The 57671-nt window shown below is 39.8% G+C and carries 61 protein-coding genes and 1 other RNA gene (1 of these 62 running past the window's edge); 18 read left to right on the top strand and 44 right to left on the bottom strand.

Annotated features, from left to right (window positions below):
* On the top strand, window positions 1-841 hold the 3' portion of the coding sequence (gene mutS / locus GLP24_RS15540; protein ID WP_232616226.1) for a DNA mismatch repair protein MutS. 1742 nt of this gene lie to the left of the window's left edge; only the last 841 of its 2583 coding nucleotides appear in the window; its start codon lies beyond the left edge, outside the window; the stop codon is at window positions 839-841.
* Between the two features lie 121 nt (window positions 842-962).
* On the opposite strand, the gene rpoS is transcribed toward mutS, so the two are convergent.
* The 13 genes from rpoS to rlmD all read right to left on the bottom strand — a co-directional run bounded on the left by rpoS (window position 963) and on the right by rlmD (window position 14960).
* Window positions 963-1955 (bottom strand): RNA polymerase sigma factor RpoS, encoded by a 993-nt coding sequence (rpoS, locus tag GLP24_RS15535; RefSeq protein WP_101769957.1) that lies wholly within the window; start codon window positions 1953-1955, stop codon window positions 963-965.
* A gap of 87 nt (window positions 1956-2042) precedes the next feature.
* Window positions 2043-2939: a peptidoglycan DD-metalloendopeptidase family protein gene (locus GLP24_RS15530; RefSeq protein ID WP_232616223.1), complete on the bottom strand. Its 897-nt coding sequence runs from the start codon at window positions 2937-2939 to the stop codon at window positions 2043-2045.
* 3 nt (window positions 2940-2942) lie between these two features.
* On the bottom strand, window positions 2943-3572 hold the full coding sequence (locus tag GLP24_RS15525) for a protein-L-isoaspartate(D-aspartate) O-methyltransferase (protein ID WP_101769959.1): 630 nt from the start codon (window positions 3570-3572) through the stop codon (window positions 2943-2945).
* Between the two features lie 2 nt (window positions 3573-3574).
* Entirely contained in the window at window positions 3575-4330 is a 756-nt protein-coding gene (gene surE / locus GLP24_RS15520) for a 5'/3'-nucleotidase SurE (RefSeq protein ID WP_232616225.1), read from the bottom strand.
* Window positions 4308-5363 (bottom strand): tRNA pseudouridine(13) synthase TruD, encoded by a 1056-nt coding sequence (gene truD / locus GLP24_RS15515; protein WP_101770006.1) that lies wholly within the window; start codon window positions 5361-5363, stop codon window positions 4308-4310. The genes surE and truD overlap by 23 nt, the downstream gene beginning before the upstream one ends.
* 37 nt (window positions 5364-5400) lie before the next feature.
* The gene (gene ispF, locus GLP24_RS15510; protein WP_101769961.1) at window positions 5401-5874 is read right to left on the bottom strand and encodes a 2-C-methyl-D-erythritol 2,4-cyclodiphosphate synthase; all 474 of its coding nucleotides are present in this window, start codon (window positions 5872-5874) and stop codon (window positions 5401-5403) included.
* Window positions 5874-6584 (bottom strand): 2-C-methyl-D-erythritol 4-phosphate cytidylyltransferase, encoded by a 711-nt coding sequence (gene ispD, locus GLP24_RS15505; RefSeq protein ID WP_232616222.1) that lies wholly within the window; start codon window positions 6582-6584, stop codon window positions 5874-5876. The genes ispF and ispD overlap by 1 nt, the downstream gene beginning before the upstream one ends.
* 33 nt (window positions 6585-6617) lie before the next feature.
* Entirely contained in the window at window positions 6618-6896 is a 279-nt protein-coding gene (gene ftsB / locus GLP24_RS15500) for a cell division protein FtsB (RefSeq protein ID WP_036793329.1), read from the bottom strand.
* 308 nt (window positions 6897-7204) lie between these two features.
* The gene (gene eno, locus GLP24_RS15495; protein WP_101769962.1) at window positions 7205-8509 is read right to left on the bottom strand and encodes a phosphopyruvate hydratase; all 1305 of its coding nucleotides are present in this window, start codon (window positions 8507-8509) and stop codon (window positions 7205-7207) included.
* A gap of 80 nt (window positions 8510-8589) precedes the next feature.
* On the bottom strand, window positions 8590-10230 hold the full coding sequence (locus GLP24_RS15490) for a CTP synthase (RefSeq protein WP_101769963.1): 1641 nt from the start codon (window positions 10228-10230) through the stop codon (window positions 8590-8592).
* Between the two features lie 222 nt (window positions 10231-10452).
* Window positions 10453-11262 (bottom strand): nucleoside triphosphate pyrophosphohydrolase, encoded by an 810-nt coding sequence (gene mazG / locus GLP24_RS15485; RefSeq protein WP_101769964.1) that lies wholly within the window; start codon window positions 11260-11262, stop codon window positions 10453-10455.
* A 71-nt stretch (window positions 11263-11333) separates the two neighbouring features.
* Window positions 11334-13571: a GTP diphosphokinase gene (relA, locus tag GLP24_RS15480; RefSeq protein ID WP_152654113.1), complete on the bottom strand. Its 2238-nt coding sequence runs from the start codon at window positions 13569-13571 to the stop codon at window positions 11334-11336.
* A gap of 48 nt (window positions 13572-13619) precedes the next feature.
* The gene (rlmD, locus tag GLP24_RS15475; RefSeq protein WP_221944282.1) at window positions 13620-14960 is read right to left on the bottom strand and encodes a 23S rRNA (uracil(1939)-C(5))-methyltransferase RlmD; all 1341 of its coding nucleotides are present in this window, start codon (window positions 14958-14960) and stop codon (window positions 13620-13622) included.
* Window positions 14961-15080: 120 nt separating this feature from the next.
* On the opposite strand from rlmD, the gene barA reads away from it, so the two are divergent.
* Window positions 15081-17867: a two-component sensor histidine kinase BarA gene (barA, locus tag GLP24_RS15470; RefSeq protein WP_232578699.1), complete on the top strand. Its 2787-nt coding sequence runs from the start codon at window positions 15081-15083 to the stop codon at window positions 17865-17867.
* A gap of 104 nt (window positions 17868-17971) precedes the next feature.
* On the opposite strand, the gene acpS is transcribed toward barA, so the two are convergent.
* The 11 genes from acpS to rpoE all read right to left on the bottom strand — a co-directional run bounded on the left by acpS (window position 17972) and on the right by rpoE (window position 27062).
* Window positions 17972-18352, bottom strand: a complete 381-nt coding sequence (acpS, locus tag GLP24_RS15465; RefSeq protein WP_152654115.1) for a holo-ACP synthase — start codon at window positions 18350-18352, stop codon at window positions 17972-17974.
* Complete coding sequence (gene pdxJ, locus GLP24_RS15460; RefSeq protein ID WP_232616221.1) at window positions 18352-19083, bottom strand: pyridoxine 5'-phosphate synthase; 732 nt, start codon at window positions 19081-19083, stop codon at window positions 18352-18354. Before pdxJ ends, acpS begins: the two co-directional genes overlap by 1 nt.
* On the bottom strand, window positions 19080-19793 hold the full coding sequence (recO, locus tag GLP24_RS15455; protein ID WP_193435488.1) for a DNA repair protein RecO: 714 nt from the start codon (window positions 19791-19793) through the stop codon (window positions 19080-19082). The genes pdxJ and recO overlap by 4 nt, the downstream gene beginning before the upstream one ends.
* A gap of 5 nt (window positions 19794-19798) precedes the next feature.
* Window positions 19799-20704, bottom strand: a complete 906-nt coding sequence (gene era / locus GLP24_RS15450) for a GTPase Era (protein ID WP_101769971.1) — start codon at window positions 20702-20704, stop codon at window positions 19799-19801.
* Window positions 20701-21375, bottom strand: a complete 675-nt coding sequence (gene rnc / locus GLP24_RS15445) for a ribonuclease III (protein WP_101769972.1) — start codon at window positions 21373-21375, stop codon at window positions 20701-20703. Before rnc ends, era begins: the two co-directional genes overlap by 4 nt.
* 15 nt (window positions 21376-21390) lie before the next feature.
* Entirely contained in the window at window positions 21391-22290 is a 900-nt protein-coding gene (gene lepB, locus GLP24_RS15440) for a signal peptidase I (protein WP_101769973.1), read from the bottom strand.
* Between the two features lie 161 nt (window positions 22291-22451).
* The gene (lepA, locus tag GLP24_RS15435) at window positions 22452-24248 is read right to left on the bottom strand and encodes a translation elongation factor 4 (RefSeq protein WP_101769974.1); all 1797 of its coding nucleotides are present in this window, start codon (window positions 24246-24248) and stop codon (window positions 22452-22454) included.
* 75 nt (window positions 24249-24323) lie between these two features.
* Window positions 24324-24821 carry a SoxR reducing system RseC family protein gene (locus GLP24_RS15430; RefSeq protein WP_101769975.1) on the bottom strand — a complete coding sequence of 166 codons (498 nt, stop codon included), beginning with the start codon at window positions 24819-24821 and terminating at the stop codon, window positions 24324-24326.
* Window positions 24822-24823: 2 nt separating this feature from the next.
* Window positions 24824-25810 carry a sigma-E factor regulatory protein RseB gene (gene rseB, locus GLP24_RS15425; RefSeq protein ID WP_101769976.1) on the bottom strand — a complete coding sequence of 329 codons (987 nt, stop codon included), beginning with the start codon at window positions 25808-25810 and terminating at the stop codon, window positions 24824-24826.
* Window positions 25810-26457, bottom strand: a complete 648-nt coding sequence (locus tag GLP24_RS15420) for an RseA family anti-sigma factor (RefSeq protein ID WP_167388581.1) — start codon at window positions 26455-26457, stop codon at window positions 25810-25812. Before GLP24_RS15420 ends, rseB begins: the two co-directional genes overlap by 1 nt.
* A gap of 26 nt (window positions 26458-26483) precedes the next feature.
* Window positions 26484-27062, bottom strand: coding sequence for an RNA polymerase sigma factor RpoE (rpoE, locus tag GLP24_RS15415; protein WP_101769978.1), 579 nt, complete (start codon window positions 27060-27062; stop codon window positions 26484-26486).
* Window positions 27063-27586: 524 nt separating this feature from the next.
* Between rpoE and nadB the strand changes: the two genes are divergently transcribed.
* Window positions 27587-29203, top strand: a complete 1617-nt coding sequence (gene nadB / locus GLP24_RS15410; protein WP_232601777.1) for an L-aspartate oxidase — start codon at window positions 27587-27589, stop codon at window positions 29201-29203.
* Between the two features lie 58 nt (window positions 29204-29261).
* On the opposite strand, the gene GLP24_RS15405 is transcribed toward nadB, so the two are convergent.
* Together GLP24_RS15405 and GLP24_RS15400 are read right to left on the bottom strand one after the other, a co-directional pair.
* Window positions 29262-29696 carry a protein YgfX gene (locus GLP24_RS15405; protein ID WP_232616220.1) on the bottom strand — a complete coding sequence of 145 codons (435 nt, stop codon included), beginning with the start codon at window positions 29694-29696 and terminating at the stop codon, window positions 29262-29264.
* The gene (locus GLP24_RS15400; protein ID WP_045040230.1) at window positions 29665-29925 is read right to left on the bottom strand and encodes an FAD assembly factor SdhE; all 261 of its coding nucleotides are present in this window, start codon (window positions 29923-29925) and stop codon (window positions 29665-29667) included. Before GLP24_RS15400 ends, GLP24_RS15405 begins: the two co-directional genes overlap by 32 nt.
* A gap of 252 nt (window positions 29926-30177) precedes the next feature.
* On the opposite strand from GLP24_RS15400, the gene ygfZ reads away from it, so the two are divergent.
* Window positions 30178-31158 carry a tRNA-modifying protein YgfZ gene (gene ygfZ, locus GLP24_RS15395; RefSeq protein ID WP_232616219.1) on the top strand — a complete coding sequence of 327 codons (981 nt, stop codon included), beginning with the start codon at window positions 30178-30180 and terminating at the stop codon, window positions 31156-31158.
* Window positions 31159-31290: 132 nt separating this feature from the next.
* A complete protein-coding gene (locus GLP24_RS15390) occupies window positions 31291-32253 on the top strand; it encodes a LysR family transcriptional regulator (RefSeq protein ID WP_152654120.1) in 963 nt (320 codons plus the stop codon).
* A 63-nt stretch (window positions 32254-32316) separates the two neighbouring features.
* Here GLP24_RS15390 and nqrM read toward each other — a convergent pair whose 3' ends face one another.
* From nqrM to GLP24_RS15375, 3 genes are read right to left on the bottom strand one after another with little or no spacing between them, the layout of a single operon-like run.
* The gene (nqrM, locus tag GLP24_RS15385) at window positions 32317-32520 is read right to left on the bottom strand and encodes a (Na+)-NQR maturation NqrM (protein ID WP_045037826.1); all 204 of its coding nucleotides are present in this window, start codon (window positions 32518-32520) and stop codon (window positions 32317-32319) included.
* Window positions 32517-32987, bottom strand: coding sequence for a NifB/NifX family molybdenum-iron cluster-binding protein (locus tag GLP24_RS15380; RefSeq protein WP_101769983.1), 471 nt, complete (start codon window positions 32985-32987; stop codon window positions 32517-32519). The genes nqrM and GLP24_RS15380 overlap by 4 nt, the downstream gene beginning before the upstream one ends.
* Before the next feature lie 3 nt (window positions 32988-32990).
* Window positions 32991-33290 (bottom strand): DUF134 domain-containing protein, encoded by a 300-nt coding sequence (locus GLP24_RS15375; protein WP_152654122.1) that lies wholly within the window; start codon window positions 33288-33290, stop codon window positions 32991-32993.
* Window positions 33291-33779: 489 nt separating this feature from the next.
* Between GLP24_RS15375 and GLP24_RS15370 the strand changes: the two genes are divergently transcribed.
* The gene (locus GLP24_RS15370) at window positions 33780-33983 is read left to right on the top strand and encodes a DUF1107 domain-containing protein (protein WP_101769985.1); all 204 of its coding nucleotides are present in this window, start codon (window positions 33780-33782) and stop codon (window positions 33981-33983) included.
* A gap of 63 nt (window positions 33984-34046) precedes the next feature.
* Here GLP24_RS15370 and gcvH read toward each other — a convergent pair whose 3' ends face one another.
* The 4 genes from gcvH to GLP24_RS15350 all read right to left on the bottom strand — a co-directional run bounded on the left by gcvH (window position 34047) and on the right by GLP24_RS15350 (window position 37605).
* A complete protein-coding gene (gcvH, locus tag GLP24_RS15365) occupies window positions 34047-34439 on the bottom strand; it encodes a glycine cleavage system protein GcvH (protein WP_232584041.1) in 393 nt (130 codons plus the stop codon).
* Between the two features lie 158 nt (window positions 34440-34597).
* Window positions 34598-35809, bottom strand: a complete 1212-nt coding sequence (locus GLP24_RS15360; protein ID WP_193435487.1) for an FAD-dependent 2-octaprenylphenol hydroxylase — start codon at window positions 35807-35809, stop codon at window positions 34598-34600.
* Window positions 35810-35811: 2 nt separating this feature from the next.
* Window positions 35812-36999: a 2-octaprenyl-6-methoxyphenyl hydroxylase gene (ubiH, locus tag GLP24_RS15355; RefSeq protein ID WP_232584042.1), complete on the bottom strand. Its 1188-nt coding sequence runs from the start codon at window positions 36997-36999 to the stop codon at window positions 35812-35814.
* A gap of 27 nt (window positions 37000-37026) precedes the next feature.
* Window positions 37027-37605, bottom strand: a complete 579-nt coding sequence (locus GLP24_RS15350; RefSeq protein ID WP_101769988.1) for a YecA/YgfB family protein — start codon at window positions 37603-37605, stop codon at window positions 37027-37029.
* Window positions 37606-37992: 387 nt separating this feature from the next.
* Between GLP24_RS15350 and GLP24_RS15345 the strand changes: the two genes are divergently transcribed.
* The 5 genes from GLP24_RS15345 (at window position 37993) to serA (ending at window position 41489) form a co-directional block, all read left to right on the top strand.
* Entirely contained in the window at window positions 37993-38292 is a 300-nt protein-coding gene (locus tag GLP24_RS15345; RefSeq protein ID WP_045037820.1) for a cell division protein ZapA, read from the top strand.
* Window positions 38293-38299: 7 nt separating this feature from the next.
* A non-coding RNA gene (ssrS, locus tag GLP24_RS15340) (6S RNA) lies at window positions 38300-38483 on the top strand.
* An 84-nt stretch (window positions 38484-38567) separates the two neighbouring features.
* Window positions 38568-39176, top strand: coding sequence for a 5-formyltetrahydrofolate cyclo-ligase (locus GLP24_RS15335; protein ID WP_152654145.1), 609 nt, complete (start codon window positions 38568-38570; stop codon window positions 39174-39176).
* Window positions 39177-39358: 182 nt separating this feature from the next.
* Window positions 39359-40018: a ribose-5-phosphate isomerase RpiA gene (rpiA, locus tag GLP24_RS15330; protein ID WP_101769989.1), complete on the top strand. Its 660-nt coding sequence runs from the start codon at window positions 39359-39361 to the stop codon at window positions 40016-40018.
* A gap of 238 nt (window positions 40019-40256) precedes the next feature.
* Window positions 40257-41489, top strand: coding sequence for a phosphoglycerate dehydrogenase (serA, locus tag GLP24_RS15325; protein WP_232613561.1), 1233 nt, complete (start codon window positions 40257-40259; stop codon window positions 41487-41489).
* A gap of 91 nt (window positions 41490-41580) precedes the next feature.
* Here serA and GLP24_RS15320 read toward each other — a convergent pair whose 3' ends face one another.
* The 5 genes from GLP24_RS15320 to epd all read right to left on the bottom strand — a co-directional run bounded on the left by GLP24_RS15320 (window position 41581) and on the right by epd (window position 47477).
* The gene (locus GLP24_RS15320; RefSeq protein WP_152654126.1) at window positions 41581-42303 is read right to left on the bottom strand and encodes an oxidative stress defense protein; all 723 of its coding nucleotides are present in this window, start codon (window positions 42301-42303) and stop codon (window positions 41581-41583) included.
* A 278-nt stretch (window positions 42304-42581) separates the two neighbouring features.
* Window positions 42582-43466, bottom strand: a complete 885-nt coding sequence (gene mscS / locus GLP24_RS15315) for a small-conductance mechanosensitive channel MscS (protein WP_101769992.1) — start codon at window positions 43464-43466, stop codon at window positions 42582-42584.
* A 472-nt stretch (window positions 43467-43938) separates the two neighbouring features.
* Complete coding sequence (fbaA, locus tag GLP24_RS15310) at window positions 43939-45015, bottom strand: class II fructose-bisphosphate aldolase (RefSeq protein ID WP_101769993.1); 1077 nt, start codon at window positions 45013-45015, stop codon at window positions 43939-43941.
* Window positions 45016-45175: 160 nt separating this feature from the next.
* Window positions 45176-46339 carry a phosphoglycerate kinase gene (locus GLP24_RS15305; protein ID WP_101769994.1) on the bottom strand — a complete coding sequence of 388 codons (1164 nt, stop codon included), beginning with the start codon at window positions 46337-46339 and terminating at the stop codon, window positions 45176-45178.
* An 85-nt stretch (window positions 46340-46424) separates the two neighbouring features.
* Entirely contained in the window at window positions 46425-47477 is a 1053-nt protein-coding gene (gene epd, locus GLP24_RS15300) for an erythrose-4-phosphate dehydrogenase (protein WP_232616218.1), read from the bottom strand.
* Between the two features lie 613 nt (window positions 47478-48090).
* On the opposite strand from epd, the gene GLP24_RS15295 reads away from it, so the two are divergent.
* From GLP24_RS15295 to GLP24_RS15270, 6 genes are all read left to right on the top strand, one after another.
* Window positions 48091-48303, top strand: coding sequence for a cold-shock protein (locus tag GLP24_RS15295; RefSeq protein ID WP_101769996.1), 213 nt, complete (start codon window positions 48091-48093; stop codon window positions 48301-48303).
* Between the two features lie 193 nt (window positions 48304-48496).
* Window positions 48497-48910, top strand: coding sequence for a NirD/YgiW/YdeI family stress tolerance protein (locus tag GLP24_RS15290; protein ID WP_227990480.1), 414 nt, complete (start codon window positions 48497-48499; stop codon window positions 48908-48910).
* A gap of 303 nt (window positions 48911-49213) precedes the next feature.
* On the top strand, window positions 49214-49864 hold the full coding sequence (locus GLP24_RS15285) for a class I SAM-dependent methyltransferase (protein ID WP_101769997.1): 651 nt from the start codon (window positions 49214-49216) through the stop codon (window positions 49862-49864).
* On the top strand, window positions 49861-50559 hold the full coding sequence (locus GLP24_RS15280; RefSeq protein ID WP_101769998.1) for a TVP38/TMEM64 family protein: 699 nt from the start codon (window positions 49861-49863) through the stop codon (window positions 50557-50559). The genes GLP24_RS15285 and GLP24_RS15280 overlap by 4 nt, the downstream gene beginning before the upstream one ends.
* A 235-nt stretch (window positions 50560-50794) precedes the next feature.
* On the top strand, window positions 50795-51490 hold the full coding sequence (locus GLP24_RS15275) for a response regulator transcription factor (protein ID WP_101769999.1): 696 nt from the start codon (window positions 50795-50797) through the stop codon (window positions 51488-51490).
* Complete coding sequence (locus tag GLP24_RS15270; RefSeq protein WP_232616217.1) at window positions 51490-52665, top strand: sensor histidine kinase; 1176 nt, start codon at window positions 51490-51492, stop codon at window positions 52663-52665. Before GLP24_RS15275 ends, GLP24_RS15270 begins: the two co-directional genes overlap by 1 nt.
* A gap of 81 nt (window positions 52666-52746) precedes the next feature.
* Here GLP24_RS15270 and GLP24_RS19875 read toward each other — a convergent pair whose 3' ends face one another.
* The 5 genes from GLP24_RS19875 to GLP24_RS15245 form a co-directional block, all read right to left on the bottom strand.
* Entirely contained in the window at window positions 52747-53289 is a 543-nt protein-coding gene (locus GLP24_RS19875; RefSeq protein ID WP_269155016.1) for a type II secretion system protein, read from the bottom strand.
* 105 nt (window positions 53290-53394) lie between these two features.
* On the bottom strand, window positions 53395-54870 hold the full coding sequence (locus tag GLP24_RS15260; protein WP_232616216.1) for an NAD(P)H-hydrate dehydratase: 1476 nt from the start codon (window positions 54868-54870) through the stop codon (window positions 53395-53397).
* 259 nt (window positions 54871-55129) lie between these two features.
* Window positions 55130-55348, bottom strand: a complete 219-nt coding sequence (locus GLP24_RS15255; RefSeq protein WP_232616215.1) for a DUF3955 domain-containing protein — start codon at window positions 55346-55348, stop codon at window positions 55130-55132.
* Between the two features lie 293 nt (window positions 55349-55641).
* The gene (locus GLP24_RS15250; protein ID WP_045037153.1) at window positions 55642-55851 is read right to left on the bottom strand and encodes a BrnA antitoxin family protein; all 210 of its coding nucleotides are present in this window, start codon (window positions 55849-55851) and stop codon (window positions 55642-55644) included.
* Entirely contained in the window at window positions 55844-56140 is a 297-nt protein-coding gene (locus GLP24_RS15245; RefSeq protein ID WP_065193603.1) for a BrnT family toxin, read from the bottom strand. The genes GLP24_RS15250 and GLP24_RS15245 overlap by 8 nt, the downstream gene beginning before the upstream one ends.
* 245 nt (window positions 56141-56385) lie before the next feature.
* Between GLP24_RS15245 and GLP24_RS15240 the strand changes: the two genes are divergently transcribed.
* Window positions 56386-56760 (top strand): VOC family protein, encoded by a 375-nt coding sequence (locus GLP24_RS15240; protein WP_232616214.1) that lies wholly within the window; start codon window positions 56386-56388, stop codon window positions 56758-56760.
* A gap of 236 nt (window positions 56761-56996) precedes the next feature.
* Here the strand turns inward: GLP24_RS15240 and GLP24_RS15235 are convergent, their stop codons facing one another.
* Window positions 56997-57392 (bottom strand): ACT domain-containing protein, encoded by a 396-nt coding sequence (locus tag GLP24_RS15235; RefSeq protein WP_232616213.1) that lies wholly within the window; start codon window positions 57390-57392, stop codon window positions 56997-56999.
* Window positions 57393-57671 lie beyond the last annotated feature (279 nt).

Below are 57671 nucleotides of genomic sequence, written 5' to 3'. Positions count from 1 at the left end.
TACAGCGGGTCGTCACCCTGTGGTTGAGCAAGTCTTAAGTGAACCGTTTATCGCTAACCCAATCGCGTTACACCAAGATCGTCGTATGTTGATTATTACCGGTCCTAACATGGGTGGTAAATCAACTTACATGCGCCAAACTGCACTGATTGCCTTACTGGCACATGTTGGATCTTTTGTTCCTGCAGAAGCGGTAACTATCGGTCCACTGGATCGTATTTTCACCCGTATTGGCGCATCAGATGATCTTGCGTCTGGTCGTTCAACCTTTATGGTCGAAATGACAGAAACCGCTAATATTCTCCATAATGCAACCAAACACAGTTTAGTGTTAATGGATGAAATTGGCCGTGGTACCAGTACCTATGATGGCCTCTCTCTCGCGTGGGCAAGTGCAGAATGGTTAGCGGATAAAATTGCGGCAATGACATTATTTGCTACTCACTATTTTGAGCTCACCGAATTACCTTCACTACTTTCAGGTTTAGCCAATGTCCACCTTGATGCCATTGAGCATGGCGACAATATTGCATTTATGCATAGCGTTCAAGACGGTGCTGCCAGCAAATCTTATGGTTTAGCGGTTGCTAGCCTAGCGGGTGTACCAAAAGCTGTAATTAAACGCGCTAAAATAAAACTCAAGCAATTAGAGGCGCTGGGGCATCAAAAAGCCCAACCATCAGCTAAAATCACAGGGCAAGTGCCGCGAGAAGAACATCAGTTAAGTTTGATTCCAGAGCCAAGCGACGTCGAAGAAGCATTAGCAAAGGTTAATCCTGATGAATTAACCCCTCGCCAAGCATTAGATGAGCTGTATCGTCTAAAAGCGTTATTAGCGTAATCACGGCCAGATAACAGCCATTAAAAAAGGACGCTTTAGCGTCCTTTTTTATTATTAAAGAGTCTCTATTATCGATAGCGTAAAAGTGATCATTAAAAAGACGGTTATCGATGATTGATTACTACATTTCTTGATTAAATAACGACTCAATACTTAACCCTTGGTGGGTTAACATATCACGTAAACGGCGTAAGCCTTCAACCTGAATCTGACGTACTCGCTCACGCGTTAAGCCGATTTCACGACCAACATCTTCTAATGTTGATGCTTCATAACCTAACAAACCAAATCGTCGTGCCAGCACTTCACGCTGTTTAGGGTTAAGATCTTGCAACCAATGAACAATAGAATTTTTAATGTCATCATCTTGAGTGGAGGTTTCAGGACTACCGCCTTTTTCATCGGGGATTATATCTAATAGTGCTTTATCAGAATCACCACCAATCGGATTATCAACCGAACTCACTCGCTCATTAAGACGCAGCATACGGTTAACATCATCAACGGATTTTTCAAGTTGCAGTGCAATATCTTCAGCAGTTGGCTCATGATCAAGCTTTTGTGCTAATTCACGTGCAGTACGTAAATAAACATTAAGCTCTTTCACAACATGGATGGGCAAGCGAATAGTACGGGTTTGGTTCATGATCGCCCGTTCAATAGTTTGACGGATCCACCATGTTGCATAAGTTGAAAAACGGAAACCTCGCTCAGGGTCAAATTTTTCAACTGCACGAATAAGACCTAAATTTCCCTCTTCAACTAAATCAAGTAAGGCTAAACCACGGTTGCTATAACGACGGGATATTTTCACGACTAACCGAAGATTACTTTCAATCATCCGTTTACGTGACACCTCATCACCGCGTAATGCCCGACGTGCATACAACACTTCTTCTTCGGCAGTGAGCAATGGAGAATATCCAATTTCACCAAGATAAAGTTGGGTTGCATCAAGTACTTTAGCGCTTGTCTCATATTTGGAGATATCAGCAGCTTCTGTCGATGCTGACGTATCAGAATTATTATCAGTGGACACCACTAAACTATTACGTTCAATGCTGTCATCTAATGTCAATGATTCAAGTTTTTTGGCTGTGCTGCTTCTACTCATAGCGCCTCCCAGATGGCGAGTTAAAGACATTACAACGTCATGATGTCATCTCTGATTTATACGTTTCTCTATTTTTATTATGGCGAACTACTTAGGAAGAAAGCGCATTGGATCGACAGACTTTCCTTTATAGCGGATTTCAAAATGCAATCGAACACTTGATGCACCAGAACTCCCCATCGTCGCTATTTCCTGACCAGCTTTAACTGATTGTTGCTCTTTAACTAATATTTTATCGTTGTGCGCATAAGCACTAAGGTAATCTTCACTGTGCTTAATGATCACTAAATTACCGTATCCTCGCAGTGCATCACCGGCATAAACCACTTTTCCAGCTGATGTTGCGCGAATTGGCGTACCACGAGCGGCAGTAATATCGATACCTTTATTGCCATTATCTGCGTTTGAGAACCCTTCAATAATTTTACCTTTCACAGGCCAAGCCCAGCCAGAACTTGAAACATGTAACGTTGGTTTTGTTACTGGCTTATTTGTTACAGGTTTGTTAACTTTTGTTTTTTCAGAGTACTCTTTTGCTTCTTGCTTAGCAACTGGTTTATTGGTTGTTTTTTGCACTACTGGTTTTTTGATGACGGGTTTATGTACGGTCTGGGTTACCGTTTTTGCAGCTGATGGTGCAATTATTGGCATTACAACGACGTTATTAGTACGCCCTTGACTATCCGCTGTTGGAATCGCCAATCTTTGCCCAGGATAAATCGTATAAGGGTAAGGTAAGCGGTTTAGCTTAACGATATCTTTAACATCACGCCCGGTCATATAAGAGATAAAATACAGCGTATCTCCTTTCTGAACAGTGTAATAACTGCCATGAAAACTGCCACGTTGCAATTGTGAATAATCTTTAGCAAGATTTGAAACAGGCGCAGGCGTATGACTACTACATGCAGATAACAGCACCACACAGGTTACTGCTAGCAAAGAAGGTTGAATTATTTTTTTTATCATACGCTCAATACTCATGATTTACGCCAAATCTCCAGCCACTAACGGCACAAATTTAACAGGTTCGATATCCGTTTCAATAAACTGTTCGCCATTGCGAACAATCAATTTTAACACTTGCTCTGAATACCCTACGGGTAATATTAATCGACCACCATCGGCAAGTTGGGTTAATAGGCTCTGGGGAACCTCACTTGGCGCGGCGGTAACAATAATAGCATCAAATGGGCCTTTACTTTCCCAACCTTGCCATCCATCACCATGTTTAGTCGAAATATTATATAATTCTAATTGTTTAAAACGTCGTTTTGCTTGCCATTGCAGGCCTTTAATTCGCTCAACAGAATAAACATGATCAGCTAATTGCGCTAACACTGACGCTTGATAACCGGATCCAGTACCAATTTCTAGCACCGATGATTGCGGCGTTAATGCTAATAGCGAGGTCATCTTTGCAACAATATAAGGTTGTGAAATCGTCTGACCACTGCCTATCGGTAACGCATTATTCTCATAAGCTTGATAAGAAAATGCTTCATCAATAAAAAATTGGCGAGGTATCGCAGCAATAGCTTGCAGCACTCGCTGATCGGTAATACCTCGATTCACTAATAACGCAATTAATTTATCAACTTGCCTCTGATAACGCATAGTTATCGAATCTCCACCGCATGCATCCAGCTTTCTAGCCCAACTATTGCATCATGCGCAGTCAGGTCGACTTGTAACGGAGTAATAGAAACTTCTCCATGTTCAATCGCAAAAAAATCAGTGCCTTCGGTAGCATCTTGTGTATCACCCGGAGGTCCTAACCAATATAAGGGATTCCCACGAGGATCGGTTTTTTTAATCATACTCACAGCCCGATGACGTGCCCCTAAGCGGGTTGTTTTCCACCCTTTTAGTTGATCAAAAGGCACATCAGGAACATTAACATTAATAATTTTTTGAGTAGATATAGATAATGGCTGCATGACCATTTTTTCAATCAAGATTTTTACAACTTGAGCAGCAGTATCAAAATGGGTATCACCCACTAATGAAACTGCAATCGCAGGTACACCTAAAAAATAACCTTCAGTCGCCGCAGCAACCGTGCCAGAATAAAGCACATCATCGCCTAAATTTGCACCATGATTAATCCCCGCCACCACAATATCGGGCAAGTTATCTAACCATTCAGTTAATGCAAAATGGACACAATCTACTGGCGTACCTTGAACCGCGACTTTATTGTCACTTTGCTGACGAATACGTAATGGGTAATCAATCGTTAATGAATTGGATGCCCCTGATCGATTACGATCAGGGGCAACTACCGTTACTTCACCAAGCTCACTTAGGACCTCAGCTAACGTATTAATACCTTCAGCAAAAATACCATCATCATTGCTGATCAGTATTCTCATCATTCATACCTTCTGATTCTAGCGGCATGATCAACTCACGCACGACCGAAGTCGCAAAACTGCCAGCAGGTAAAGCAAAAGAAAGGATCACGCCATTATCATCAAACTGCCATTGCATATCTTGTGGTAGTAATAATAATGAACGACGATCATGACGCATACGATTATCACGTACTAATGCTACAAGTGCAGGTTCTTGCTCAACAATCGCTAATTCAAATGCTTGTGCATCAGCTGTTGTAGGTAAAGCGTTATCACCTAGCAATGGGCCTGTAATTGCTACTTCACCTTGCATTACTTGTTGCTGTAATTCAGGGGTAATAGTTTCAGCAATAAACGTGCGATCATCACCAGCGGCTTGTAGGCAATCACCTAGCATAATTTCACGGGTAAGATTTTGCTCAATACGCGCAGACAATACTTGGTTAAACATCCATGAGCGTGCAGCTGATAAGTAAAAACTACGCTTGCTCTTATCACGAACACGGAATTCATTATTACCCCAAGCGCGAGCTTTAATGACGTTATTGCCGCCATAACCAAAACGTTGCTGACCAAAATAGTTTGCAACACCTTGTTGCTTTACTAACTCTAAACGTTCAGCTAATGCTTGAGGCTGATCTAAATCAGTTAAGCGCAATTGGAACCAGTTACCTTGCAAATCACCAGGGCGTAGTTTTTTATCATTGCGAGTCGTTTCAAGAATTTCAATTCCAGGGTGCTCTGCTTCAAACTGAGTTAAATCAGGATCAGCTTTACCTGGTAAATGAACACTTATCCATTGATCAGTGACTGCGTGGCGATCTTTAAGACCGGCCCAACTCACATCACGCGATTTCACACCACACGCTTTGGCTAATTCATTAACCACATATTTAGTATTTTCGCCTGTTTTGCGAATTTTAACCATTAAGTGCTCGCCAGTACCTGTAAAGGTAAAACCTAACTGCTCGTTAACGATAAAATCTTGTGGATTTGCCTTAATATTTCCATGGCAAGTTGGCTGTTCATGAAGCCACTTAAAACAATCCATTACGTTTGTTGAGATGTTATTTGTCGACATGATGTCATTATACCTTTTTAATTAAAACAACGGCTTCACAAGCAATACCTTCTTTACGTCCAGTAAATCCTAGGCGTTCAGAAGTAGTTGCTTTAACATTAATATTGGCGATATCTGTTTCCAGATCGTCAGCTATGGCTTGGCACATCGCCGTAATGTGAGGTGCCATTTTGGGTGCTTGGGCAATAATAGTGACATCGAGATTACCAAGACAATAGCCCATTGCCTTAACCTTGCTGTAGACATCACGTAATAAAAATCGACTATCGGCACCGGCCCACTCAGCGTCAGTATCAGGGAAATGACGACCAATATCACCCGCACCGATTGCCCCTAACAACGCATCACAAACAGCGTGTAAAGCGACATCACCATCAGAGTGTGCGATTAGACCTTGTTCATAAGGAACAGCAACACCACCAATAATAACGGGGCCTGCACCACCAAATTTATGCACATCAAACCCGTGACCAATTCGCATTAATGTTGTTCCTTTAATAAGAGTTGTAGATAAAACTCAGCCAAGGCTAAATCTTCTGGCTGTGTCACCTTCAGATTATCACTCCGTCCAGCAACAAGGATCGGGGTATAACCACAAAATTCTAATGCGGATGCTTCATCAGTGATCGTCGCACCTTGAGCTAAAGCTGTCGTTAATGATTGGCGCAATTGTCCAACACGAAACATTTGTGGTGTTAACGCATGCCATAAGTTTTCACGATCGACCGTATGAATAATCTGAGATTGTGTTGCTTTATTATGCCCACGTTTCATAGTATCGCGTACAGGTGCTGCTAAAATCGCACCACAATCACTATAAACAGCGGCTGTTATCAAAGCCGTTAAGTCAGTTAACCTAACACATGGCCGCGCAGCATCATGCACTAATACCCATGCATTGTTATTATCAATCGCCGCTAAACCCGCAAACACTGAATCAGCCCGTTCAGCACCACCATCGACCACGGTGATCCGTGAATCAGTCGCTAATGGTAACTGTGGGAAATAAGGATCATCTGCACTAACAGCAATTATCACCCGTGTAATTTCAGGTAAGCTCAATAGACGATCAACGGTATGCTCTAAAATCGTTTTACCTGCAATATGCAGATATTGCTTCGGACGATCAGCAGCCATTCGACTACCGACTCCAGCCGCAGGTACTACGGCAATAAATTCTTCAGCGATCATTAGCTTTATTACTCACAACAAAAAACGCTAACGTTAGTTATTATCACCTAACACTCGAACAAAAGTTTCACCGGGTTTAATTAAACCTAAATCATTGCGCGCGCGCTCTTCTACGGCTTCTTTACCGCCATGAAGATCTTTAATTTCTGCGTACATTTGTTGGTTTCGTTGTTGTAATTCAGTATTAGCAGCTTGCTGTAAAGCAACGCTTTCTTTTACTGCGGTATATTCGTTCATACCGTTTTTACCATCCCAAAAATCGTACTGCAGCCAAGCTAAAACCACTAGCAGGATAATAATAAACAAACGCATGATTCCCCTTTAAAATTAGCGTAGATGTCAATACCAACAATATACATTCCAATCAATCACTGATCGTAAACCATTGGAATGCATGTTGCGAAAGCGTAATAATCCCATAATCAGCTTATTGTGACCACTATTATGGCTATAGAGTTGATACAGTGCTAGTTACGTGTCAATTTTGCTGTTAAATCAAACAAAAGCCGTTTATTTAGCGTTATTTACAGCAGTATCACTTTTTCAGAAAAAAAAACCGCCTCCTAAGAGACGGTTTGATTTAGGCTCATTGAGCAAGCTCAATGATAGGCTTAAAAGAATTAAGCTTGACCTTTAACTTCTTTAAGACCGTTGAAAGCAGCACGTTCACCTAGTGCTTCTTCGATACGGATAAGTTGGTTGTACTTAGCAACACGGTCAGAACGGCTCATAGAACCAGTTTTGATTTGACCTGCAGCTGTACCTACTGCTAAATCAGCAATAGTTGCGTCTTCTGTCTCGCCTGAACGGTGAGAGATAACAGCAGTGTAACCAGCATCTTTAGCCATTTTAATACAAGCTAGAGTTTCAGTTAGAGAACCGATTTGGTTTAGCTTGATTAGGATTGAGTTAGTAATACCTTTCTCAATACCTTCAGCAAAGATCTTAGTGTTTGTAACGAATAGATCGTCACCTACTAGTTGAATCTTGTCACCTAGTAGTTCAGTTTGGTGCTTGAAGCCAGCCCAATCTGATTCGTCTAGACCATCTTCGATAGAAACGATAGCTGGGAACTTGTCTACTAGATCTTTAAGGAAGAAGTTAAATTCTTCTGAAGTAAATTTCTTACCTTCACCTTTAAGGTCGTAGATACCTTGTTCTTTGTTGTAGAACTCAGAAGCAGCACAGTCCATCGCTAGAGTAATATCTGTACCTAGCTCGTAACCTGCAGCTTCAACAGCTTCTTGAATTGCTTTAAGAGCAGCTTCGTTTGACTCAAGGTTTGGAGCGAAACCACCTTCGTCACCTACAGCTGTGCTCATGCCCTTAGACTTAAGAACTTTAGCTAGGCTGTGGAAGACTTCAGAACCCATACGTACAGCTTCACGAAGTGTCTTAGCACCTACAGGCTGAATCATGAATTCTTGAATATCAATAGTGTTATCTGCGTGCTCGCCACCATTGATGATGTTCATCATAGGTAGAGGCATAGAGAACTGACCAGCAGTACCGTTTAGCTCAGCAATGTGCTCGTATAAAGGCATGCCTTTAGATGCAGCAGCTGCTTTTGCGTTCGCAAGAGAAACAGCTAGGATTGCGTTAGCGCCAAAGTTAGATTTGTTTTCAGTACCGTCAAGGTCGATCATAAGTTGGTCGATTGCAGCTTGATCAGTCGCGTCTTTACCCATAAGGACTTCAGCGATTGGACCGTTTGCAGCAGCAACAGCTTTAAGAACACCTTTACCAAGGAAACGAGATTTGTCGCCATCACGAAGCTCAAGAGCTTCACGAGAACCAGTAGAAGCACCAGACGGTGCAGCAGCCATACCAACGAAACCACCTTCTAGGTGAACTTCAGCTTCAATTGTTGGGTTGCCACGTGAGTCAATGATTTCACGAGCTAGAACTTTAACGATCTTAGACATTGTGTTTCCTCTGCTTTATCTTCAAATTAAAAGCTAAATAAAATAGCTGCAGCGATAACTGCTACAGCTATCAGTAATCCTTACTTATCAGATTCACCGCGGTGATATATGCCCGCAGCTTTAACAAAACCTTCAAATAATGGGTGACCATCACGAGGTGTTGAAGTGAATTCTGGGTGGAACTGTGCAGCAACGAACCAAGGATGATTCGGAATTTCAATAATCTCAACTAGCTTCTTATCAGCTGATAAACCAGACACTTTTAGGCCTGCTTTTACTAGCTTCGGTAGCAAGTTGTTATTAACTTCGTAACGATGGCGATGACGCTCATGGATTGACGCTTGAGCGTACAATTCACGTGCTTTTGAGCCTTCTTGAAGATGACATAACTGAGAACCAAGACGCATTGTGCCTCCTAGATCAGATTTTTCAGTACGCTCTTCTACGTTACCTTCGCTATCAACCCACTCAGTGATCAAGCCAACCACTGGGTGCTTAGTATCAGCGTTAAATTCAGTTGAGTGTGCATCCGCCATGTTTGCTACATTACGAGCAAAATCAATTAATGCGACTTGCATACCTAAACAAATACCTAAATAAGGGATTTTGTTTTCACGTGCATATTGCGCCGTTAGAATTTTACCTTCAATACCACGATGACCAAAGCCACCCGGTACTAAGATTGCATCAAGGTTAGCAAGCACTTCGGTGCCTTTAGACTCAACGTCTTGAGAATCAATATATTTAATTTGTACTGAAATGCGATTTTTCAGGCCTGCGTGTTTAAGCGCTTCGTTAACTGATTTATATGCATCAGGCAATTCAGTATATTTACCAACCAAGCCGATAGTCACTTCTGCTGTCGGATTAGCTTCTTCATAAATAACTTGTTCCCACTCAGATAAATCAGCTTCTGGTGCAGTAATACCAAAACGCTTACATACCAAGTCATCAAGGCCTTGAGCTTTAATAAGTTGTGGGATTTTGTAGATTGAATCTACATCTTTCATTGAAATAACCGCTTTTTCCTGCACATTACAGAACAGCGCAATTTTTGCACGTTCGTTTGCAGGAATAACACGATCACTACGGCATATCAAAATATCTGGTTGAATACCGATAGAAAGTAATTCTTTTACTGAGTGTTGAGTTGGCTTAGTTTTCACTTCACCAGCAGCAGCAAGGTAAGGAACTAACGTTAAGTGCATAAACAAAGTGTTTTCACGACCTTGTTGAATTGCAAGTTGACGAATAGCTTCCATGAACGGTAGTGATTCAATATCACCAACTGTGCCACCGACTTCAACAATCGCTATATCATGACCCGCAGAACCAGCAATAACACGCTCTTTGATTTCGTTCGTGATATGTGGAATAACCTGAATCGTTGCACCTAGGTAATCACCACGACGCTCTTTGCGTAATACGTCTGCGTACACACGACCAGCAGTAAAGTTATTACGCTTTGTCATTTTGGTACGAATAAAACGCTCGTAGTGACCTAAGTCAAGATCAGTCTCTGCACCGTCTTCCGTAACGAATACTTCACCGTGCTGAGTAGGGCTCATTGTGCCTGGATCAACGTTAATGTAAGGGTCTAATTTCATCATGGTCACATTAAGACCACGTGCTTCTAGAATGGCTGCTAATGATGCTGCAGCAATGCCTTTACCTAGAGAGGATACTACTCCGCCCGTAACAAAAATATAATTCGTTGTCATGTTAAACCTGGAAGATTGGTGTAGAGGAAAAAGTGTATCTGGACGGGAAATTAGTATACCAGACACCATTTATCGCCACAACGTGAAAACTATCATACACCCCTAAGATTTTTTTTGTCTCAAATCAAGGAAGTGATATGTGTGCAATTTTCACCCCATATCGCTGCTTTTAGCTGATAAGTTATCATACTACTACCGTATAACTATGCCAAGTGGGAATAATTATTTATTGCATTCATGCTGTTTTACTCTATCCCACTCAAAATCTAGCTCAGTTAATGAACATTGATTTAAAGACTTACCTTGTTCTAACACATTTTTTTCGACTTGGCGAAAACGTCGTTCAAATTTTTTATTTGCTTGTTGCAGTGCATGTTCGGGTTTGACATCAAGATGACGACTTAAATTTACTACTGAAAAGAGCAAATCTCCCATCTCTTCAGCGATTTTATGCTGATCTTGTGGCGTTTGAATGACTTCTGCCATCACTTCATCGAGTTCTTCAGTAACTTTATCAACCACTGGTCCTAACGTATCCCAATCAAAACCTTGACTGGCACAACGTTGTTGAATTTTATCAGCGCGAGTCAATGCGGGTAATGCTAGTGGGATATTAGCGAGCAAACTTTCATCTTGTAATTTTTGTGCTCGTTCTTTGGCTTTTTCAGCTTCCCAGTTTTGTTTTACCGCCATCTCATCTTCAAATTTCTCATCATTAAAGACATGCGGATGACGACGAGTTAATTTTTCACTAATGCCAGCAACTACATCATTAAAATCAAATAAATCTTGTTCTTTGGCTAATTGGCTATAAAACACCACTTGAAACAATAAATCACCGAGTTCTTCTTTTACATCAACCCAATTTTTTTGATCTATCGCATCGGCAACTTCATACGCTTCTTCAATGGTATAAGGTACGATTGAATCAAAATCTTGTTTTAGATCCCACGGACAGCCGTTCTTAGGATCACGTAACTGCGCCATAATGGTTAATAGATTATCGATATCAAGTGTGGTTTTGTTATGCATTATTATCTCCCTAAATAAAAAAATAGGTAGCCGAAGCTACCTATTGCTGTATTCGATATTATCTATCACGACTAACTATATAAACGCTTAGCTTCTGCGACGTCTTTGACTTGTTCAATACGATTTAATACTCGTCCTAAGACCTCTAAATCTGTTAATTCAAGTTCAAAATCCATGATCGACATTTGTTTTTTATAATCGACTCGGCTCTTCATACCTGCAACTTTGACTTTTTCGTTCATCAAAGTATTGGTCAATTCTTTAAGTAAACCGTTACGCTCAGAAGCGGTCACGCGAACGGTAATGGTATAATTACCAATAAAGCCACCACCCCAAACCGTATCAATGATCCGTTCAAGTGCATGATGACGCAATTCTTCCAATTGCTCACAATCATTGCGATGAACAGAAATACCCCGCCCTTGAGTGACAAAACCTTGGATATCATCACCAGGAATAGGCTGACAACAACGTGCTAAATGGGTCATTAAATTATCGACCCCTTCAACCACGACAGAATCACGACGAGGCTTCTTCGAGACATGTGACGCTTTATCACTCGCTTCAGACAACTTATCAAGCAGTTGCTGATCTTCTTCTTCTGCTGTCGGTTTGTTAATCAGGGCATTAATATGATTGATAATTTGGTTTATCCGCAGATCACCACTACCAATTCCTGCATATAGCTCTTCTGGCGAATTAACATTAAAACGTTTGCTGGCGTAAGAATGAGCATCTTTTAGCGTTGCGTTGATCCTACTTAGCTCAGCTTCAAGAATTTCTTTACCCGCAATAATGTTTTTATCGCGATCTTGTTTACGGAACCACGCGTGCACTTTGGCTCGGGCACGGCTTGAGGTTACAAAACCTTGATTAGGGTTTAACCAATCACGCGAAGGATTTGGCTCTTTTTGAGTAATAATCTCAACTTGATCCCCCATCTGTAAATGGTAAGTAAACGGCACAATACGGCCTTCTACTTTTGCCCCTATACAACGATGCCCCACTTCTGAGTGAATGTGATAAGCAAAGTCTAATGGAGTTGCATTTGATGGCAAATCAACCACGTCACCTTTTGGGGTAAACGCATAAACACGATCATCAAATACTTGGCTACGTAATTCATCGAGCATTTCACCAGAATCTGACATCTCTTCTTGCCATACCAGTAACTTACGTAACCAATTTATTTTTTCATCATACGCAGACTGAGCACCACTAGACGCAGCGGGACCTTCCTTATATTTCCAGTGCGCAGCAACGCCGAGTTCAGACTCTTCATGCATTTGCTTAGTACGGATCTGAATCTCAATCGTTTTGCCTTCAGGACCCAGAACTACTGTATGAATCGATTGATAACCATTCGGTTTAGGATTAGCGACATAATCATCAAATTCTTTGGGCAAATGACGATATTTAGTATGCACTACACCTAATGCTGCATAACAATCTTGCAGCTCTTCTGCCACAATACGTACCGCACGCACATCAAAAAGCTCATCAAACTCTAAACTTTTCTTCTGCATCTTGCGCCAAATGCTATAAATATGTTTAGGTCGACCTTGCACTTCTGCGCGAATATTTGAAGCCCGCATTGCGTCAGATAAATCATCAACAAAATGCATGATGTAGCCTTCACGATCAATGCGGCGCTCTGAAAGCTGCTTGGCTATTTGCTTATAAACTTCGGGATGCTGATAACGGAACGCGTAATCTTCAATTTCCCATTTTAATTGTCCGATGCCCAATCGGTTTGCCAATGGCGCATAAATATTGGCACACTCTTGCGCTGCAACACGACGAATCGCGTCTGGCTCATTTTTAACTTCACGTAGATTACAAATACGTTCAGCTAACTTGATAACCACGCAACGGAAATCATCAACCATCGATAGCAGCATTCGGCGAATACTATCCACTTGCGTAGATTGCGCTGTTTCTTCAGCCGTCGATTTAAGCTGACTAATGGCACACATTTGCTCAACACCTTCGACCAAATGCAGAATAGTGCCGTTGTAATCTTCTTTTACTTGCTCATGGTTATAACAACCCGCTTCAACTAATGGATATAGCATTGCCGATATTAATGTATCGGCGTCCATGCTTAACGTCACCAGAATCTCAACCATTTCACGGCCACGCCATAACAACAACGTACCGTTTTCTTGATCAACAACCAGTTCCTGACAACGTAGATAAGTTCCTTCTAAACGTCCAAACGTTTTTGCATCCAAACGTAAACTTTCGACCCATGAGGCTAACTCAAATATCGTGTTTTCTTTTAGATGTGCTCCACGTACTGCGACCATGTCTCTGTCCTGTCTTCTATTTAATGGCAATAGCAGTCATTGCTATAACTATTTTTTATGCTTTTTTTGAACCTTTACAAATAATGCCATTGATTCTAAATGCCCCGTATTTGGGAACATATCCAACATACCAAGACGCTCTAACTGATAACCTTTTTGTAATAATACTTGGCTATCACGCGCTAATGTTGCTGGATTACATGATACATAAACCACTTTATTTGGTGCTAGCTTAACCACATGATCCATCACACCAGCAGCACCAGCGCGCGCAGGATCTAATAAAATCTTATCAAATTGCTCTTGCGCCCACTCTAATTTCGTCACGTCTTGTTCTAAATTGGCTTGATAAAATGTGGCATTATATTGCGCGTTAACCTGAGCATTGTCTGTGGCGCGTAAAACCATATCATCAATACCTTCCACGCCAACCACTGCTTTAGCACGCTTAGCTAACGGCAAACTAAAGTTTCCTAAACCACAGAATAGATCTAACACCCTATCTTGAGGCTGAACATCAAGCCATTCGATAGCTTGTGCGACCATTTTAATGTTTACATCACGATTAACTTGAATAAAGTCTTTCGGTGAAAACATCAATTTAAGGCCATCAATCTCATAATAAGGTTGGTCACCATGGCTATGAATGAGTTCATCGGTTTCTGGCGCTAAAAATAACATCACATTATGTTTGGCAGCAAATGCCTGAATAAGTGCACTATCATCCGCATTAAAAGGCGCTAAATGACGAATCAAGACTACACAGCCATTATCCGCATGGGTCAATTCAAGATGCCCAATAAAGCGACGTCCTTTTAAACTATTTAATAACTCGCGTAATGGCGCTAATAAATCATTTAATGGTTGGGCTAATACTGGGCACTCGTTAACATTAACAATGTCATTACTTTGCTTTTTACGGAAACCAAACTCCAACTGACCATTATTTTCAACGCGAACTGCAAAGCGAGCACAACGACGATAATGCCATGATTCACTGATAATCGGTGGCTGTTGAATACAATCAACTTGATCAATAACAGCAAATTTTTCCATTAATTCGCCCAGTGCTTGCTGCTTAGATACCACTTGAGCTTGATGAGATAAATGCTGTAAATTACAACCACCACACTGGTCATAGATCGCACAATGGGGTTTAATACGAGCACTGCTGTCTGAAAGGCGTTTAATCACTTTAGCACGAGCGTAATTTTTTTTATCTTCCGTCAACTGCACCACGGCGGTCTCGGTGGGAAGTAAACCATCAACAAAGACAGATTTACCGTTTAGATGACCAATACCAGCACCAAGGTGATCTAAGCGATTAATGGTGATTTCTTTATGCTTGGTGTCAGTTGTACGTTTTTGAGGCTTAAAAAAGCGTGCCATAGTGTTTTGCTCACTGTTCAGACATTGAGTATTTGTCGCATAGCCCTAGTTTATTTACACTAGGAATATAGATGGGTGCTAATTCTCCCACAGAATCGCTTGCTTGTAATTAAGAGAACCATGACCAAATATGGACTTCGTGCCAGGGTCTTTACCCTGACATTAGCACCAACACTGATAATCGGCCTGTTATTGAGCGCTTTTTTTACTATGAATCGCTATCAAGATCTCGAACATCAATTGATTTCGACAGGTACCAGCATCATAGAGCCGTTAGCGATTTCGGCAGAATATGGCATGACCGAAAAAAATCGGGAAGCCATTCGACGTCTGATTGGTTACACCCATCGTAAGCATTCCGATATTATTCGTAGTATTGCTGTTTTTACTGATCACAATAAAATTTTTGCGACCTCTAACTTTCACCGTAACTTTGCGTCTTTTATGTACCCCGATGATAAGCCGATCCCGCGCTTACTTGATACTCAACTTAATGATAATACTCTTATTTTACGCACACCCATTTTAACTGAAGGCCAATTTGGCACCAACACCAGTACCAACGCATTAGGTAAACCATTAGGCTATATCGCCATCGAGCTTGATCTCAGTTCATTACGGTTACAGCAATATCAAGAAGTCTTTACTGCCTTAATGGTGTTACTACTTGGGCTAAGCTTATCGTCCTTATTTGCTTATCGTTTAATGCAAGATGTCACTCGTCCCATTTCACATATGATCAGTGTCGTTGATAGAATTCGACGCGGCCATCTTGATATTCGTATTGAAGGTCAACTACTCGGGGAGCTAGATACGCTTAAAAATGGTATCAATGCGATGGCAATCTCGCTGTCTGAATACCATATTGAAATGCAGCAAAGCATTGATCAAGCAACCTCAGATTTACGCGAAACCTTAGAACAACTTGAAATTCAAAACGTAGAATTAGATATTGCTAAAAAACGGGCCCAAGAAGCCGCGCGGGTTAAATCTGAATTTTTAGCCAACATGTCACACGAATTACGAACACCACTTAATGGTGTGATTGGCTTTACCCGTCAAATGCTTAAAACTAAGCTCAATACTAACCAGCAAGATTACCTCCTAACAATTGAGAATTCAGCCAATAACCTATTGACGATCATCAATGACATTTTAGACTTCTCAAAATTAGAAGCGGGTAAATTATTACTGGAAAATATTCCTTTTGATTTTTCTGATGCCCTTGATGACGTGATGCGTTTACTTGCGCCAAGTGCACATGAAAAAGGCTTAGAATTAACCCTTAAAATTGATACTCGCATTCCACCAGGCTTAATTGGTGATCCACTTCGTATTCAACAAGTGGTAACTAACTTAATCGGCAATGCAGTTAAGTTCACCGAAACTGGCAATATTGATGTCTCTGTCGAACTCAAATCTGAGCATGATAATAATATTGAATTACAATTTATGGTGCGTGATACCGGTATTGGTATTTCAGAACGTCAACAAGCACAATTATTCCAAGCCTTTAGCCAAGCTGATGCCAGTATCTCGCGTCGTTATGGTGGTACAGGGTTAGGACTAGTCATCACCCAAAAATTGGTTAGCCAAATGGGTGGGCAAGTCAGTCTTACCAGTCGTCTCCATCAAGGTTCCACCTTCTGGTTTAGCATTCGTATGCACAAAACGGATCTACCCGTATCGCATCTAATAGATACCTCATCATTAATGGGTAAAAAGTTACTGTTAATTGAACCTAACATGCAAGCAGCTGCAGTTGTGCAGCAACGATTAATTAATGCGGGGGTTCATGTTACTTATCGCTCAACCATGCCTGATGACATCGAACATCATGATTTTGCTTTATTGTGCTTATCTCCGTGTGAACAACCACCAACAGCAGTACTGTTTAACCATGTCTTTAAAGCTGAACAGATTGCCGATAAAGTACTGGTTTGTTTACCAACAACTGAACTTGCATTGTCGGAAAAACTCACTAATACCGGCGTTGAAATCTGTCTTGGAAAACCTATCGCGTCACGTAAATTATTTGAAGCATTATGTGATAGTGATGATGATGGGAAAGAGCCAGAATTACCTGTATTAACTACACCACCAGAACCAGTGCAACCATTAACAGTGATGGCGGTTGATGATAATCCTGCCAATTTAAAATTAATTTCAGCGTTATTAGGTGAGCGCGTTGAAACCGTTATTACTGCCACGGGTGGTAAAAAAGCAGTTGAGTATGCACATCAAAAAGCCTTTGATTTAATCTTTATGGATATTCAAATGCCAGAAATGGATGGCGTTACCGCTTGCCAAGAAATACACAAAACTAACCTTAATCATCAAACGCCAATTATTGCCGTTACTGCCCATGCGATGGCTGGAGAACGTGAACGATTAATCAATGCAGGGATGGATGATTACCTTACCAAGCCCATTGAAGAGCATATTCTGCAACAAATCTTAGCGAAGTGGGTCACTCCAACCGGTGATCAGAGTACCGTGTTAGCAACTCAATCAACGACAATAACTGAGATTATTCAATCACAACAAGACGTGCGACCAACCATTGATAATAGTATTAGTTTTGATTGGTCTTTAGCGCTTAAACAAGCCGCTGAAAAGGAAGATTTAGCGCGTGATATGCTACAAATGTTATTAGATTATATGCCAGAAGTAGAATTATTAGTCAATGAAGCGTTAGATGGAAAACAAGTAGAACTGTGGCCTTCAATCCACAAACTACATGGTAGCTGTGCTTATAGTGGTGTTCCACGTCTAAAATACCTCTGCCATACCATTGAAACTGAATTAAAAGCGAATACGTTAATAGTTGATATAGAACCCGAGCTATTAGAACTTATTGATGAAATGGATAATGTTGTTAAAGCATCAAAACAATACCGTCGTTAAAATTACGCTTATTTGACACCGCTATATTGTCACAAAAAAATAATCAAAAAAAACGCTAGCCTTATCAGCTAGCGCTTTTTTATATAATAATCTTCATGATAACGTTAACTTTCGATGATCACTGTCGCTACCGCATAACGACGTTCATCAGCAATAGTAAGATGCACATGTTGCCCACCCATTGCAGTTAGCAATATCAAGGCTTGACCTGAAAAGGTAACGAGAGGCTTACCTCGCGCATCATTGGTAACGGTAAAATCTTGAAAAGACACCCCACAGGCAATACCAGTGCCCAACGCTTTAGAGGCGGCTTCTTTAACCGCAAACCGTTTGGCCACAAACTGCGCGCGTAATTTTAACCGATAGTATTGTTCAAGTTCAGAGGCCGATAACACTCGTTCAGCAAAACCATCACCAGTACGAACGAGTACTTTTTCAATTCGTTCAATTTCAACGATATCAGTCCCTAAACCTAAAATAGCCATTAGCTACGCGCTTCTTGCATCAATAAACGCATATCAGCAACTGCTTTCTCAAGGCCATCAAACATCGCCCGTCCCATAATAGAATGGCCGATATTAAGCTCATACAGTTCGGGTAACGCTGCGATAGCTTTAACGTTATGGTAGGTTAAACCGTGTCCTGCATTAACTTTAATCCCCAGACTTACAGCATACGTTGCTGCCACTGCGATTTTTTCAAGTTCAGCGGCTTGGATTTCTTCCGTTGTCGCATCAGCATAATGACCGGTATGTAATTCAATAAATGGCGCACCCGTCGCTAGCGCAGCATCAATCTGACGTTTATCGGCATCAATAAACAACGATACTTTAATCCCTGCCGCAGCAAGTTTAATCGTGGCCGCAGTGATTTTTTCACATTGCCCGGCAACATCTAAGCCACCTTCAGTGGTTAGTTCTGCACGTTTTTCAGGCACTAAGCATACATATTCAGGTTGAGTTTCAATTGCAATCGCCACCATTTCATCAGTGACAGCCATTTCTAAGTTCATCCGTGTTTGCAATGTTTCTCGTAAAATTCGAACATCACGATCATTAATATGACGACGATCTTCACGCAAATGTACTGTAATACCATCAGCACCAGCACGCTCTGCCACTTCTGCAGCATGTACTGGATCGGGGTAACGCGTACCACGGGCATTACGTAACGTTGCAATATGATCGATATTAATACCCAGTAGAATGTTGTTCATTTTCTGATACTCCTTGTTCTAGGGAGAAACAATTCCCGACTTTTTAATGGCTTTGAGCCAAGATACGGCTTTAAGGCCATCCTTGTAAAGCGTTTCGCCGCACGAAGTTGTTCAGGAGTTTCAAAGCATCTCGCTGCAATTGCTTTTAATTCATCACCTCGAAAAGTCAGTTGGGTTATTTTTATTGAGGCAATAAAACCATGCTGTTCGCGATAGTTATAGGTCATGCGATCATCTACCGCTAACCCACTGCCAGCGCAATGCAAAAAATCAATACCGTAACCAAGATGATGTAATAAGGCGAGTTCAAAACGACGCAATGCTGGCTCTGGATTATCCGCTTGTGCAAGCTCTCGTAACACATTCAAATAATCAAGAAACAACACCGGATAAGGGGTGTGCTTTTCTAATACTCGCGCTAAGACTTCATTAACGTACATCGCGGAATATAAAATATAGCTGCGCAGTGGCAAGCCAATACTGATAGGTTCAGCATGGGTGAGGACAGGCATACTCCCTTTACCACTCCATTTAATAAACAATGGCGTAAAAGGTTGTAATGTACCTTTGAGATTAGAACGCTTACGACGCGCTCCTTTTGCTAATAGGGTAAGACGGCCATGATCCTCGCTAAACACATCGAGGATCAGGCTCGTCTCACTATAATGACGATAATGAAGGACAAAACAACGCTGTAAGCCCTCCATTATTTTCCTTATAGATCGTCAATGTAACCTAAGCTGCGCAATGCACGTTCGTCATCTGCCCAACCTGATTTCACTTTAACCCAAAGTTCTAGATACACTTTACGTTCAAATAACTTTTCCATATCTAAACGGGCTTCACGGCCAATCACTTTGATCTTATCGCCGCCTTTGCCGATCACCATTTTCTTCTGGCCATTACGCTCAACCAGAATCAAACCATTGATATCAAAACCATTAGTTTGAGGATTGAAATCAAAACGCTCAATTTCAACCGTAACAGAATAAGGTAATTCTTCACCCGTAAAGCGCATTAGCTTTTCACGAATAATTTCTGACGCCATAAAGCGTTGAGAACGATCCGTTACATACTCTTCAGGGAAGTAGTAAACACTTTCAGGTAAATGTTGACGTACAATTTTTTCAACCGCTTCTATATTCGTCCCTTTCTTTGCAGAAATAGGCACAACATCAACAAACGGCATTTTTTCAGCTAATGCCTTGAGATGAGGAAATAGATCGTGTTTTTCTTTAATATTGTCAACTTTGTTGATCAACAGTACTGTCGGTAGCCCATTTTTTATCAGCTTGTTCAGTACCATCTCATCATCGGCAGTCCACATCGTGCCATCAACAAGAAATAACACAAGTTCTACATCTGTTAATGAACTGCTAGCAGCACGGTTCATTAAGCGGTTAATCACACGTTTTTCTTCAATGTGCAAACCTGGAGTATCAATATAAACAGCTTGATATCCATCACGAGTGTCAACACCCATAATACGGTGACGTGTCGTTTGCGGTTTACGTGAAGTGATAGACAGTTTTTGTCCCACTAAACGGTTAAGCAAGGTTGATTTTCCGACGTTCGGTCGACCAACGATGGCAATAAAGCCACAATGTTGTTTATCTGTCATGATTCCAACTGATTAAGTGCAATTTCTGCTGCTGCCTGCTCTGCCTTGCGCCGACTGCCGCCCTTACCGATTACAGGTTCATCCAAACCTGTGACATCACACTGTACAGTGAAGTCTTGGTTATGAGCTTCACCTTGTACTTTAGTTACAGTATATACAGGTAATGGTAAACGGCGACCTTGAAGGCATTCTTGCAAGCGTGTTTTTGGATCTTTTTGGTTGATGCCTGGTTCAATTGTATCAAGTCGTGATTTATACCAAGCCAATACGACTTGACGCACTGTCTCAACATCACTATCTAGATAAACCGCGCCAATGATTGCTTCAACACAGTCAGCCAAAATAGAATCACGGCGGAAACCGCCACTTTTCAATTCACCTGGACCTAATAGTAAGTAGTCGCCTAGTCCGAACTCACGTCCTAACTCTGCCAATGTCTTACCACGGACTAGTGTTGCGCGCATTCGGCTCATATCACCTTCATCCACAAAAGGAAAACGGTGATATAAGTCATCAGCAACAACAAAACTTAAAATAGAATCGCCTAAAAATTCTAGGCGCTCATTGTGGGTGCCATTAGCACTGCGGTGTGTCAGTGATAATGTCATCAACTCAGAGCTATTAAATTGGTAGCCCAGCTTACGCTGCAGCCTATTCGCTGGAGTTGTCATTTTCTCTCGATTATTTTATTTAATGCTACCGATACGATTAAAACGTACGCCGGTAGGGATCCAAGATGGAAGAAAACTATCAGGCTTGCGATCAAAATCAAAGCTCATCCAAATAGCAACTGCCTTGCCGACTAAATTCGCTTCTGGTACAAAACCCCAGTAACGACTATCAGCACTATTGTCACGGTTGTCACCCATAACAAAATATTCACCTTTTGGTACAATCCACTCACCAACGCCAGGGCGAGGTACGTAAGCCATACGGTTATCACGTCGTGATGGATTGATCAAAATATGATGATTTATATCACCAAGGTGTTCGTTATACTCAATCAGACGTGTCATACCTTGGGTAAAATCACTGTCTTTCATGTCCGTTAATTTTACTAGTTTACAGACAGAAGTGCCTTGCGGCTGAATGCATAATTTTTTATCTGCGCTGTAACGAATCAGATCACCAGGTAAACCAACTACACGCTTAATGTAATCAATTGTAGGGTTTGGTGGGTAACGGAATACAATTACATCACCACGTTTAGGCTTTCCAGTATTTAAGAATTTATGGTCAAAAACAGGATCTCGAAGGCCGTAAGCAAATTTTTGAACAAGAATAAAATCACCAACATACAGCGTTGGTAGCATTGATTTAGATGGGATCTGAAACGGCTCATAAATAAATGAACGGAAGATCATGATCAATGCAATCACAGGGAACATTGAGCTTGCTGACTCAACCCAACTTGGCTGAGGCGCAACACGTGCAATTATTTCAGCATCAACTTGACTACCGGCTTTTTCAGCGGCGGCTACAATTTTTAATTGTCGCTTTGGTGCCCATAGAAATTTATCTAGCGCCCAAATAATACCAGTAAAGATCGTCGCTAAGACCAGTATTATTGAAAATGTATTTGCCATGTTATCCCTTAGGTTTAACGCAACTAACACCAACGGTTAGTTTATTAGGTCTACTTTAAAACGTCTAAGTATCTAAGTATCTAAGTAAAAGAAAGTGCTATTTAACGAATTAAATAAGCACTTTCTAATTATATCTCTAGACAATTATAAACAAAGAAAGATTACTTATCTTTGCCTACATGAAGAATCGCTAAGAAAGCTTCTTGTGGTAATTCAACATTACCAATTTGCTTCATGCGTTTCTTACCGTCTTTCTGTTTTTGTAATAGCTTTTTCTTACGGCTAATATCGCCACCATAACATTTTGCGATTACGTTTTTACGCAATTGCTTCACGGTTGAACGTGCAATGATATGAGCGCCAATCGCCGCTTGAATCGCAATATCAAACATTTGACGAGGAATAAATTCTTTCATTTTCTCAACAACATCACGACCACGAGTCTGTGAGTTTTCTTTATGAGTAATGATTGCTAAGGCGTCAACACGCTCGCCATTTAGCAGAATATCAACCCGAACCATCTCTGATTCTTGATAACGTTGGAAATTGTAATCAAGCGATGCATAACCGCGTGATGTTGATTTCAGACGGTCAAAGAAATCCAGTACTACTTCTGACATTGGAATGTCATAAGTCAATGCGACTTGATTACCGTGATAAATCATATCAACCTGCATACCACGCTTTTCAATACATAACGTAATAACATTACCTAGGTATTCACTTGGTACCAGAATATTACAGCGAGCAATCGGCTCACCCATAATTTCAATATCATTTACCGCAGGCAATTTTGATGGGCTATCCACATATATCATGGTGCCATCGGTTTTCTTCACTTCATACACTACCGTAGGAGCCGTAGTGATCAAGTTAAGATCATATTCACGTTCTAGACGCTCTTGAATAATCTCCATATGGAGCATACCCAAGAAACCACAACGGAAACCGAAACCTAGTGCAGTCGAACTTTCTGGCTCATAAAATAATGACGCATCATTGAGGCTTAATTTACCTAATGCATCACGGAAGTTCTCGTAGTCATCAGATGATACAGGGAACAAACCGGCATATACCTGTGGTTTTACTTTTTCAAAACCAGGTAATGGTGTCTCACAACCGCCTTTTGCTTGCGTTAGCGTATCACCAACAGGTGCGCCAAGGATGTCTTTAATACCACAAACAACCCAGCCAACTTCACCGGTGTTTAATTCATTGGTATCAACTCGTTTTGGTGTAAAGATACCAAGACGATCAACACCCCAAATTTGGCCGGTGTTCATTACTTTAATTTTGTCGTTTTTCTTTATTTTGCCGTTTTTAACACGGACTAAAGAAACAACACCTAAGTAATTATCAAACCATGAGTCAATAATCAGTGCTTGTAGTGGCGCATCAGGGTCACCAATAGGTGCCGGAATTGCTTCAACAATTTTTTCTAGAACCTCGTCAACACCAACACCTGTTTTTGCTGAACAACGCACAGCATCAAGAGCATCAATACCAACAATTTCTTCAATTTCTTCGGCTACACGCTCAGGATCGGCAGCTGGAAGGTCGATTTTATTTAAAATCGGCACCACTTCCAAATCCATTTCCATTGCAGTATAACAGTTAGCGAGAGTCTGAGCTTCTACGCCCTGACCCGCATCGACCACCAGCAATGCACCTTCACAAGCTGCAAGTGAACGCGATACTTCATACGAGAAGTCAACGTGTCCAGGGGTGTCGATAAAGTTTAATTGATAAGTTATACCATCTTTAGCCGTGTAATCGAGCGTCACGCTCTGGGCTTTGATGGTGATACCGCGTTCGCGTTCAAGATCCATTGAATCTAAAACCTGTGCAGCCATTTCTCGATCAGAAAGGCCGCCACAGACTTGAATTAGACGGTCGGATAAGGTCGACTTACCATGGTCGATATGTGCGATAATCGAAAAGTTACGAATGTGCTTCATGAATGGCGTGACTGCTCGTGGTTAAAATGAATGGGATCTTAAGATCAAGTTGACGGATTCTACCGAATTTAAACGCTAGTCGCTATCTTTCGATGCGGCATTTATCAGCTTATCTGCTGAAATGGGTAATCCTAGCACTCGAATAAGGCTTGGTTTGTAGGCTGAGTCCCCATCTAATCTCTTGGCATAATACCGTGCAATCATCAATCCTACCGTTGTAGCAACAGCTGCAGATACAATAACTCCGAGTTGATTACTCGCGGCTAAATCAATAAAGACATACTGGCCTATTAAACTACCAACCACTAAAAATAACAGTGGTAACATATAAACCAATAGTGCTGAACTGAGCATACTACGCTCAGACAGGCCAATTTCAACCACTTGTCCAAGCAATACTTTCTCTTTAGTGTCGATATTTATCTGATGTGAACGTCCAGGCATCGCTTTTGTAACAATACCCGTGCCACAACTGTCGCTCGAGGCACAATGGCCACAGCTGGTTTGTTGCTGACAACTCACAGTTATATGGCCAGTATCAACAGCGACAACTGTCGCTAATGTTCGCATCATGATTATTTACTCGTTTGGGTAACCTCTGCTTTAGTCTTATCAAAAGTTACGCTTTTTGCTATTTGTCGGGCCGTTTCTGGTGGTATATCACCCACAACAGTAATTTCTTTATGACCATCAACGCGAGTGGTTAATGTACGACGTCCTTGGCGAACCAATTGACCTCGGCCAACAAAATTATCAATATCAGAAACATAAACAGAAAAACTAAACAGACCATCACTATACATACGGCTTTCAACCGCACGTTCAGTTAATAATAATCGGTGACGGTTACCAGCAATTAATGTGAAACCATTAGGTAACCAATTTACGGCCCATTGAAGTTTTTTCTGCGGCTGTTGCGGTAATTGTACCACAGCCGGTAATTTAACTTGATCTAGCTTACTGAGCATTTCAGCAACTTTAGGATTCACCACAAATGACACGACTCTAAATTGCTCAAGTAAATCACCATCACGATCCAATAAATCTGCCCGCATCACCAGATGAGAGGCTTGATCAATCCATAATAAGTAAGAATAGCGATTACCATCTTTAGGTGCGATACGAACAACATCACAAGCAACACCCGCTTCGCGAGCACGTCCCATTGCAATAAAATCATAAAAATCAGCCAATTTATCAATATTAGCTGTCGTCAATGGTAATGTTGGAGCGACCATTTTATTACTTTTAATCGTAAAAGGATCGAGCCCAGGTTCAAAGTAACTAACTTCTTCACCTCGTTGAATAACCTCTTGTGGCGGACCACTAAGAAACAACAAGTGAGCATAACTTTGACCATTTTCTAGTGCATGTCGATAACGCAATGTATCAATACTATTTTTCTTTACCCAAATATAAGACATCTCATAACTAAGATCGCGACTGGCTTGGCCCATTTGATGCAACAAAGCCTCTGTTGAAGGTTTAACCGCTTCAGCAGAGGCTTGGAGTGGCAACAATAGGCTGACCAATGCAAGCGCACCGACCAGTATTTTTTTCATTAATCCGCCACAGAATTATTAGAATGTAATCGTGAATGATCGATACTGCCATCTTCAGCATTAAAGCGAAGCTGCAGTTCATAATCTTGTAACATCGAGTTAATTCGACGTCGTTGTTCCATTAACTGTGATTCAGATGGTGTCTGATTATTATCAACCATACCCGTATTTAAACTTACAGGTTCAGCTTTACCTAAAAATGGAATAGTTTGTAGCACCGGAACATCATTGCTAGTTGTCGCCGTTAGATTGCTACCATTACCATCATATTGTTGAACACCAACAATAACAGCTAATGACACACATGCCGCCACTGCAACCTGACCAAACTGGGATAGCCAAACGGGTAACGTCCGTTTCGCTTTAAATGGGGTCGGTTGTTCTTCAGTAATCATTGGCTGAGCGACAGTCTCAATATGAGTGATCACAGCACTTGTATGTGCGGGTTCTGCCTCTAGCGCTAACGCGACATTTCCTGCAATATTCCATTCTTTGCATTGCGGCACATCGCCACGCATGACATCACCAATCAGGTTGAAGTCATGCCAACTTTGCTCGCTATTTTTGTCAACAGTCAGCGCATTAATAATGCTCTGATCCAAATCTTCGCCATCAAGCAATGCCGAAATTTTTTCTTTATCAGCCATTTTTTCCACCGTTGGGTGCAACATGATTATTGCTGCAGAAGAGGTCGAATGCGTTTTTCAACAATCTCTCGTGCACGGAATATACGTGAGCGAACTGTACCGACTGGGCATCCCATTACTTCAGCGATTTCTTCATAGCTTAGACCATCCAGTTCACGCAATGAAATCGCTGTTTTAAGATCGTCAGGTAACGATTCAATCGTACTAAAAACAACCCGCTTCAATTCTTCAGACAGCATTTGGTTCTCAGGGTTCGAAATTTCTTTAAGCGCATTACCACTTTCATAATATTCCGCATCTTCAGCATCAACATCGAATGCTGGCGGACGACGTCCCTGAGCAACTAAATAATTTTTAGCGGTATTAACAGCAATACGGTAAAGCCATGTATAGAATGCACTTTCACCACGAAAGGTGGGTAAGGCTCGATACGCTTTAATAAATGCTTCTTGGGCTACATCTGGTACATCACCAGAATTACTAACGTAACGAGAGACAAGATTACAAACTTTATTCTGGTACTTAATAACCAGAAGGTTGAATGCTTGCTTATCTCCCCGCTGTACTCGCTCAATTAATACCTGATCAGTTTGCTGCTCGCTCATTCGAGCGTTTACTCCCATGTCTAACTATTCGTCATATTGCATTCATCTCACGATAACCAGCACCGATAATGGCGACGATTCGTTATTGATGTGCAATGGTTTATTTAGATTATCCTGCCACTAATAAGCGTTAGTCTCACCGTAAATAAAACACTGACTTATGAAATATTTATAAGCATGAGCACTATGTAAGACCGATGGATAATGGCAAAGTTCCACCGTTAATGAAATAATTTTATCATTTCGTTATCGTTACGTTATTACCTGTAACAAATAGAAATAAATATAAAGTGTAATAACACTCATCATTTTACCTTAAATAATAACATTAACGAGGTTCTGTCATTGAAAAAAGTAAAACAATCACAAAGATATGACATAGTGCCCCTGTTGATATTTAACAGTAATACCACTAAAACATTCCATATTAGTGATATTTACACCACTAAAAGTCAAACAAACATGCGCTTTTATAACAATTTTGATAGCATGAAATAAGATTATCACATGGACATGTAATCACTATGAACCAATCACATCAATACGATAGCGATATTTTAGTCATTGGTAGTGGCGCTGCAGGATTGTCACTCGCGCTCCACTTAGCTCACCTTGGTAAAGTCACCATTTTATGTAAAGGTCCACTCAGTGAAGGCGCTACCTATTATGCTCAAGGAGGTATCGCTGCCGTTTTTGATGAATCAGACAGTATTGCGTCTCATGTTGAAGACACCTTAATTGCAGGTTCTCATCTTTGTGATCAAGATGTGGTGCAATTCATTGCTGAAAACGCCAAGCAATGTGTGCAATGGTTAATTGATGGTGGTGTTCCCTTTGATCGCGAAGCATCAGACTCAGATGATCACCCACGCTATCACCTCACACTTGAAGGTGGTCATAGTCATCGTCGTATCCTTCATGCTGCAGATGCCACTGGAATGGCAATGCAAACCTCACTCCAAGAACAAGCTCGTCATCATCCTAATATCACTATTCTTGAACGTCATAATGCACTCGATATCATTACTGAGAAAAAGATTAATCCGCAATCAGCAACCAATCGCGCCCTTGGTGCTTACGTGTGGAACCGAGATAAAGAATGTGTTGAAACCCTTGCTGCTAAATTTATCGTCTTAGCCACAGGCGGCGCATCGAAAGTCTATCAATATACCTCAAATCCTGATGTGTCATCAGGAGATGGAATCGCAATGGCATGGCGCGCAGGCTGCCGTGTCGCTAATCTCGAATTTAATCAATTCCATCCAACTTGCTTGTTCCACCCTAAAGCACAAACCTTTTTATTAAGTGAAGCTTTACGCGGTGAAGGCGCTTATTTACGTCGTCCTGATGGCAGTCGTTTTATGCTCGATTTTGATAAACGCGCTGAACTAGCCCCTCGAGACGTCGTTGCCCGTGCTATCGACTATGAAATGAAACGTCTTGGTGCAGATTGTATGTATCTCGATATTAGTCATAAGCCCGCCGATTTTGTTAAAAGTCACTTTCCAATGATCGCCGAAAAACTGCATGGTTATGGCATTGATATCACCACCGATATGATCCCAATTGTTCCAGCAGCGCATTATACCTGTGGCGGAGTCATGGTTGATAAATCGGGAAAAACAGACATTGAGGGTTTATATGCTATTGGCGAGGTGAGTTATACCGGCTTACATGGCGCTAATCGTATGGCATCGAACTCACTGCTTGAGTGCGTGGTTTATGCATGGTCGGCTTCACAGAATATAGAACAGCAATTTAATGCCATCTTACAACCGCAACAGTTACCTTATTGGGATGACAGCCAAGTCACCAACTCTGACGAAGAAGTGGTGATCCAACATAACTGGCATGAATTACGATTATTTATGTGGGATTACGTTGGAATAGTACGCTCGACCAAACGACTAGAGCGAGCAATGCATCGGATTGAATTACTTAAACATGAAATTGATGAGTATTACAGCCATTTCCGTGTTTCAAATAACTTATTAGAATTGCGTAATTTATTGCAAGTTGCAGAGTTAATTGTTCGTTGTGCGATGGAACGAAAAGAAAGCCGAGGGCTACACTACACGCTTGATTATCCGAAGCTTGATGAACAAGCAACACCAACAATTTTAGTGCCAGATAATTATTAACCACTAACGAACAACTGTTGTTATAGTCAATACTATGGTGCTGATTTCAATATTAGCATCATGGTTTATCAACTGAAGGCTCCGGTTTTAATAACCCTAAATGGATCATCATTTTTAAGTGCCGATACTGAGCCACATCACAGCCGTCATAGCAAATAATTAACCACTGATTTCTATCGTGTGCTACTGACAATACCACCAGCCATCGTGTAACCAGTTTGACCGCGATTAACTCCCCAGCTTGATCATGCCAACGAAGATTACCGTCACTATAAAGTCGTAATGGCCCTTGTTGACGCAAATAATAATGATACGTTTGTTGCCATTCAAACAGCAGTGCTTCGGCAAAAAAATAACTTAATGGCAAAAAAACAGGGGGCGCAGACAATAATAATAGCACTGCACTAAAGTAACAAAGACTCAGTGCAGTGTTCAGTCGCGGGGATAAGTTAAGCTTTAGATCAACGTAGCTTGCTGTTGTTATGGGCAACAATTTTATCAACCATCATCGCATAAGCCGCATTATCACTGCGACCATGCTGCATCATCCATTTAAATAAATCAGGATCATCACACGTTAGTAGAGAAATAAAATCACGTTGCTGCTGTTCTGATAAATCATCAAAACACTCTTCAAAAAATGGCATCACCAACACGTCTAATTCAAGCATACCACGACGACATGCCCATTTAACGCGGGATTTCTCTTCTGCACCTAACATACATAACCTCATGTTGCGCGCCTAATGGCTCACTGATAATCGAATACTAAGCGTATTTCCGTTACAAATAGAGTAACAGTCAAGCCCCATAACGACCATGCGCTAGCACAAATAATCCCTCAAGATGAGACCTAGCCCACCATAATCGCACCCAACAAAAACATCCAATTAACCCATCGTGTAACCATAGTTAATTATTTTGTTCAGTTGGTATAACATAGCGCAATCATTACAGCATTTGTGGATACCATTATGAACACTTGGTCAACTCAACACACCTTTACCCCGTTCGCGTTAAGCACAACTGATTCGCTACCCGAGTTAGCGATGATCAACCTCAGTGATTGGGGAATGGTGACACTCGTTGGCCCTGACAGTAAGTCTTACTTACAAGGTCAATTAACGTGTGATGTGGTGTCATTAACAGCTGATAAATCAACCTTTTCAGGCCACTGTGATGCCAAAGGGAAATTACGTACAATTATGCGCGTTTTCCATTATCAAAATGGTTATGGTTTAGTACAACGTCAAAGCGTAATGGCAACCCAACTTCCCGAATTGAAAAAGTATGCGGTATTTTCTAAAACAGAAATAACCCAAACTGCAGCGGTTGTTTTAGGACTTGCAGGTACGCATGCTCAAGCAACCATTGATCACCATTTCAATGGCGATGCTGATGTGCGTCATAACGACACCACTACCGTAGTAAAAGTAGATAACGAGCGTTGGTTAATCATTACTACAGCGGAACATGCCGATACCATTATCACAACACTGGCACCTAATGCTGTTTATGCCACCACAGAATTGTGGAATCTATACGATATTAAAGCAGCGATGCCACGGATTGATAGCATCACTGAACTTGAATTCATTCCTCAAGCAGTAAACTTACAAGCGGTTGATGGCATTAGCTTTAAAAAAGGCTGCTATACCGGCCAAGAAACTGTCGCGCGAGCTAAATACCGCGGTATTAATAAACGCGCCATGTATATCGTTGCAGGTGCTGCAACACAATGCCCACAAGCAGGTGATGCCTTAGAGCGCAGCGTCGGTGAAAATTGGCGTAAAGGCGGCACTGTTATTTGCGGTTATCAATACAGTAATAATCAAGCCATTGCTCTGGTGGTGCTACCTAACGATCTTGATGACGATAGCCAATTCCGTTTTGCTGACACTCCAGAGGCACTCTGGCACAAACTCGATTTACCGTATGATCTTAATGCCGAATAATCCTATTGATATTGTGTGATCCGATGGTCGCTGATATTTATCGAGCTCAAACTTAATTAGTGATAACAATAACTAAACCTGTGACATTGATTAAAATGCCGCAGGTTTAATCAAACGGGAAAGGAAAAGGCAATGGCTAACCATCAGAATCACGATATTAATTGGCGTGGTGTCGATCTTAATTTATTAATTGCCTTTGCAGCACTAATGGACACCCGCAGTGTGACTAAAGCGGCCAATGAATTAGCAATTGGTCAGTCTGCGATGAGCCATAATTTATCGCGATTACGTAATTTATTAAATGATCCCTTGTTTGAACGTCATGGTCATCAGATGCTGCCGACTCAAACAGCATTAGAACACGCGACTACTGTTGATACGATTTTGTCATTAGTGACCAATGAACTGCTACGACCCAGTACATTTATTCCCGCTGATTTTTGTGGCACCTTTAAAATAGGCCTAACCGATTATGCCGAGTTGTTATTTGCCCCCGCACTGTATGATGCAATTCATCATCAAGCCCCGCAATGTCAACTGAGCTTTTTTAATGTTGATCGTCACAGTTATCACTCTGATTTTAATCAACATCGTATTGATGTAGTGATTGGATCAATGACCGATATGGGCAAAGACATTGAGCATCAATACCTCTATACCGAAGATCATGTTTGTCTTTATGATCGACGTGCAACAGGGCTTAATAATAACGTTACGCTAGATCAATATCGCCATCACCCACATGCACTGGTTAGCCCAGATGGAAAATTAACGACTCAGGTTGATGACCAATTACAACGACAAGGATTTGAGCGTCAAGTCGCGGTGGGATCGCATAACTTCCTCACTATTCGACACTTATTAAGCGGACGCGATTTGATTTGTGTGGTATCACGATTAATGGCGCAACTGGATATTTTCAACGACCAATTAACCCAATGTCCGCCTCCTGTTGCCATTGCGGATTTTGATATTCGATTATTATGGCTCCATCGCAACAGCAACCATCCTCGCAACCAATGGTTACGCCAAGTCGTTGCAAAAACAGTAATAACCCAAGTGGAACAACTTCGAGCGGGTCAATTAAGCCAATAAATAAAGCAGAGAGCGGCAGAGCTGTTTACTCTGCCAATGGCTGTTGTTTCTATACCAATGCAATTACTGCGCGCGACTATTCGGCTCTTGAATCTGATAAAGTTTGTGTTCATCGCAAGGTTCATCGCAATTACACTCTTTATCTACGCCAACATTAGCCAACCCGCCACAGCTACCACTGATTGTTTGACGTTTTACAAACCATCCAATCGCCATCGCTAAAATCACGATTAAAAAAATACCCAACGTTAATAAAAATGTGGTCATAATTTTAAGCCGCCAATCTTACCAAGACCCTTAATCATCGGAGCTAACATACCCACTTTTACAGCAGTTGGTGTTGATTTCTTCGTCCCACAACCGCAACCACACGCACCTTTTTCACGCTTACATGCTCGACCTTGCTCAGCTGTCACTAACGCTTCTTTGTTAATCCCCCCCGCTAAAAAAGCCACCAATGATGTTCTTAACGGTACACGACTAACACTAAATCCAGCTTGTAATAAACGTGCTAAAGATCGCGTACCAATATTACCTAATACAATTTCAGTCACGTTCATAGCGGCTAATTGTCGTTGTAATATTTTTTTATGTTTACAGCCTAACTCTCGACTACCACTGTTTTGAATTCGATCGATCAATTGACCTTGTTGATCATAAATAGCAAACGTAGCCGCTTTACCAAAATGGCCTGCAATTTGATCTCTTGGCGTTAACGCAATCGCAATTAACATATATTAATCCTCTGTATTATTAGTATTATCTGTTACTAATTCTAATGCCATTCCCATCACTAATGCCTGCGCAACCTTGTGCCGTCCTCGTGCAACAATATTGCCCAAAGTTTGCCGAGAAACACCTAATTGTTGCGCAGCTTCAAGTTGTTGCAAGCCTAACATATCGACCAATCTTAGCGCCTCTAGCTCGTCACTTGCTAACACAAGTCGAGGTAATTGCGTCATCGGTACACCATTAGGTTTAAAACAGCTATAAGCTGGACGACAACTGATCTTTCTTACAATTTTAGGTCTTGCCATGATGATAATAACCTCTCTCAATCAAGTTTCATTATTGGCGTATGCCAATAACTCGGTATTGATCTAGAATCATAAATACTGATCTAAACAATAAATTTAATAAATACATTCAGTAATGAATCGTTATCACATTAAAAAATCAGCATAAAATATCGAAATAGTATTCAATTTATTATTAACTTTGTTGCTTATAAATAACACCAAGGGAACAAAAAATAATCATAACCGACTAACTTAACGCAAACATCTTCAAACAGGTTGCTATCATCGTAAAAAAAATACCTTTTAGAAAGTGATCATAATATTTATAAACACAAAATAAATACCATTATCAAAATATTATTCTGAATACTGAATTTAAACTTATTTAATCTGCCGACAAATGAAATTTATCGTTTAATTTGTGCTAATAATGTCACAGAAGTGTCATGCGATTTAGCGTATACTTAATCCCGTTAATCGCCAGGATGGTCGGAGTTATACTGTATTATGCGGATGTTCAAACGCTACTTGCCTAAACTAATCGCCAAGCATGTTAGTCGTATATTTAAAGGAAGAATTTATATTGATGGCCGTGGCGGCTATCATTTTGAGGAAGGAATATTGTTGGTGCCATTAAAAGCTCAACAACATCATTATGATACGGTTAACGAGGTTAACTTAGAAATCAAACGTCTACGTGAAGTTTATTAAGTCGATACTAAATATCAGCTAAACAAAGATAATAAAGCCCACTTCTGCATGTGGGCTTTGATATTATTCATCATCAGCAATAATCGCCAAATAATCTTCCGCACCAAGTAGCTCATCAATATCAGCTTCAACATCGATACGAATTTGAAATAACCACCCATCGCCATAAGGATCATTATTGACTAATTCAGGCGCAGCATCGAGATCGTCATTAATGGCTATAATAGTGCCCGTACAAGGCGCATAAATATCAGATGCCGATTTTACTGATTCAATAATGGCACATTCTTCACCACCATCAACAGCATCGCCACTATCGGGAAGATCAATAAAAACCATATCGCCTAATAATGCTTGAGCATGATCACTAATACCTACGGTATAGATCCCATCCCCTTCATCACGCAACCATTCATGAGTATGGGTAAATTTTAATTCTGAGGGCACATCGCTCATTCTCACGTCCTTTTTAAGTTCACAATTAGTGGGTAATTAATACTCTATTTACTGTAGGTTAAAAAAGATGCTTTGCTCAGTCTGAAAACAAAAAAACCGTAACAAAAAAATCATTACGGTCTAATACACTATGATCCGAACATGCAAAAAATCAAAGACTACTTATAACGTGCCAATTCAGGTAATTCACCACTTAAACCTAATGCTCGACGCATAAATTCATCTTTAACACCAGGCGCAGTATTGGCGAATAACATGCCCAAATCACGGACCAATTTCTTCGCTGGATGTGACCCATCAAATAACGATTTAAAGCCTTGCATCGCTGTTATCATTTTAGCCGCTTCTGTTTTACGCCAGCGTTCGTAATGACGTAAATTAACTTGCTTACCAATGTCTTTTTCCGCTTGCCATAAACTAATAATCTCTTGCGCTAAGGCCGCGGCATCTAATAAACCTAAGTTAACCCCTTGCCCTGCTAGCGGATGAATGGTGTGAGCGGCATCGCCGACTAAAGCCACCCGTTCACGGACAAAATCTTGGGCATAACGCATTTTTAGTGGAAATGCTTGGCGATTACCTTCCACACGGCATAACCCTAAACGGTGATCAAAAGCCGTAGTGAGATGTTGATTAAACTCTTCATCACTGATGTCACAAAGCTGCAATGCTTGCTCAGGCGGTAATGACCACACAATCGAACATAAATCTTTTTCCGCTAATGGCAAAAAGGCCAACGGACCATCAGGACGGAAAATTTGACGTGCTATTTGCAAGTGCGGCTCATCACAACGGATATTAGCCACCAGCGCACTATGACCATAATCCCAATGTGTCAGTGGAATATCTACATGCTGACGTAACCATGAATTAGCACCATCAGCACCGACGACCAATTTAGCGGTTAAATTTTTACCCGACTCCAATGTGATCCATGCTTCAGTTTCACCAAAGGCAATATTTTGGCATTTATCAGGCGCAAATAAGGTCACATTGTGTTGCTTACAGACCTGATCAAGCAACGCTAATTGAATCACTCGATTCTCAACAATATGACCTAAATCAGGTTGTGCTAATCGTTCAGCATCAAACTCAATATGAGCAAAACTGTCTTGCTCCCACACTTCCATTTTGCAGTAAGGACTCATGCGACGATCGCAAATGCCATCCCAAGCGCCAACACCACGTAAAATACGCTCACTAGCACGACTTAAAGCCGACACTCTAATATCTGGTAATGCTGCTAATTCAGGCTCAGGTAATTGACCTTCAATCACCGCCACGCGTAATTCAGTATCGGCTAACGCTGCTGCCAGCGTTAAGCCCACCATTCCACCACCGATAATGGCGACATCAACATTTTGCATCATAGCTATCGTTTTACCTGTCCCATCGCACGGCGTAATAGCGGTGCTTGAAAAGTGTTAGAAAGGCTCATTGTCATCAAGCCCAGATTACGCCCAACAATGAGCGCAGGATTATCATTAGCAAACAAATTAACCAAGCCAGCCGTCATCGCAATAGTTGCTTGTCGATCAGGTAAACGTCGTTCACGATAACGGCCTAATACCGTCGGTAAACCAATATCAGCGCCACGTTGAACCCCTGCCGTAATTTCTTCCGCCAAAGTCATGACATCGCGTAAACCAAGGTTAAATCCTTGTCCAGCAATCGGATGAAGCGTTTGGGCTGCATTACCAATAACAGCAGTACGATGTGATACTAACCGCTGCGCTTGACGTAATATTAATGGATAACAATGACGCTCACCTGCCACGGTGAGAGCCCCTAATCGCCAGCCAAACACAGTTTGCAATTCAGCTAAAAATTGTGACTCGGTTAATGCCATGATCCGCGCTTGCTGATGGGGTTCAACACACCATACCAATGAACTGCGTCCTTGAGACATCGGTAATAATGCCACTGGCCCATGCTCAGTAAACCGTTCAAAAGCTTGGCCTTGATGTGGCTCAGCCGTCGTGACATTGGCAATAACCGCCACTTGCTCAAAATCATGTTCATCACGACCGATATGCAATAATTCGCAACAATGTGAGGTCGCACCATCAGCAGCAACCACTAATTTGGTGCGTAACCGTTTACCGGTATTTAAACGCACTAATGCTTCTGATTGCGTACGTTCAATATGTTCGACTTTAGCGGGACAAAACAGATCAATTTGTGGGCGAGTCGCTAACTGGTGGTTAAAAATCTTACCCGCTTCAGCTAATTCAATCACATAACCTAACGCATCAACTGCCCGCTGTTGAGCAGACAACTCAACCATCCCTGCATGACCACGATCAGACACATGAATATGCTTAATCGCCGTAGCAACACTTGCTAATGCCGGCCACAGCTGAATTGAGTCTAATAAACGGCTCGAACCATGAGAGACAGCAATACTGCGGGCATCATAACCAGGATGCCCATGCTGATCCGCTGCCACCGCTTCAACGACCGCGATATGTAATTGATGCTGGGTTAATTCATCAAGTGCAATCGCTAAACACCCACCCACCATTGCGCCACCCGCAATAACCACATCATATTGCTTCACATTTTGTCCCTTTCGTCATCGAAACTCTTAATGAACGGTTGGCTTCTCGTCAGCATCATCATTTATAAGACGTTGACCTAATTCAGAATGACAACTCAATACACACATACGTACATGTTCAACCACTTGTTCAAATAATGCTGCTTGATCTTCAAGATCATCATCTTCATCAATACCCAGTTGTGAGATCTCTTGCAAATCAGCCAATACTTCGGTTATTTCCTCAGACAATTGATTTTTTTGTAAATCCATTAGTCCTAAACCTGAAATAAAACTGCTTACCCACTCAGTTAAAGCATCAGCACGATCAGCTAATGGTTCATCATCATCTGGCATCAATAATGAAAACTCAAATCCACCGCCAATTAACTCATCAGCTGTAGTGGTAAATAAAGTGCGCACCATCATTTTGGCACCATCAGTCATTGGCTCGCCTTGATTGGCATAATCACAAACAGGACCAGCCCAACTTTCATCATCCACAGCTAAACCACCACAAATCATGCCACTGAGTAAACCATGTAATTCAGCGGGCATAGCAGCTAAGCCTTGTTCTTTTAAGTCAGCTTCAACAGCTTGGTATGTTGGTAGGGTTATTTCACTCATGGCTTATCACCTTTTTGATTGCGCGATTTAAAATAATTTTTTATGTCGATTACTTAACAATGATGCCAGTAATTAACGTTACACTTACTGAAATTGTACCAAACAATAATCACACTTATGGCTTAGTTAGTATAATAAATAGCAATGAGCGAATGACGGCACTGTGTTATGCTAACATTTAAGTTTAATTCGGCAAATGATAACACTGGTGATAACGTTCAATCCTTAATCAACTATTTAGAGAGTCTGATTAATATCTGTTTAGTCAGAAGATATTGAACCGAAACCGAGACATAGTCGCTTGCATCTTAGGCAGGGTTTTCCTATATTGACTTTAGTCGCAAGCGGAATGAATACCCATTCTGGCACGGAGCAAATCGAAGGTTTATGAGTACTCAGGCTGTAGAAATTCAAGTATTGGGCCGAAAATTAAAAGTTAATTGCCCAACAGGTCAAGAAGACGCATTACGTGCCGCGGCGGCAGATTTTGACCAACGCTTGAAAGATATGTCTGCGCGTAGTAACGTATCCGTAGAACAATTATTAATCTTTACTGCTCTCAACATCAGTAACGAGTTGCATTTAGAGCGACAAGAACATAATCGCAATGCTGAATTAATATCCAATAAAATCAATTCTCTAGAAGAAAACTTGGATAAAGTATTGCAAAATCAGCCAAAGCGTTGATAATGAATTGACCCTGGGGTGTACGTCAGTGAATGAATGTCCCCGAGCCGATAAGCAAATACCCAGGATTGGCTTTTTTATTAGCTATTGTGCATGCTCAGCTTGACTGAGAAGCCTGCGGCTAATGTTGCCAGTCCACCTTGAACATCTGGTTCAAGGGCCTTATTTCGCAACGGCACCTTGGGGCATCCCTCTCATGTATTTTACTTTATTTGTGCGTATTACCCTCTTACAATCCCTCAACACCCACGGTTCATGGATTGGATACTCAAGTGATAACGCCTCCTACTTCTAGCTCACAACTTTTACGCCAGCAATTACGACAACAAGTTCGTTATGCTAGACAACAACTATCACCTCAGCAACAACAACACGCAGCTCAACAATTATCCCTACGTTTACAAGCCTTACCTCTGATTCAACATAGCCAACATATTGCTATTTATCTCGCCAATGACGGTGAAATTGATCCACAACCGTTCATCGAATGGTTATGGCTCCAAGGAAAATCAGTTTACTTACCCGTATTGCATCCTTTTAGTAAAGGGCATTTATTGTTTCTGCACTACGACGCAACAACCCCAATGACCACTAACCGCTACCATATTAGGGAGCCAAAATTAGATGTCCGTCGAGTGAAACCTATCGCAGAGCTTGATATCATTTGTACGCCATTAGTCGCCTTTGATGGTACAGGTCAACGGCTTGGTATGGGCGGTGGTTATTATGATCGAACCCTGAGTCAATGGCATCAACACCGCCAAGGGCCTTATCCAATCGGTATCGGCCATGATTGCCAATATCTTTCACAACTACCCAATGAAAAATGGGATGTACCCTTACCCCTAGTCATCACCCCTAACCATCAATTTATCGAAGCATAGCCCCTTTTACGCAAACGTTTGGCTTTGTATTAAAAAAAACCGAATGTAATTGTATGTTATTCAAAAAGTTATATTTTTAGTTTTAAATTTGCACACTTTAACCATAGAATCCAACTGACGAAATCACTTCGGTTCGTTATAATCACCTTTCGCATAATTGAGGTCATTACGAGGATAGCAGCATGACACAAGATGAAATGAAAAAAGCAGCGGGATGGGCAGCACTTGAGTACGTAACGAAAGACAGTATTGTTGGTGTCGGTACTGGTTCAACCGTTAATCACTTCATCGATGCCTTGGCAACCCGTAAAGAAGAGATCAAAGGTGCAGTATCAAGCTCTGTTGCTTCAACTGAACGTCTAGAGCAAATTGGCATTACGGTTTTTGATGCTAACGAGGTTGCTAGCCTTGATATTTATGTTGATGGTGCAGACGAAGTTAATGCTCAGTTTGATATGATCAAAGGCGGCGGTGCGGCATTAACTCGTGAAAAAATTGTCGCAGCAATTGCAGAAAAATTTATCTGTATTGTTGATAACACCAAACAAGTTGATGTCTTAGGTCAGTTCCCATTACCAGTAGAAGTCATTCCAATGGCACGATCGTTTATTGGGCGTGAACTTGTAAAACTTGGTGGTGATCCAGTCTACCGTGAAGGTGTTATTACGGATAACGGCAATATCATTATTGACGTTTATAATATGGCGATCACAGATCCTAAAGCAATGGAAGACAGTATTAACGCCCTACCTGGCGTAGTCACTGTCGGCCTATTTGCTCATCGTGGCGCAGATGTATTACTTGTCGGCTCACCTGAAGGTACTAAAATCATCGAAAAATAATGATTAGTTCGTTATTTGATTACAAAACGGCAGCTATTGATCGCTCACAAATCATTAGCTGCCGTTTTTTATTGGCTTTTCTGTAATATTCTTACCCATAATGGTTAATTTTTGATACTTTATTAAACGAACAGCATCAAAAATTTAACTATTTAGCTACTGAAAGACAATATTTACTGCAGCCAAACTAAGGCAAGATTGTCATTATCAGTCGCCACGTTTTTAAGGATAAGAACTTATGGCAACCGTATCACTCAATAAAGAAAAGATAAAAATCCTCCTCCTTGAAGGTCTCCATCCTTCAACAATAGAAGTCTTGCAGCAAGCTGGCTATAGCAATATTGAATATCACAAAGGCTCTCTCGATGGCGAACAACTATTAGAAGCAGTCAAAGATGTTCACTTTATTGGTATTCGCTCGCGCACTCAATTAACACCAGAAGTCTTTGCCGCCGCTAAAAAACTAACCGCAGTTGGTTGTTTTTGCATTGGTACTAACCAAGTTGATATCAAAGAAGCAATGATACGTGGCATCCCTGTTTTCAATGCCCCTTTTTCAAATACTCGTAGTGTTGCTGAGCTTGTTCTGGGTGAAATTCTATTATTATTACGTGGTATCCCTGAAAAAAATGCCAAAGCGCATCGTGGCGAATGGTTCAAATCAGCTGATCATTCATTTGAAGCTCGCGGGAAAACACTCGGTATTATTGGTTATGGGCATATTGGTACTCAATTAGGTATTTTAGCTGAGAACCTTGGAATGCGAGTTTGTTTTTATGATATTGAAAGCAAGCTATCGCTAGGTAATGCCACTCAAGTGAGTTCTTTATCTAAATTACTCAATAAAGCCGACGTAGTGAGCTTACATGTACCAGAAACACAAGGTACGGCTAATCTCATGGGCGTCGAAGAATTTGCACATATGAAGCCTGGCGCTATTTTTATTAATGCCGCTCGTGGAACAGTCGTTGATATTGATGCGTTATGTAGTGCATTAGAAAGTAAGCATATTGCAGGTGCTGCAATTGATGTATTCCCTATTGAACCACAAACCAATAACAATCCCTTTAAATCACCATTGATGCAGTTTGATAATGTATTGTTGACCCCACACATTGGCGGTTCAACTCACGAAGCACAACAAAATATCGGCGTTGAAGTTGCAGGAAAATTAGTAAAATACTCTGACAATGGCTCAACCTTATCAGCGGTAGGTTTTCCTGAAGTGTCACTGCCAGAACATCATCGTGGTTGTTCTCGATTACTGCATATTCACTACAACCGTCCAGGCGTATTAAATCAAATCACCACAATTTTTGCATCGGAAGGGATTAACATCGCCGCCCAATTCTTACAAACGGGTGCAGAAGTCGGTTATGTCGTCATTGATGTTGAAACTGAGCGTTCAAAAGAAGCACTACAACAACTGAAATCCATTGATGGTACGATTCGTGCGCGTATCCTGCACTAATTGTTAACCGTTTAACAACGACAAAGGAGAGCATCATGCTCTCCTTTTTTATAACCATTGAATCTATATCGGTATTATTTTTATATTTAGATTATTTTTCAGCTAATTTAAAAATCACATTCACGCTGTCTTTAATAATAATGCTGTTATCAGTATAGCTTTGATCAACAGACCCTTTGCTCATGCTGCTATACATCACTGCATCATTACTACGACGGTATGGCATCGGTTGGCTATTGGTATTGTAATCAATCTGCCATACGCCATCGATCTTATTACCAAATCCTTGCGCTAATGATGCTGCTACTTGCTTGGCATTTTCAATCGCTTTTTGACGCGCTTGCTGTTGGTACTTTTCAGTATCTGAGACCTTTAAATCAATATTATTAATTTGATTAATACCATCACCCAATGCGTCATCTAAATACGTATTTAGCATCGTTAGTTTATGTACCGTGACAACAACATTACGGCTGGCTTTAAAGCCTGACAACACGGGGTTTTTATCTTTAGGATAAGCGTACTGTGCTGACAATGAAATATTAGCGCTATTAATGTCTTTTTTATCAACACCAGCTGTTTGTAAACGTTCAATAAACTTTGTAACCGCTTGATCGGTTGCTTTCTTAGCATCAACGGCAGTCTTTTTAGTTTCGACCACATTGACGGAAAATACTGCCATATCAGGCTGTACGACAACTTCGCCACGACCGGTTGTTTCTAAGTGAGGAAATGGAATATCTGCCGCCATTGCAGCAGTTGAAACAAACGCACTAGCGCCAAGTACTATCATCGCTAAACATTGTTTTTTCATTATTCATCCTTTTTATTAAACGCACAACAGAGGGTATTTATTTATATAAACATCAATAACCATATCAATAAATACAGAGTTGTTTATCGGTAAATTATGGCTCTATGCTAACAAACCTTTATTATAATGAACACTGTTTTTTAGCGGCACTTCAGTAACCATTCAGTAACAGTAGCGTGTTATAAATATGATTACTGCGGCCATTAGCTGTCTTTCAAATAAAAAAAAGAAGCCCGTAGGCTTCTTTTTTAGTGTCATACAATTAAAGATTGAGCGAATTAAGCAGCAGCTTTATTTACATGAACATCCATCTGTGGGAATGGAATTTCGATACCTTCTTTATCAAGCTCTTCTTTGATCGCTTGGTTAAGATCGAAATATACAGCCCAGTAATCAGGCGTATTAACCCATGGACGTACCACAAAGTTAACAGAAGAATCAGCAAGCGCAACCACACCAATAGTTGGTTCAGGATCTTGAAGTACGCGAGCGTCAGCGGTTACTACACGGTGCAATACTTCTTTAGTTTTCTGTAAATCAGCATTGTAAGAAACACCAATCACTAAATCGATACGACGGGTATCATTACGAGAATAGTTAGTAATTGGGTTACCAATAATATGTGCGTTTGGTACGATAACCGTTTTATTATCAGGCGTACGTAATTCAGTAGAGAAGATCTGAATAGATTCAACTGCACCAGCAACACCAGCTACTTCAACATAGTCGCCAGATTTGAATGGGCGGAAACTAACAATCAACACACCTGCTGCAAAGTTTGATAATGACCCTTGAAGTGCAAGACCAATAGCAAGACCTGCGGCACCAATAACCGCAACCACTGATGCAGTTTGAACACCAATACGACTTAATGCTGCAATTAGAACAATAACAAATAATACATAACGTACTAAGCCATGAACAAATTCAACAACGGCATTATCCATGTCTTTTTTGCGTAAAACTTTCGCAATCGTACCAGCGATCATTTTAACAATGATATTACCAATAAATAAGATCAGTAATGCTGAAACGATATTTACTGCATATTGAACCAATAGATCTTGGTTTTTAGTGATCCAATTCCCTGCGTGCAATACACCATTCGTTAACGAATTATCGGATATATGTTCAACAACCTTATCGGCAACGCTTTCTGTCATGAAGGTATCTCTCTCAAAATATAATAATAATAAAATGTTGCTTAATGCGCAGATCATACCAAAAATGGAAAAAATAACACCTATGCAACATATTTGAAATTAGATCACAATAACTGACAATATTATAATTAATATAAGAATCAGCATTGATAACTCTAACATCAAAGAAACAGTGCATTATTAATCTTTTATTAGCTAAATGGCTAGTAAAAAAAATCGAACAATCATAAAAAAATATAAATCAGGGCGAACTAATACCAATACCATTAATTAATGGGCCATATTAAAAAGTATACATTCCCTATCTCGTTAGTAACCTCATGATAAGGAACGATGAAAGAGGACTTAAATTAAGTCATCAACTTATAAAGATTAATATAAAAAAGAGAATAAGCCGCTAACTGTTTATAAAAGACAAAAAAAAGCCCACCGAAGTGGGCTTTTCACATTTTATCTAGTGACGAAATCGAAATTATAGAACGTCGATTGCGTTTAGGTCAGAGAATGCTTTCTCTAGACGCTCAACCATAGATACTTGACCTGCACGTAACCATACGCGTGGATCGTAGTATTTTTTGTTTGGCGCTGACTCACCTGTTGGGTTGCCGATTTGACCTTGTAGGTAATCGTGGTTAGCAGCTTCGTAACGACGGATACCATCCCATGAAGCCCACTGTGTATCAGTATCGATGTTCATTTTAACAACACCGTAACCGATTGACTCTTGGATTTCAGCTTCAGAAGAACCTGAACCACCGTGGAATACGAAGTTTAGAGTGTTAGTCGGTAGACCAAACTTCTCTGAAACGTATGTTTGAGAATCACGTAGGATAGTTGGAGTAAGTACAACGTTACCCGCTTGGTAAACACCGTGTACGTTACCGAAAGATGCAGCGATAGTGAAACGTGGGCTAACTGCGTTTAGTTTCTCATATGCGTATGCAACATCTTCAGGTGAAGTGTATAGGTCAGATGCGTCCATGTGAGAGTTATCAACGCCGTCTTCTTCGCCACCAGTACAACCTAATTCGATTTCTAGTGTCATGTTCATCTTAGCCATACGCGCAAGGTATTTAGCTGAGATTTCGATGTTTTCTTCTAGAGGCTCTTCAGAAAGGTCAAGCATGTGAGAAGAGAATAGAGGCTTACCAGTTTGAGCGAAGAACTCTTCACCAGCATCTAGTAGACCGTCGATCCAAGGAAGAAGTTTCTTAGCTGCGTGGTCAGTGTGAAGAATTACAGGAACGCCGTAAGACTCAGCAACCGCGTGAACGTATTTAGCACCAGCGATAGCACCAAGAATTTGAGGGCCTTGACCTTCAAGTTTAAGGCCTTTACCGCCGAAGAATTGTGCGCCACCGTTAGAGAACTGAACAATAACTGGTGCTTTAACTTTAGCAGCAGCTTCAAGAACAGCGTTTACTGAATCAGTACCGATACAGTTAACAGCAGGTAGAGCAAATTTGTTTTCTTTTGCTACAGCGAATACTTTCTGTACGTCGTCGCCAGAAATAACACCAGGTTTTACAAAATCGAAGATCTTAGACATAACAATAGTCCTATATTTACTTTGTTGTCTGTGGAAAAATTCTTGTGCAAACGTTTGCGATAAGCGGCTATTTTACGGAAACATAAGCGCTATCACAAACATTTAAACGCGGAAACTATCACTATTATGATAAATATATCCAGTTTCCACGCCAAATAAATTATGCTTTAGAGCGAGCTTCTAACATTTCAACAGCAGGCAATTTTTTGCCTTCAACGAACTCAAGGAAAGCACCGCCACCAGTTGAGATGTAAGATACTTTGTCTTTGATACCGTATTTGTCGATAGCTGCTAGTGTGTCACCGCCGCCGGCAACAGAGAAACCTGCAGATGCTGCGATAGCGTTAGCTACAACTTCAGTACCTTTACCGAATTGCTCAATCTCAAACACGCCAACAGGACCATTCCAAAGAATAGTTTTTGCGTTCATGATGATATCTGCAAGTGCTTGAGCTGAATCAGGACCAAGGTCAAGAACCATGTCGTCATCTGCGATATCTGTTGATGCTTTGATAGTTGCAACAGCAGTATCAGAGAACTCTTTTGCACATACAACATCAGTTGCTACTGGAATAGCAGTGTTTGCCATCAGTGCTTTTGCTGTTGGGATAAGATCAGCTTCGTAAAGTGATTTACCTACATTGTTGCCTTCAGCAGCAATGAATGTGTTAGCAATACCACCACCAACAACGATTTGGTCAGCAATTTTAGCTAGTGACTCAAGAACGGTTAGTTTAGTTGATACTTTAGAACCACCAACGATAGCAACCATTGGACGTGCTGGGTTATCCATTGCTTTACCTAGCGCTTCTAGTTCGCCAGCTAGCAGTGGACCTGCACATGCTACAGGTGCAAACATACCAACACCGTAAGTAGATGCTTGTGCACGGTGAGCCGTACCGAATGCATCCATTACGAATACGTCACAAAGTGCAGCGTATTTTTTAGATAGTTCGTCTTCGTTCTTCTTCTCGCCCTTGTTAAAACGTACGTTTTCAAGAACAACAAGCTCGCCTGTGTTTAGCTCAAGACCATCAAGGTAATCTTTTGCTAATTTAACGTCACAATCTAGTGCGTCGTTTAAGTAGTTAACTACAGGCTGTAGAGAGAATTCTTCTGCGTATTCGCCTTCCGTTGGACGACCTAGGTGAGAAGTAACCATTACTTTAGCGCCAGCTTCTAAGCAGCGTTGAATAGTAGGTAGAGATGCTAGGATACGTGCATCTGAAGTTACTTTACCGTCTTTTACTGGCACATTTAGGTCAGCACGAATAAATACACGCTTACCAGCTAGATCCAGATCAGTCATCTTGATTACAGACATTTTTTGCCCTCTCAACATTATTTAAAATAAAAGTTCATAAATTTCACGGCCCGGCGTCACTGCCAAACCCAATAATTCTTACTACTTATTTTTGCAGCGTCGCAGCAGAGTTATCTGTTGCCGCCATTGCTAACGCAGTATCTAACATGCGATTTGCAAATCCCCATTCATTATCACACCACACCAACATTTTTATTAAATGCTGACCACTCACTCGGGTTTGGGTGCCATCAACAATCGCGCTATGAGGATCGTGATTGAAGTCTATCGATACCAAAGGTGCTTCGGTATAAGTCACTATACCCTGTAATGTACAACGAGACGCATTCAATAATGCTTGATTTACGTCATTAACTTTCACGTTTGTTGTAACAGTAACCGTTAAATCCATGGCGGTGACATTTATTGTGGGCACCCTCACAGAAATAGCTTCAAATTTGTCAGAAAACTTCGGAAAAATACGACCGATACCTAAATGTAGTTTGGTATCTACTGGAATAATGGATTGGCTAGCAGCACGCGTTCGGCGTAAATCAGGATGATAAGCATCAATAACTTGCTGATCATTCATTGCAGAGTGAATTGAGGTTATAGCGCCCGTTTCAATACCGAAACAATCATCCAATACTTGAATGATTGGCACGATGCAATTCGTCGTACAAGAGCCATTAGAAACAATCGTGTGTTGCGGGGTTAACTGTTGATGGTTAACGCCATATATCACAGTAAAATCAATATCTTTGGCAGCAGGATGGGAAAATAACACTTTGTTAGCACCAGCATGTATGTGGGCTAAACCATCAGCACGAGAACCAAACTTACCGGTGCAATCAAGGACAATGTCGACGTCCAAATCATGCCAAGGTAACAGTTTAAGAACCGGTTGATGAAGCAGGTGAATTTGATCGCGGTGACCATTTTCATGGGCAATAAAAAGATGCTCCTGGTCATAACTGACAGGCTTACCAAAACGTCCATGGCTTGAATCATACTGAAGTAGATGAGCCATTGCTTCTGGCTCAGCCAATTCATTGATGGCTACGACGTTAATCTGGTGATGCTTACCGCTCTCGTACAATGCGCGGAGCACACTGCGACCGATGCGGCCGAATCCATTTATTGCGACTTTTAGTGTCATATCCGTGCTACAAAAAACCTAAGCGGCGTTAGTGTATACCAACCAAGTTTGAGAATCACCATAATTGTGACAACTCTCACTGCATTTAGTTAAATATGTACATAATCAAACATATAATCACATAAACTTACATTGTTAAAAATTAAAAGGTGAATAGTTAAGCGATACAATTCACTATTAATGCCAAATCATTGGTATTAATAGTCATAAATAACATCAATATAAGCTACTTATAAGCTTTGATTCCACGTTTTTATTTATAGATATAAATGGTCTGTTTTTACCGACTATATAAAGCTGAAATGAGTTATAATACACATCATTAAAAAGCATCACCTAAACTTATAGACAACATCGTAAATCACACCTCCCGCTAGACGTATCCACATATACCCCTTTACAACCCTGCATTTTAAATAAATAATCGTCGCCCTCTGTTGCTCTGCGTTATTAATGAAACATCAAGTAAAAGTAAAACCCTTAGAATATCTTCGTTAGTGTTGTAATCCTCTGTGTTTCCCTTAGCTTCATCGTCGCATTTAATAGCTTACGCTTATCAACAATCACATTTTTCCATTGAAAATTTTCATCTTTTTAAGATTAAGGGTTATACATGTCGCATAAAGCAACGGGTTTAGTGAAGTGGTTTAGCGAAGAAAAAGGCTTTGGCTTTCTAACTCAAGATACAGGTAATGCAGATGTTTTTGTGCACAGTAGCGGCATTGCAGATAAAACCCTTACCAAACTGCCAGAAGGCAAAAAAGTATCATTTGATGTTGAGCACGGCCAAAAAGGTCTGCAAGCCATTAACGTTGTAGTTTTATAAACGCAATATAAAATAACATTACCCCCAAAAGGCCGCTGACACACCAGTGGCCTTTTTGTTATCAAAACCATGTCATTATTTACTGTTTATATGGGTCATTAATAAAGCTTACAAAAATGTAATGTTCAGGCAAGGTCGGTGTATAGATCGTTAGGTATTATTCCCACATCAAAACACAACTGAGAATTTTACAATGTCTATGTCTAATAAACGCTTTGCTATGCTACTTCTTCCTGCTGTACTGTTATCAACCTCTGTGTTTGCGGCAACGACAGCACCAACAACACAACCAATCAATAATATAGCGACCCAACAACAAGGTTTTAGTGGACCAAGTGTTGGCTTAAAAACAGTAAAAGCCGTTCTTGATTCGAGTATGTTCAGTGACGATACCCCAGTAACATTAACTGGAAATATTACAAATTCATTAGGTGACGAACATTATCAATTCACCGATGGTACTGGCTCTATTACAGTAGAGATTGATCATAATAAATGGTTTGGTGCACAGGTTACCCCACAAACCAAGATCACGATCCAAGGCGAAATTGATAAAGAGTTTAACCATACCGCAATTGATGTGAATCATGTTCGTGTGGTTAGCTAATCGATGCTATCGATTTAAAAAATCTAGACTGCGAGTAAATGATTTTTGACTCACTGTCTAGATAGATATTATCTTTAAAAAATCAATACTATCAACAACAAAAACAACTTTAATGCTTATTTATTTATGAAATAAAAACGAATGTAACCAAAATGATATTAGTTAATAATTAATTTTGTAGCACGTTAATTGAAACATTATATTGTTGTTATTGAATTTTTATCATAAAAGGATGTTTAATATAAATTAATACTTCAAAAGTTGTAAATAGTGAAATTAAAATTACTATTTAAAGGTGATTAAATGTTACGTAAAAAAGCCATTGCTTTTATATCTTGGCGTTCAAGGTTAAATAAAAACCACGCAAATAATATATGTAGCACACCAAGTAAAAACAGAATAACTGATATTATTTTATTCATAAAACAATATATTAAAAATCCAAAAGAAATTGGAAGTTTAACCCCAAGTAGTAACTCATTATCAAAAATGATGACGGAATCTATTGTGGGAAATGGTGATACTTTAATTGAATTAGGTGCAGGTACGGGTGTTTTCACCAAGCTAATAAAACTTAAATTTAAAGATCATAAATTTTATGTTTTTGAAAAAAATACAAATTTCCATGAAAACCTATTAAACATAAAAAATATAGATTTACGTTGTAATGCATTAGATATGACAAATATTATTGATAAAAATAAAACTAAAGTATCCGATGTCATTTCTGGATTACCACTTAGATCTATTGATAATGAAATATCTAATGTGATTTTAAGTCATGCTTTTTGTTTGTTAATTAATGGTGGCCAGTTCATCCAATTTACTTATGGACTTAAATCTCCAATCAGTAATAGTTTTTTAAAAGAACATAATATGGTATTAAATAAAAAAATACATGTTATAAAAAATATACCACCAGCAACAATATATATTTACAAAAAAATATTATGAACAAACTACTTAAGATGATAACCAAAAAAAATATACTGTTATTGTTTTTATTATTACCAATTTATGCTTACTATCAATTTGACACATTAACAATAAAAAATATAGTTGAGTACAAAGCAATAATTCATAATACAGTAAATCATCACTTCATAATAAGCGCTATCGTTTTTTATATACTTGTAATTATTTTAACTGCATTATATCTCCCACTAGATATAATATTCAGCTTACTATCTGGATATTTTTTTGGGTTTTGGTTTGGCATTATATTTATGTCATTTGCTTATTCTTTAGGTTCTACCTTATCCTTTATTATTAGTCGCTATTTACTATTTGATTATTTTAAAAATAAATTCGATCGGAAATTTAAAATAATTAATCAGCATGTAGGTAAAGATATTAATCTTTATTTATTATCATTACGTTTGATGCCAATATTCCCAGATGTATTAATAAATATAATCATGGGATTAACTGATATAAAATTAAAGAATTTTTATATCATCAGTCAAATCGGAACTTTGCTAAGTATCGGTATATTTGTCAATGCTGGATTACAATTATCCACATTAAATTCATTACATAATATTATGTCTACTCCTATAATTTTGTCTTTTACTCTGATTGGAATCATGCCATTTTTAGTTAAATTATCACTAAAAAAAATCAGTCATAACTCACAGCTATTTAAGTAAAATAAGCATAACCACATTAATTTCCCCTAACTTAAATTATGCTTAACTTGTTATTAATAAATAAGTTGAGCATAAAAATTCCTGTTTTCAATGATACAAAAACACAAAACCTATAACGTTATCTAAAATATTACGCTGGCTACAATTAACCAAAAAGACTAAATACCTACAAAAAGTCTTCATTCGCCAATACAATCACTTAAATAATATTTATTTCACTATAAAGGCTGTAATTATGAAAATATTACTTGTTGAAGACGATGTTAGCTTAAGTCGTTATATTGAAAAAGGACTCACAGAAGCAGGTCATCATGTACAGTGCATTGATAACGGAAAATATGCACTTGCGATATGCATGTCAGAACAGTTTGATATCGCTATTGTTGATCGTATGTTGCCGGGTTTAGATGGTTTATCTTTTGTAAAAGCACTTCGCGCATCCAAAATTTCAATGCCAATTATTTTTCTCACCTCACTTTGCGGTATTGATGATCGTGTTGATGGTTTAGAAGCTGGCGGGGATGACTATTTAACCAAACCCTTCGCTTTTTCAGAATTACTCGCACGAATATCAGCGTTATCACGTCGTTCATCGACACTATCAGAAGCAAAACCCAGTGAGCTGGTTTATGGCGATCTCAGTCTTAATTTATTTGATCATACAGCGATCCGCCAAGGGCAAGTATTAAATTTGCAACCAAAAGAATTTCGCATTCTTGAACTCTTTCTTCGTCACCCAGGGCGAGTCATTACTCGAACAATGCTATTAGAACATGTGTGGGATATCTATTTTGATCCCCAAACCAGTGTCGTAGAAACCCATATTAGCCGTTTACGTAATAAGCTTGAAAAACCCTTTGGTGATCAGCTTATTCATACCGTTCGAGGCGCAGGTTATAAATTAGAACATAAATATGGAAAAGATAGCTAATGCATCCATTGATAGTTCGAATTCAACAAATATTACCAATACCAACATGGTTACGAAGCTCAGCAATGCAACAAGGGCTGATGTTTATCATGGTATCGGTTATTAGTTTACTTTTGATGTCCAGTCTCACTGTTGCCTATGTTGATTATCATCTTGATAAAGTAAACAACAAGATTGAACATAATGTTGAAGCATTTATGCTTGGAACAACAACAGAGATCAACAAAGAGCCTATCGATGAAGATGACATTATCGACGTCTTGGCAACAGGCTTTATTTTATCGGGTATTTTAGTGGTACTGTTTAGCTCTGCTATCGTTATTTATATGACCAGACGCAATCAGTCAAAAATCGACCGTATTGAAAAAGTATTACGTGCCGCTGCTGATGGTGAGTTATCAGCAAGAACCATGATGTCGAGCCAAGGTAATGATCTCACTCGCATCGGATCAACCGTCGATGAAATGCTGTCACGTTTACAGAATGTGGTCGCAGCCATGAGTGATATATCCACCAATATTGCCCATGAATTAAAAACCCCCATTACTCGCTTACAATATAATTTATTAACACTTAATGAGATGGCAGAGACACACCAAGAGAATCTTGATGCTAATTTTTCTGAACAGTTAGAGCTGGCTCTCAATGAATCAAGTCGTTTAGCCAATATATTTGATGCCTTACTGCGGATATCTCAAATAAACTCAGGCAATAGACGTCAGCGATTTGAGACAATTAACATGATCGATATAGTCCAAACGATTACTGAAATTTATACCGATGTCGCCGAAGATGCAGGCATGTCATTAACCCTTGCGGCTCAAGTAGAACCTATTTTTATTCAAGGAGATCGAGAATTACTGATCCAACAATTAGCAAATCTTGTGGAAAACTCATTACGATATTGCCCTCAAGCAAGTAAGCTAAAGCTATCGTGTTACACCAATAACGATAGTGTCGTGATCACCATGGCAGACAATGGCCCTGGAATTGATAACCAAGAAAAAAATCGCGTGTTTGAGCGGCTTTATCGAATAAATAAATCACGTAATGATGGCGGCTTAGGTATCGGACTAACCTTGGTTAAAGCGGTAACAGAATTACACCAAGGCGAGATCAAACTTTATGATTGTCATCCTGGACTTGGGGTCGAGATTCGCTATCACTGCCAATAATATTCACGATTACACACAAATAGGTCGCTAAAACCAGCGACCTATTGATATCATTTTTGAGTGATATATTGATAATAATACCTAACAGGCCACGAATTTAATTATTGGTCGCTCTTCACCATTTATCTCATATGACACATAACACTTATTCTCTCTCAAAAAAACTCTATCGCCTTTTTTATATGCATTCGTTGCGAGTGTGATTTTTAAAAGACCATTGTCCTGAACAGCAATGAAATCATCATTTATTATTCCGGAATTGTTCCCAACACCATCAATTAAAAGGTTTAATGTCGGTGCAAATGCACTTGGATAACCATACTGAAAAGAGCAAACAGCTACACCGTCTTTACATCCCATAAAAGATAATGAATTATAAATCGCGCCCTTAGGAGGATCTTTGCGGTTAACAACATAAGATACACTCTCCATACCATTGGCGGCCATTTTCGCGTATACCGTATCCACTGTTGATTCTAAAATCCCTTTCATTCCTTTTAATGTTGCCGTTCTTGCATCATTTTGTAAGTTCATAAACTTAGGCGCAGCGATAACAGCTAATATGCCCAATATGACAATAACTACCACTAATTCAATTAGCGTAAAACCATGTTGTTTTTTCATAAAAATTAAACAATAAAATATATTTGATTAAATATTATATCTTTTGCGTATAAAAATACTGCGATATTTCAGTTTCTATTTCATATGCGCGATATTTTATAGTTTTTAGATATTGCTCGATTGAGAAGATGATTTCATCACCACATGAAAATAATCAATTAAGTCGCTGGCTTTTAGAACATTTTTCCCTGTTTCCATAACAATATAATCAGCACAAGCACTATGTAACCAAACACCTAAACAAGCCGATAAAAATATATCCTGAGTTTGTGCCAGTAAGCCGACTAATATACCGGTCAGAATATCCCCCATACCACTTGTCGCCATCGCCGCATTGCCTGCAGTACAGACCAAGATACGATCCTCAAAGCATACTAATGTACCTGCGCCTTTTAAAATCACACATCCGCCATATTTATTTTGTAACTGACGAATAGCCCCATAACGATTTTGCTCAATCTCTGAAATTGAAATATTTAATAATCGAGCGGCTTCACCTGGATGTGGGGTTAAGATTCGATTGCGATCGTAATTAGGAGACTTTGCTAATAAATTTAAGGCATCGGCATCAAGCACTTTAGGTAAAGATAAAGCACTTAGCTCATCAAATTTCTGCCGAGCAAACTCCGATTGTCCAAGCCCAGGACCTATGGCAATAACAGTGCCCCAATCTATTCTCTGTTGATATTTTGCAAGATCAAACCAATCCTGAACCATTATTTCAGGGGTACGACTTAAACTAGGCATAATATGATCAGGATGAGTTAATACCGAGGTCAGGCCACAACCAATATTTAAACACGCCTCTGATGCCAATAAGATCGCGCCGCCCATGCCTTGATCTCCACCGATCAACACCCCTCGTCCATATTCACCTTTATGTGAAGCCGCTAATCGTTCAGGTAACACCTGTTTTTTAGAGTCTAAGACTTCAATGGATGAATCTACGATATCCTTAAATAACGCTCCAACACCCAAATCATCAAAATGTAGCTGACCAACATAATTACGTGCTTGCCCTGTCAGTAATCCTTGTTTTAAACCAATAAAACTAATGGTGTGCTCTGCAAATACGACATCTGAATAACAAGATCCAGTATCCGCTATTAACCCTGATGGAATATCAATTGAAATCGTGGGTGCTGTTTGCTTATTCATCCATTGAATAGCCAATTGTGCAGATGATCTTGGCTCTCCTTGCAATCCTGTACCCAGAACAGCATCAATAATCACATTCGATAACGGTAATAATACAGAGTCAAAAACCACCTTTCCACCGAGCTTAATCCACTGCTGATAAGCGATTAAAGCATCCCCCTTTAATCGTTTAGGATCACCAATATGCCAAACAGTAACGTGCAATTTATGCTTTAACGCTAACTGAGCAACTTCAAAACCATCACCACCATTATTTCCACCACCAGTAACGACAATCACTGAACAACATTTAGGATAGTATTGTGATAAGCACTGGAAAACGGACTCACCAGCACGTTGCATGAGAGTATAAAGTGAAATATTAGCGCGCTTTGCTGCCTCTTTTTCACCTTCTCGAACTTGTTCCGCGGTATAAAGTTTCATTCACCATCGATCCATTATTTAGAAGAATTAGATCAATACTATGCTCAGGGGTGGAGGATGAAAACACTAAAGTTAATAGCAATAACACCACACAATTATTACCACATTATCTTGTGCAACGCTTTCGATTCTGAGACAACAACCAAGTAAGATATTGATAAAAACAATAAAAATAACAAGTAGTATTATTTGAAATACATCTCACCCAAATAACCAGATTAATAGTGCGAAGCACCCTGATAATCTTGCTGTATCTCAATCACCTATGAATTCTATTTTTCATACTTATAAAAAAAGTGACTAAAAAAGAAAGGAGAGCACAAAATATAAACAACCAAAACAACGGAATAAATCCGAAAGCTTCAATAAGAAATCCATCTTGATTAACATAAGAACCAATTAGGTTAAAACAAATTAAACATATCAAACTAAAAGTTAAAAACAGAACAGATAACCAATATTTTTTTAATATTTTCATTAATTTCTCTCAATCATTAATTTACATTATTTCGTTCATCTGATGCGAGCTGATACGTGGTAAGGTCCAGATACAAAAAAAGCAGTGATAAGCTACTTTACACCTTAAATTTAAAATCAATCTAAGTTTAGCCCCCCTAGAAATAGATTTATTTTAAATCTACCTCACATACAAAAAACCCGCCTCAAATTGGGCGGTATTTAACAGTTAAACTATTTATGTGAACTGCGCTAAATCGTATCAACCAGGCATAAAAAAGGCCGCTACATATGAGCGACCTTTACTGTAAGATTTTACTGCCAATCCATTGTTAATTCTTTATTTTTTGATGCGCAATCTTTTAGGTAAAGATTAATTAAGTTTTGGTATGGGATACCATTCTTTTCAGATAAATCTTTAAAGTAAGTCACCACATCATCATCGAGTCGAATAGTGATCTGCTTCTTTACTTTTTTCGCATATGGATTAGCCATTGAGTTTGAAAAATCATATTGATCACGCATAACGAAACTCCTCATATTGTTTACGTTCTCGTTTTTCTGCTTTCCGAGCTGAAATAATTCGAATCCTTTCGTCATCACCTCGATAGCAATGACATACAACGAGAGTGTTATGTTTCTCACTCAACCCCATAATGATGAAGCGTTCTTCACCATATGAGCTGTCAGGGTCAGATATCACACGAGCACATTCATCACTAAAAACTGATTCAGCCTCTATAAAAGTAACACCATGCTTTCGAATATTACTTTCCGCTTTATTCGGATCCCATTCAAATTGTAGATAACTCATAATTACACCGTAACTACATTGTAGTTAAACTATAACAAATCACAAACTAACCTACAAATACCAAAAAACCGCCACGATGGACGGTATTTAACAGTATGCCTATTTATGCGATCCGATACGCAGTAACCAAAAGCCATCAAAATTACCACTTAAAACTATTTTAATAAGTAAGTAATCATTACGTAATATAGACAAACAAAAATTATAAGTTCAGATTAATGACAGTGGTTTATAGGAGTTATTATATGTTTAGTCACATCATGGTTGGTGCAAATAACGTTACAAAGTCTAAGCGTTTTTATGATGCAATAATGAAAACATTAGGCTATGACGAGGGGGTTATTGATGACAGTGGTCGCTGTTTTTATTTTAGCCCTGAATCAATATTCTGTATCACCAAACCAATTGATGGTGAAGTTGCCACTTATGGCAATGGCATGACTATTGGATTTAAAGCTAATAGTCCAGAACAAGTAAATGCATGGCATAACGCAGGTACTGATAATGGTGGTACTACCTGTGAAAATCCTCCTGGTATTAGAGATAACGGTAAAAGTAAATACCTAGCCTACCTTAGAGATCCTGATGGTAATAAGTTATGTGCTGTTTATTTTATGTAACACATTATTAGCTAATGTGTTTTTTAATTCACAGATATCACACTTAACGTATATTATAAAATAAAGGTCGCCTTCGTGACCTTTATTTTAAATCCACCTCGCATACAAAAATACCGCCTCAGATTGGGCGGTATTTAACAGTTAATCTATTTATGCGAACCGATATATAGTAATAGCTAGATACAATAAAGGCCGCCAATGGCGATCTTCTAAAATTCATAGCAATAGACTCTACGTTAAGCATTGAACTCTTCTAACGCTGATATTGCTGCTTCTGCTTTATTAGTTTGAACAAAAATATGGTCGTGATAGTAAGCAGCAATTACGTTTGCACTAATGTCTTTTGATGCTAACTTACTCGCTACGGCAGCGGTGAGACCAATGGCTTCTAAACTAGAATGAACAGTTAAAGTTATTTGACGATAAGAGCCATCAAAAGATAAACCTGCTTTCTCTGCAACTTCTTTTTCTAAAACTAGAGTTAAGCCCTCAGATTCAACAAATGTAGCAACCGGATTTAGTTCAATGTAATTTACAAGAGCACCAAAAACAGTACAAAAAACGAACTCTTTATCTATTAATTTAGGACTCATAGATCGTAATAGTTCATCTAAATCTGTAATTCCATTCATATTTATTTCCTCTTATATTGATAAATAACTTCAATCTAACATGCATTCAATACATATTTAAAATACGTGATATTAATAACTCAGTTTGGCACTAAAATACCCATTAGAAAGTCATATAGTCAACCTAATTATGATGGCTACAATAAGAATATTTAAATACCCGTCAAATAGTCCCTAGAAACGATTTTAAGACCACAAATACAGGTCACTCGACACCTAGTATGACTTTTATCTAAAAACGGCTGTATTTAACATATGGTATCTAACATGCACTACGTG

Source organism: Photobacterium carnosum, assembly GCF_021236965.1.
In the GTDB taxonomy this organism is placed as follows: domain Bacteria; phylum Pseudomonadota; class Gammaproteobacteria; order Enterobacterales; family Vibrionaceae; genus Photobacterium; species Photobacterium carnosum.
This window is presented reverse-complemented; position numbering and strand designations above follow the sequence as displayed.

Excerpts from the sequence above, each read along its gene's own strand:
- barA (WP_232578699.1), top strand. The coding sequence starts at position 15,081 with ATGACCAAATATGGACTTCGTGCCAGGGTCTTTACCCTGACATTAGCA.
- GLP24_RS15295 (WP_101769996.1), top strand. The coding sequence starts at position 48,091 with ATGTCGCATAAAGCAACGGGTTTAGTGAAGTGGTTTAGCGAAGAAAAA.
- mscS (WP_101769992.1), bottom strand. The coding sequence starts at position 43,466 with ATGACAGAAAGCGTTGCCGATAAGGTTGTTGAACATATATCCGATAAT.
- surE (WP_232616225.1), bottom strand. The coding sequence starts at position 4,330 with ATGAGAATACTGATCAGCAATGATGATGGTATTTTTGCTGAAGGTATT.
- gcvH (WP_232584041.1), bottom strand. The coding sequence starts at position 34,439 with ATGAGCGATGTGCCCTCAGAATTAAAATTTACCCATACTCATGAATGG.
- GLP24_RS15255 (WP_232616215.1), bottom strand. The coding sequence starts at position 55,348 with ATGAAAATATTAAAAAAATATTGGTTATCTGTTCTGTTTTTAACTTTT.
- epd (WP_232616218.1), bottom strand. The coding sequence starts at position 47,477 with ATGACACTAAAAGTCGCAATAAATGGATTCGGCCGCATCGGTCGCAGT.
- rpoE (WP_101769978.1), bottom strand. The coding sequence starts at position 27,062 with ATGAGCGAGCAGCAAACTGATCAGGTATTAATTGAGCGAGTACAGCGG.
- mazG (WP_101769964.1), bottom strand. The coding sequence starts at position 11,262 with ATGCATAACAAAACCACACTTGATATCGATAATCTATTAACCATTATG.
- rseB (WP_101769976.1), bottom strand. The coding sequence starts at position 25,810 with ATGAAAAAAATACTGGTCGGTGCGCTTGCATTGGTCAGCCTATTGTTG.
- GLP24_RS15305 (WP_101769994.1), bottom strand. The coding sequence starts at position 46,339 with ATGTCTGTAATCAAGATGACTGATCTGGATCTAGCTGGTAAGCGTGTA.
- GLP24_RS15350 (WP_101769988.1), bottom strand. The coding sequence starts at position 37,605 with ATGAGTGAAATAACCCTACCAACATACCAAGCTGTTGAAGCTGACTTA.
- eno (WP_101769962.1), bottom strand. The coding sequence starts at position 8,509 with ATGTCTAAGATCGTTAAAGTTCTAGCTCGTGAAATCATTGACTCACGT.
- GLP24_RS15260 (WP_232616216.1), bottom strand. The coding sequence starts at position 54,870 with ATGAAACTTTATACCGCGGAACAAGTTCGAGAAGGTGAAAAAGAGGCA.
- GLP24_RS15430 (WP_101769975.1), bottom strand. The coding sequence starts at position 24,821 with ATGATGCGAACATTAGCGACAGTTGTCGCTGTTGATACTGGCCATATA.
- GLP24_RS15275 (WP_101769999.1), top strand. The coding sequence starts at position 50,795 with ATGAAAATATTACTTGTTGAAGACGATGTTAGCTTAAGTCGTTATATT.
- GLP24_RS15240 (WP_232616214.1), top strand. The coding sequence starts at position 56,386 with ATGTTTAGTCACATCATGGTTGGTGCAAATAACGTTACAAAGTCTAAG.
- GLP24_RS15345 (WP_045037820.1), top strand. The coding sequence starts at position 37,993 with ATGAGTACTCAGGCTGTAGAAATTCAAGTATTGGGCCGAAAATTAAAA.
- ispD (WP_232616222.1), bottom strand. The coding sequence starts at position 6,584 with ATGATCGCTGAAGAATTTATTGCCGTAGTACCTGCGGCTGGAGTCGGT.
- GLP24_RS15530 (WP_232616223.1), bottom strand. The coding sequence starts at position 2,939 with ATGAGTATTGAGCGTATGATAAAAAAAATAATTCAACCTTCTTTGCTA.
- rpoS (WP_101769957.1), bottom strand. The coding sequence starts at position 1,955 with ATGAGTAGAAGCAGCACAGCCAAAAAACTTGAATCATTGACATTAGAT.
- rnc (WP_101769972.1), bottom strand. The coding sequence starts at position 21,375 with ATGACAACTCCAGCGAATAGGCTGCAGCGTAAGCTGGGCTACCAATTT.
- GLP24_RS15420 (WP_167388581.1), bottom strand. The coding sequence starts at position 26,457 with ATGGCTGATAAAGAAAAAATTTCGGCATTGCTTGATGGCGAAGATTTG.
- acpS (WP_152654115.1), bottom strand. The coding sequence starts at position 18,352 with ATGGCTATTTTAGGTTTAGGGACTGATATCGTTGAAATTGAACGAATT.
- lepA (WP_101769974.1), bottom strand. The coding sequence starts at position 24,248 with ATGAAGCACATTCGTAACTTTTCGATTATCGCACATATCGACCATGGT.
- rlmD (WP_221944282.1), bottom strand. The coding sequence starts at position 14,960 with ATGGCACGCTTTTTTAAGCCTCAAAAACGTACAACTGACACCAAGCAT.
- relA (WP_152654113.1), bottom strand. The coding sequence starts at position 13,571 with ATGGTCGCAGTACGTGGAGCACATCTAAAAGAAAACACGATATTTGAG.
- GLP24_RS15380 (WP_101769983.1), bottom strand. The coding sequence starts at position 32,987 with ATGTTAATTGCGATTGCGTTAACGCCAAGAGATCAAATTGCAGGCCAT.
- GLP24_RS15270 (WP_232616217.1), top strand. The coding sequence starts at position 51,490 with ATGCATCCATTGATAGTTCGAATTCAACAAATATTACCAATACCAACA.
- nqrM (WP_045037826.1), bottom strand. The coding sequence starts at position 32,520 with ATGACCACATTTTTATTAACGTTGGGTATTTTTTTAATCGTGATTTTA.
- GLP24_RS15370 (WP_101769985.1), top strand. The coding sequence starts at position 33,780 with ATGCGGATGTTCAAACGCTACTTGCCTAAACTAATCGCCAAGCATGTT.
- serA (WP_232613561.1), top strand. The coding sequence starts at position 40,257 with ATGGCAACCGTATCACTCAATAAAGAAAAGATAAAAATCCTCCTCCTT.
- ygfZ (WP_232616219.1), top strand. The coding sequence starts at position 30,178 with ATGAACACTTGGTCAACTCAACACACCTTTACCCCGTTCGCGTTAAGC.
- GLP24_RS15280 (WP_101769998.1), top strand. The coding sequence starts at position 49,861 with ATGAACAAACTACTTAAGATGATAACCAAAAAAAATATACTGTTATTG.
- GLP24_RS15525 (WP_101769959.1), bottom strand. The coding sequence starts at position 3,572 with ATGCGTTATCAGAGGCAAGTTGATAAATTAATTGCGTTATTAGTGAAT.
- era (WP_101769971.1), bottom strand. The coding sequence starts at position 20,704 with ATGACAGATAAACAACATTGTGGCTTTATTGCCATCGTTGGTCGACCG.
- GLP24_RS15245 (WP_065193603.1), bottom strand. The coding sequence starts at position 56,140 with ATGAGTTATCTACAATTTGAATGGGATCCGAATAAAGCGGAAAGTAAT.
- GLP24_RS15285 (WP_101769997.1), top strand. The coding sequence starts at position 49,214 with ATGTTACGTAAAAAAGCCATTGCTTTTATATCTTGGCGTTCAAGGTTA.
- GLP24_RS15320 (WP_152654126.1), bottom strand. The coding sequence starts at position 42,303 with ATGAAAAAACAATGTTTAGCGATGATAGTACTTGGCGCTAGTGCGTTT.
- GLP24_RS15490 (WP_101769963.1), bottom strand. The coding sequence starts at position 10,230 with ATGACAACGAATTATATTTTTGTTACGGGCGGAGTAGTATCCTCTCTA.
- GLP24_RS15235 (WP_232616213.1), bottom strand. The coding sequence starts at position 57,392 with ATGAATGGAATTACAGATTTAGATGAACTATTACGATCTATGAGTCCT.
- GLP24_RS15390 (WP_152654120.1), top strand. The coding sequence starts at position 31,291 with ATGGCTAACCATCAGAATCACGATATTAATTGGCGTGGTGTCGATCTT.
- ispF (WP_101769961.1), bottom strand. The coding sequence starts at position 5,874 with ATGCGAATTGGTCACGGGTTTGATGTGCATAAATTTGGTGGTGCAGGC.
- truD (WP_101770006.1), bottom strand. The coding sequence starts at position 5,363 with ATGGATTGTTTTAAGTGGCTTCATGAACAGCCAACTTGCCATGGAAAT.
- GLP24_RS15400 (WP_045040230.1), bottom strand. The coding sequence starts at position 29,925 with ATGTTAGGTGCAGAAGAGAAATCCCGCGTTAAATGGGCATGTCGTCGT.
- GLP24_RS15375 (WP_152654122.1), bottom strand. The coding sequence starts at position 33,290 with ATGGCAAGACCTAAAATTGTAAGAAAGATCAGTTGTCGTCCAGCTTAT.
- GLP24_RS19875 (WP_269155016.1), bottom strand. The coding sequence starts at position 53,289 with ATGAAAAAACAACATGGTTTTACGCTAATTGAATTAGTGGTAGTTATT.
- GLP24_RS15290 (WP_227990480.1), top strand. The coding sequence starts at position 48,497 with ATGTCTATGTCTAATAAACGCTTTGCTATGCTACTTCTTCCTGCTGTA.
- nadB (WP_232601777.1), top strand. The coding sequence starts at position 27,587 with ATGAACCAATCACATCAATACGATAGCGATATTTTAGTCATTGGTAGT.
- GLP24_RS15250 (WP_045037153.1), bottom strand. The coding sequence starts at position 55,851 with ATGCGTGATCAATATGATTTTTCAAACTCAATGGCTAATCCATATGCG.
- fbaA (WP_101769993.1), bottom strand. The coding sequence starts at position 45,015 with ATGTCTAAGATCTTCGATTTTGTAAAACCTGGTGTTATTTCTGGCGAC.
- pdxJ (WP_232616221.1), bottom strand. The coding sequence starts at position 19,083 with ATGAACAACATTCTACTGGGTATTAATATCGATCATATTGCAACGTTA.
- lepB (WP_101769973.1), bottom strand. The coding sequence starts at position 22,290 with ATGGCAAATACATTTTCAATAATACTGGTCTTAGCGACGATCTTTACT.
- rpiA (WP_101769989.1), top strand. The coding sequence starts at position 39,359 with ATGACACAAGATGAAATGAAAAAAGCAGCGGGATGGGCAGCACTTGAG.
- ftsB (WP_036793329.1), bottom strand. The coding sequence starts at position 6,896 with ATGCGTTTGTTTATTATTATCCTGCTAGTGGTTTTAGCTTGGCTGCAG.
- GLP24_RS15360 (WP_193435487.1), bottom strand. The coding sequence starts at position 35,809 with ATGATGCAAAATGTTGATGTCGCCATTATCGGTGGTGGAATGGTGGGC.